This window comes from Vibrio sp. QJM3NY_39 (assembly GCF_057785895.1).
The window spans coordinates 1,326,446-1,384,116 of sequence record NZ_CM173506.1; the positions used below are offsets into that span (position 1 = coordinate 1,326,446).

42 protein-coding genes and 1 pseudogene (2 of these 43 running past the window's edge) are annotated in these 57,671 nt (G+C 44.2%); 22 read left to right on the top strand and 21 right to left on the bottom strand.

Going from position 1 to position 57,671, the window contains the following annotated elements:
• On the top strand, positions 1-426 hold the final stretch of the coding sequence (locus tag AC3CHU_RS21795; protein ID WP_102454499.1) for a methyl-accepting chemotaxis protein. The gene continues 1,137 nt to the left of window position 1, outside the view; 426 of the gene's 1,563 nt are visible here — the last part of the coding sequence; the start codon falls outside the window, past its left edge; it ends in the stop codon at positions 424-426.
• Positions 427-607: 181 nt separating this feature from the next.
• Here AC3CHU_RS21795 and tkt read toward each other — a convergent pair whose 3' ends face one another.
• Both tkt and tal read right to left on the bottom strand, forming a co-directional pair.
• Positions 608-2,599, bottom strand: a complete 1,992-nt coding sequence (gene tkt / locus AC3CHU_RS21800; RefSeq protein ID WP_488525662.1) for a transketolase — start codon at positions 2,597-2,599, stop codon at positions 608-610.
• Positions 2,600-2,689: 90 nt separating this feature from the next.
• Positions 2,690-3,640 (bottom strand): transaldolase, encoded by a 951-nt coding sequence (gene tal / locus AC3CHU_RS21805; protein WP_029224345.1) that lies wholly within the window; start codon positions 3,638-3,640, stop codon positions 2,690-2,692.
• A 457-nt stretch (positions 3,641-4,097) separates the two neighbouring features.
• Between tal and AC3CHU_RS21810 the strand changes: the two genes are divergently transcribed.
• Positions 4,098-5,102: a sugar-binding transcriptional regulator gene (locus AC3CHU_RS21810; RefSeq protein WP_171313504.1), complete on the top strand. Its 1,005-nt coding sequence runs from the start codon at positions 4,098-4,100 to the stop codon at positions 5,100-5,102.
• A 171-nt stretch (positions 5,103-5,273) separates the two neighbouring features.
• Here the strand turns inward: AC3CHU_RS21810 and AC3CHU_RS21815 are convergent, their stop codons facing one another.
• Positions 5,274-6,152 (bottom strand): LysR family transcriptional regulator, encoded by an 879-nt coding sequence (locus AC3CHU_RS21815; RefSeq protein ID WP_488525663.1) that lies wholly within the window; start codon positions 6,150-6,152, stop codon positions 5,274-5,276.
• A gap of 98 nt (positions 6,153-6,250) precedes the next feature.
• Here AC3CHU_RS21815 and AC3CHU_RS21820 point away from each other — a divergent pair, with 98 nt between their 5' ends.
• From AC3CHU_RS21820 to AC3CHU_RS21830, 3 genes are read left to right on the top strand one after another with little or no spacing between them, the layout of a single operon-like run.
• Positions 6,251-7,315, top strand: coding sequence for an HlyD family secretion protein (locus tag AC3CHU_RS21820; protein ID WP_237288768.1), 1,065 nt, complete (start codon positions 6,251-6,253; stop codon positions 7,313-7,315).
• Positions 7,316-7,324: 9 nt separating this feature from the next.
• Positions 7,325-8,371, top strand: coding sequence for a DUF2955 domain-containing protein (locus AC3CHU_RS21825; protein WP_488525664.1), 1,047 nt, complete (start codon positions 7,325-7,327; stop codon positions 8,369-8,371).
• 25 nt (positions 8,372-8,396) lie between these two features.
• Entirely contained in the window at positions 8,397-9,551 is a 1,155-nt protein-coding gene (locus AC3CHU_RS21830) for a patatin-like phospholipase family protein (protein WP_488525665.1), read from the top strand.
• Positions 9,552-9,676: 125 nt separating this feature from the next.
• Here AC3CHU_RS21830 and AC3CHU_RS21835 read toward each other — a convergent pair whose 3' ends face one another.
• The 7 genes from AC3CHU_RS21835 to moeA all read right to left on the bottom strand — a co-directional run bounded on the left by AC3CHU_RS21835 (position 9,677) and on the right by moeA (position 18,873).
• Positions 9,677-11,968, bottom strand: coding sequence for a putative bifunctional diguanylate cyclase/phosphodiesterase (locus tag AC3CHU_RS21835; RefSeq protein ID WP_488525666.1), 2,292 nt, complete (start codon positions 11,966-11,968; stop codon positions 9,677-9,679).
• Between the two features lie 394 nt (positions 11,969-12,362).
• A complete protein-coding gene (locus AC3CHU_RS21840; RefSeq protein ID WP_474357239.1) occupies positions 12,363-13,211 on the bottom strand; it encodes a sulfurtransferase in 849 nt (282 codons plus the stop codon).
• Between the two features lie 107 nt (positions 13,212-13,318).
• Positions 13,319-13,633, bottom strand: a complete 315-nt coding sequence (locus tag AC3CHU_RS21845; protein ID WP_488525667.1) for a hypothetical protein — start codon at positions 13,631-13,633, stop codon at positions 13,319-13,321.
• Positions 13,634-13,856: 223 nt separating this feature from the next.
• Positions 13,857-14,474, bottom strand: a complete 618-nt coding sequence (locus AC3CHU_RS21850; RefSeq protein WP_488525668.1) for a hypothetical protein — start codon at positions 14,472-14,474, stop codon at positions 13,857-13,859.
• Positions 14,475-14,485: 11 nt separating this feature from the next.
• On the bottom strand, positions 14,486-16,621 hold the full coding sequence (locus AC3CHU_RS21855) for an LruC domain-containing protein (RefSeq protein ID WP_488525669.1): 2,136 nt from the start codon (positions 16,619-16,621) through the stop codon (positions 14,486-14,488).
• Positions 16,622-16,875: 254 nt separating this feature from the next.
• Positions 16,876-17,625 carry a molybdopterin-synthase adenylyltransferase MoeB gene (gene moeB / locus AC3CHU_RS21860; RefSeq protein ID WP_488526325.1) on the bottom strand — a complete coding sequence of 250 codons (750 nt, stop codon included), beginning with the start codon at positions 17,623-17,625 and terminating at the stop codon, positions 16,876-16,878.
• Positions 17,626-17,637: 12 nt separating this feature from the next.
• Positions 17,638-18,873 (bottom strand): molybdopterin molybdotransferase MoeA, encoded by a 1,236-nt coding sequence (gene moeA / locus AC3CHU_RS21865; protein WP_488525670.1) that lies wholly within the window; start codon positions 18,871-18,873, stop codon positions 17,638-17,640.
• A 216-nt stretch (positions 18,874-19,089) separates the two neighbouring features.
• On the opposite strand from moeA, the gene folE reads away from it, so the two are divergent.
• Entirely contained in the window at positions 19,090-19,743 is a 654-nt protein-coding gene (folE, locus tag AC3CHU_RS21870; protein WP_004731548.1) for a GTP cyclohydrolase I FolE, read from the top strand.
• 524 nt (positions 19,744-20,267) lie between these two features.
• Here the strand turns inward: folE and AC3CHU_RS21875 are convergent.
• The 4 genes from AC3CHU_RS21875 to AC3CHU_RS21890 all read right to left on the bottom strand — a co-directional run bounded on the left by AC3CHU_RS21875 (position 20,268) and on the right by AC3CHU_RS21890 (position 23,242).
• The gene (locus tag AC3CHU_RS21875; RefSeq protein ID WP_488525671.1) at positions 20,268-20,849 is read right to left on the bottom strand and encodes a hypothetical protein; all 582 of its coding nucleotides are present in this window, start codon (positions 20,847-20,849) and stop codon (positions 20,268-20,270) included.
• Complete coding sequence (locus tag AC3CHU_RS21880; protein WP_004731545.1) at positions 20,842-21,381, bottom strand: YaeQ family protein; 540 nt, start codon at positions 21,379-21,381, stop codon at positions 20,842-20,844. The genes AC3CHU_RS21875 and AC3CHU_RS21880 overlap by 8 nt, the downstream gene beginning before the upstream one ends.
• Positions 21,382-21,498: 117 nt before the next feature.
• The gene (locus AC3CHU_RS21885; RefSeq protein ID WP_004731543.1) at positions 21,499-21,708 is read right to left on the bottom strand and encodes a cold-shock protein; all 210 of its coding nucleotides are present in this window, start codon (positions 21,706-21,708) and stop codon (positions 21,499-21,501) included.
• 448 nt (positions 21,709-22,156) lie between these two features.
• Positions 22,157-23,242, bottom strand: coding sequence for a PQQ-dependent sugar dehydrogenase (locus AC3CHU_RS21890; protein WP_488525672.1), 1,086 nt, complete (start codon positions 23,240-23,242; stop codon positions 22,157-22,159).
• Between the two features lie 270 nt (positions 23,243-23,512).
• Between AC3CHU_RS21890 and AC3CHU_RS21895 the strand changes: the two genes are divergently transcribed.
• On the top strand, positions 23,513-24,706 hold the full coding sequence (locus AC3CHU_RS21895; RefSeq protein ID WP_102511645.1) for a multidrug effflux MFS transporter: 1,194 nt from the start codon (positions 23,513-23,515) through the stop codon (positions 24,704-24,706).
• A gap of 162 nt (positions 24,707-24,868) precedes the next feature.
• Here AC3CHU_RS21895 and AC3CHU_RS21900 read toward each other — a convergent pair whose 3' ends face one another.
• Positions 24,869-25,654 carry an ABC transporter ATP-binding protein gene (locus AC3CHU_RS21900; protein WP_171309395.1) on the bottom strand — a complete coding sequence of 262 codons (786 nt, stop codon included), beginning with the start codon at positions 25,652-25,654 and terminating at the stop codon, positions 24,869-24,871.
• 77 nt (positions 25,655-25,731) lie between these two features.
• Positions 25,732-26,493, bottom strand: coding sequence for a siderophore ferric iron reductase (locus AC3CHU_RS21905; RefSeq protein ID WP_428783850.1), 762 nt, complete (start codon positions 26,491-26,493; stop codon positions 25,732-25,734).
• A gap of 220 nt (positions 26,494-26,713) precedes the next feature.
• Between AC3CHU_RS21905 and AC3CHU_RS21910 the strand changes: the two genes are divergently transcribed.
• The 7 genes from AC3CHU_RS21910 (at position 26,714) to AC3CHU_RS21940 (ending at position 36,006) form a co-directional block, all read left to right on the top strand.
• On the top strand, positions 26,714-27,622 hold the full coding sequence (locus AC3CHU_RS21910; RefSeq protein ID WP_372291888.1) for a helix-turn-helix domain-containing protein: 909 nt from the start codon (positions 26,714-26,716) through the stop codon (positions 27,620-27,622).
• A gap of 206 nt (positions 27,623-27,828) precedes the next feature.
• Positions 27,829-29,976 carry a TonB-dependent siderophore receptor gene (locus AC3CHU_RS21915; protein WP_488525673.1) on the top strand — a complete coding sequence of 716 codons (2,148 nt, stop codon included), beginning with the start codon at positions 27,829-27,831 and terminating at the stop codon, positions 29,974-29,976.
• 90 nt (positions 29,977-30,066) lie between these two features.
• Positions 30,067-31,020 carry an iron-siderophore ABC transporter substrate-binding protein gene (locus AC3CHU_RS21920; RefSeq protein WP_146457654.1) on the top strand — a complete coding sequence of 318 codons (954 nt, stop codon included), beginning with the start codon at positions 30,067-30,069 and terminating at the stop codon, positions 31,018-31,020.
• Positions 31,020-33,014 (top strand): Fe(3+)-hydroxamate ABC transporter permease FhuB, encoded by a 1,995-nt coding sequence (gene fhuB / locus AC3CHU_RS21925; protein ID WP_488525674.1) that lies wholly within the window; start codon positions 31,020-31,022, stop codon positions 33,012-33,014. The genes AC3CHU_RS21920 and fhuB overlap by 1 nt, the downstream gene beginning before the upstream one ends.
• Positions 33,015-33,235: 221 nt before the next feature.
• Positions 33,236-34,048, top strand: a complete 813-nt coding sequence (locus AC3CHU_RS21930) for a crotonase/enoyl-CoA hydratase family protein (RefSeq protein ID WP_488525675.1) — start codon at positions 33,236-33,238, stop codon at positions 34,046-34,048.
• 93 nt (positions 34,049-34,141) lie between these two features.
• Positions 34,142-35,317 (top strand): OmpP1/FadL family transporter, encoded by a 1,176-nt coding sequence (locus tag AC3CHU_RS21935; RefSeq protein ID WP_114635144.1) that lies wholly within the window; start codon positions 34,142-34,144, stop codon positions 35,315-35,317.
• Positions 35,317-36,006, top strand: a complete 690-nt coding sequence (locus AC3CHU_RS21940; RefSeq protein ID WP_114635146.1) for a hypothetical protein — start codon at positions 35,317-35,319, stop codon at positions 36,004-36,006. Before AC3CHU_RS21935 ends, AC3CHU_RS21940 begins: the two co-directional genes overlap by 1 nt.
• 113 nt (positions 36,007-36,119) lie before the next feature.
• Here the strand turns inward: AC3CHU_RS21940 and AC3CHU_RS21945 are convergent, their stop codons facing one another.
• From AC3CHU_RS21945 to AC3CHU_RS21955, 3 genes and pseudogenes are all read right to left on the bottom strand, one after another.
• The gene (locus AC3CHU_RS21945) at positions 36,120-37,718 is read right to left on the bottom strand and encodes a bifunctional aspartate transaminase/aspartate 4-decarboxylase (RefSeq protein WP_171317243.1); all 1,599 of its coding nucleotides are present in this window, start codon (positions 37,716-37,718) and stop codon (positions 36,120-36,122) included.
• 324 nt (positions 37,719-38,042) lie between these two features.
• On the bottom strand, positions 38,043-39,584 hold the full coding sequence (locus AC3CHU_RS21950) for an aspartate-alanine antiporter-like transporter (RefSeq protein ID WP_488525676.1): 1,542 nt from the start codon (positions 39,582-39,584) through the stop codon (positions 38,043-38,045).
• A gap of 146 nt (positions 39,585-39,730) precedes the next feature.
• A pseudogene (locus AC3CHU_RS21955) lies at positions 39,731-39,990 on the bottom strand (hypothetical protein).
• Between the two features lie 276 nt (positions 39,991-40,266).
• Here AC3CHU_RS21955 and AC3CHU_RS21960 point away from each other — a divergent pair.
• A complete protein-coding gene (locus AC3CHU_RS21960) occupies positions 40,267-41,418 on the top strand; it encodes an efflux RND transporter periplasmic adaptor subunit (protein ID WP_488525677.1) in 1,152 nt (383 codons plus the stop codon).
• 9 nt (positions 41,419-41,427) lie between these two features.
• Complete coding sequence (locus AC3CHU_RS21965) at positions 41,428-44,475, top strand: efflux RND transporter permease subunit (protein ID WP_488525678.1); 3,048 nt, start codon at positions 41,428-41,430, stop codon at positions 44,473-44,475.
• A gap of 103 nt (positions 44,476-44,578) precedes the next feature.
• On the opposite strand, the gene AC3CHU_RS21970 is transcribed toward AC3CHU_RS21965, so the two are convergent.
• Positions 44,579-46,507: a winged helix-turn-helix domain-containing protein gene (locus AC3CHU_RS21970; RefSeq protein ID WP_488525679.1), complete on the bottom strand. Its 1,929-nt coding sequence runs from the start codon at positions 46,505-46,507 to the stop codon at positions 44,579-44,581.
• Between the two features lie 231 nt (positions 46,508-46,738).
• On the opposite strand from AC3CHU_RS21970, the gene AC3CHU_RS21975 reads away from it, so the two are divergent.
• The 6 genes from AC3CHU_RS21975 (at position 46,739) to AC3CHU_RS22000 (ending at position 55,145) form a co-directional block, all read left to right on the top strand.
• Positions 46,739-47,374 carry an SDR family oxidoreductase gene (locus AC3CHU_RS21975; protein ID WP_171309403.1) on the top strand — a complete coding sequence of 212 codons (636 nt, stop codon included), beginning with the start codon at positions 46,739-46,741 and terminating at the stop codon, positions 47,372-47,374.
• 266 nt (positions 47,375-47,640) lie between these two features.
• Positions 47,641-48,753 (top strand): NADH:flavin oxidoreductase, encoded by a 1,113-nt coding sequence (locus AC3CHU_RS21980; protein ID WP_488525680.1) that lies wholly within the window; start codon positions 47,641-47,643, stop codon positions 48,751-48,753.
• A 415-nt stretch (positions 48,754-49,168) separates the two neighbouring features.
• Positions 49,169-49,804: a CatB-related O-acetyltransferase gene (locus AC3CHU_RS21985; RefSeq protein ID WP_488525681.1), complete on the top strand. Its 636-nt coding sequence runs from the start codon at positions 49,169-49,171 to the stop codon at positions 49,802-49,804.
• A 139-nt stretch (positions 49,805-49,943) separates the two neighbouring features.
• Complete coding sequence (locus AC3CHU_RS21990) at positions 49,944-51,590, top strand: ABC transporter transmembrane domain-containing protein (protein ID WP_488525682.1); 1,647 nt, start codon at positions 49,944-49,946, stop codon at positions 51,588-51,590.
• A complete protein-coding gene (locus tag AC3CHU_RS21995) occupies positions 51,587-53,839 on the top strand; it encodes an ABC transporter transmembrane domain-containing protein (protein WP_488525683.1) in 2,253 nt (750 codons plus the stop codon). Before AC3CHU_RS21990 ends, AC3CHU_RS21995 begins: the two co-directional genes overlap by 4 nt.
• The gene (locus AC3CHU_RS22000) at positions 53,832-55,145 is read left to right on the top strand and encodes an HlyD family type I secretion periplasmic adaptor subunit (RefSeq protein ID WP_054545616.1); all 1,314 of its coding nucleotides are present in this window, start codon (positions 53,832-53,834) and stop codon (positions 55,143-55,145) included. The genes AC3CHU_RS21995 and AC3CHU_RS22000 overlap by 8 nt, the downstream gene beginning before the upstream one ends.
• A gap of 98 nt (positions 55,146-55,243) precedes the next feature.
• On the opposite strand, the gene AC3CHU_RS22005 is transcribed toward AC3CHU_RS22000, so the two are convergent.
• Positions 55,244-57,671 carry the 3' portion of a VCBS domain-containing protein gene (locus AC3CHU_RS22005; RefSeq protein ID WP_488525684.1) on the bottom strand. Its footprint extends 11,393 nt past the window's final position, so only the last 2,428 of its 13,821 coding nucleotides appear in the window; its start codon lies beyond the right edge, outside the window; its stop codon occupies positions 55,244-55,246.

Sequence of the window (57,671 nt, forward strand, 5' to 3'; positions counted from 1 at the left end):
CAAGGACGAGGCTTTGCGGTGGTTGCCGACGAAGTACGTGCGCTATCGGGTCGCACGTCAAAGGCGACGGTTCAGATCAAAGAGAGTATCGACACCATGCTAGCGACGATTGAAGGCTGGCAAAAGGATATTCTGGCGAACCGAGAGCAAACGGACGCGTGTGGTGATGTGGCGAAGGTGAGTGCAGAGCGCTTGTCTGAAGTCGAAACCTTAATGCAATCGATGAACGATTTGATGCAGTCGGTTGAAAGCTCCGCGCATAAACAGCGTCAGCTATCGAGTGATGTAAACCTGCATATGCAGTCTATCGCGTCGACCGCCGAGCAAAACTTAGTGGCAACACATTCCGTGAAAGATCACTCCACTGAGCTAAAAGAGCAAGTGAATGAGTTCTATCACTTGGCGAAGCGCTTCGAAGAGAAATAACCGTTAAAGACAAGCTGAATGAGAGATAAGAGAAAGCCTTGCGAAATTTGCAGGGCTTTTTTGTGAGCTAAAAGAACAGATAACAGATAACAGATTAACAGGCAACAGATACAAAAAAGCCCTACTCAAAAGAGTAGGGCTTTCTATTATGTGCTTAGAAATCAGCTAACGGATTAGCAGACTAAGCAAGAATCTCTTTTGCTGTGTTTACTACGTTTTCAGTAGTGAAACCGAACATCTTGAATAGCTCGCCTGCTGGTGCAGATTCGCCGAACGTTGTCATGCCGATGATCTTGCCACCGAAACCAACGTATTTGTACCAGAAGTCAGCGATGCCAGCTTCTACAGCGATACGTGCCGTAACGTCAGATGGAAGTACAGACTCACGGTATTCAGCGTCTTGCTTATCGAATGCGTCAGTTGCAGGCATAGATACTACGCGTACCGCTTTACCTTCAGCTGTTAGTTCAGCAGCAGCGCTAACCGCTAGCTCAACTTCAGAACCTGTAGCAATGATGATTAGCTCTGGCTTACCAGCACAATCTTTCAGGATGTAACCACCCTTAGCGATGTTAGCTACTTGCTTAGCGTCACGATCTTGTTGTGCAAGGTTTTGACGAGAGAAGATAAGTGCAGAAGGACCATCTTTACGCTCGATTGCCAGTTTCCAAGCAACAGCAGACTCAACTTGGTCACATGGACGCCATGTGCTCATGTTTGGAGTTAGACGTAGAGATGCGATCTGCTCAACTGGTTGGTGAGTAGGACCATCTTCGCCTAGGCCGATAGAATCGTGCGTGTAAACTTGGATGTTCTGAGTCTTCATCAGAGCAGCCATACGCATTGCGTTACGAGCGTATTCCATGAACATTAGGAACGTTGCGCCGTATGGTACGAAACCACCGTGCAGAGCGATACCGTTCATGATAGCCGTCATACCGAATTCACGTACACCGTAGTGGATGTAGTTACCAGAGAAGTCATTTGCTTCAAGAGACTTAGAACCAGACCACATAGTCAGGTTAGAAGGCGCAAGGTCAGCAGAGCCGCCCATGAATTCAGGTAGCATAGCACCGAACGCTTCTAGTGCATTTTGAGATGCTTTACGTGATGCGATGTTTGCTGGGTTAGCTTGAAGATCAGCGATGATTGCCGATGCTTTCTCTTCCCATTCAGCAGGAAGATCACCGTTTACGCGGCGTTTGAATTCAGCTGCCAGCTCAGGGTATGCTGCTTCATAAGCTGCAAGTTTCTCGTTCCACGCTGCTTCCTTAGCTGCGCCTGCTTCTTTCGCATCCCACTCTGAGTAAACTTCCGACGGAATTTCAAAAGGACCGTGCTCCCAACCTAGTTGCTTACGAGTTGCTGCGATTTCATCAGCGCCTAATGGTGCACCGTGACAGTCGTGCGTACCTGCTTTGTTTGGAGAACCAAAGCCGATTACAGTTTTAGTACAGATTAGAGTAGGACGAGAATCCGCTTTAGCTGCTTCGATAGCTGCGTTGATAGCGTCAGCATCGTGACCATCAACTGCTGGGATTACGTGCCAGCCGTAAGCTTCAAAACGCTTAGGCGTATCGTCAGAGAACCAACCTTCAACTTCGCCATCGATAGAGATGCCGTTGTCATCCCAGAAAGCAACCAGCTTACCAAGACCTAGCGTACCTGCTAGAGAACATGCTTCGTGAGAAATACCTTCCATCAGACAGCCATCACCCATGAATGCATAAGTGTAGTGGTCTACGATGTCGTGGCCTTCTTTGTTGAACTGTGCTGCTAGCGCTTTCTCAGCCATCGCCATACCAACAGCGTTAGTGATGCCTTGACCTAGAGGACCAGTCGTTGTTTCGATACCTGGTGCGTAGCCGTACTCTGGATGACCTGGAGTCTTAGAGTGCAGTTGACGGAAGTTCTTAAGGTCTTCAATTGAAAGCTCGTAACCTGCTAGGTGAAGCAGAGAGTAAATCAGCATAGAGCCGTGGCCGTTAGACAGGATAAAACGGTCACGGTCAGCCCACTCTGGGTTTGACGGGTTGTGGTTTAGGTGAGAGCGCCAAAGTACTTCAGCGATGTCAGCCATGCCCATAGGTGCGCCAGGGTGACCAGAGTTTGCTTGTTGTACGCCGTCCATGCTTAGAGCACGGATCGCGTTAGCTAGATGTTTGCGGTTCATAATTGCTTCCAAAATTGATTCGAAATTAAAAATTCGTGGATAGATGTAAAAGAGGAACGAAATTCGTTCCTCTTATTTATTCAGTAGTGATTACAGCTTAGCTGCGATCATGTCTTCTAGTTTGCCTTGGTCAACGGCGAAGTTACGGATGCCTTCAGCTAGCTTCTCTACAGCCATTGGGTCTTGGTTGTGATCCCATAGGAACTCAGCGTGAGTCATTGCAGCAGGACGCTCTTTAGTACCGTTAGAGTCGATTAGCTTCTCTACTACTTCGCCTTCAGCTGCTTCTAGGTCAGCTAAAAGTTGAGGAGCGATAGTTAGACGGTCACAGCCAGCAAGTTCAAGGATCTCACCGATGTTACGGAAGCTTGCGCCCATAACAACAGTCTTGTAACCGTGCTCTTTGTAGTAGTTGTAGATGTCTGAAACAGAGATTACGCCTGGATCTTCTGAAGCTTCGAAATCGCGACCTTCTTTCGCTTTGTACCAGTCCATGATGCGACCAACGAAAGGAGAGATAAGGAATACGCCAGCTTCAGCACAAGCACGAGCTTGAGCGAAAGAGAATAGAAGCGTTAGGTTACAGTTGATGCCTTCTTTCTCTAGGATTTCAGCAGCACGGATGCCTTCCCAAGTAGAAGCCAGTTTGATAAGGATGCGGTCGTTAGTGATGCCAGCGTCGTTGTACATTTTGATAAGTTGACGAGCTTTAGCAACGCTGCCTTCCATGTCGTAAGAAAGACGAGCATCTACTTCAGTAGAGATACGGCCAGGTACAACGTTAAGGATTTCTTTACCGATGTTCACGTTAAGCATGTCACAAGTGTCTTGAACTTGTTGTGCTTTATCAGCGCTTTGCGCTTTAGCGTATTCGATAGAAGCATCGATTAGAGGTGCGTACTCAGCAATTTGAGCGGCTTTAAGAATTAGAGATGGGTTAGTTGTTGCATCTTCCGGAGTGTACTTGCTGATAGCTTCGATATCGCCAGTGTCAGCTACAACAGTTGTTAGTTTACGAAGTTGCTCTAATTTATTGCTCATTTTGATCATCCTATGTATCGCAGAACACCCCTTTAATGGGAGGTGTGGGCATTTGCAAGCGAACTAATGAAGTTCCTCATGGTTGTACCAGTGAGCCTAACTTACATTAATTTAAATTTTTCTCCGAACGAACATTTGCACAGAACATTTGTTCGCTCGATGAGTAAATGATGTAGCCATATTTATCCGATCTAGCCCCAAAGTCAACGGTAAATAGTGCCGTATGGTGACTTCAGTCAAATATATTTCGCTCTAGTAATCATGGGGTATGCAAGCAAACGTTTAACGAACAAAGTGAGGTGAATTAATCAACAACGAAACTATGGTTATGACGCTGAGCAAATGTTCCTTGTTGTTACATATGTTCAGGGTGTAAGCTTGTGTATCACTTACTGAGCTCTCCTATATTAGGAAGTACAGCAGGTAAAATAATTGTTAAATATTGGTTGAGTGGTATATGAGTAAGAATATCCAAGATGTTTCCGAAGAAAACACTGATCTCCTCACTGAAGTAGCGGTTGCTTACTATCAAGATGGTGCCACCCAGGAAGAGATCTCTAAAAAGTTCTCTATCTCTCGCGCAAAGGTTGGTCGAATGCTCAAGCAAGCTCGCGATGAAGGGATTGTCGAGATTACAGTGAAATACCATCCTGTATTCAGTGCGAAGATCGAACAACGTTTGATCGAGCGCTTTGGTGTGAAGCGGGCACTGGTTGCACTAGACCAACCAAATGAAGAAAAACAACGGCTTCAAGTAGCAGGTTTAGTTTCTAACTATCTGACTAGTACATTGAAAAATGGCATGGTGGTAACAGTAGGTCAAGGCCGCAATGTATCGTCAGTGGCGCACCATACTGGCGTGATCACTCCGCGTGATTGCAAGTTTGTGTGTGGTATCGGTGGCATTCACCCAAGAGGCGGCATGTTTAACGCCGACCATATATGCAGACAGTTAGCGAAAAAGTACGGTGGTTCTTCAGAAACCTTGTACGCGCCTGCTTATGCAGAGAATAAAGCGCAAAAAACTGCATTTATGGAAAACAGCACTGTAAAGCAAACGCTCGATCTCGCTCGTAAAGCCGATGTCGCTCTAGTGGGTATTGGTGACATGAGTGAAAATAGTTATATGGTCGACCTAGGTTGGTTTACAGCAGGAGAGGTTGTGCAATCAAGGTTACTTCAAGGTGTCGTAGGTGATTTTGCGGGTTATGACTTTTTCGATGTACATGGTAAAGCAGCAAATACTGTCATGAGTGACCGAGTCATTGGTTTGGCCTTGGAAGAGTTCCGCCCTATCGCTGATGTAATCGCCATCGCTGCCGAGAACAGCAAGCCATTAGCTTTATTAGGTGCTCTAAGAACAGGCGTGGTTGACGTGATTGCGACCAGTGTAAGTAATGCATTAACGGTACTTAACTTGGATGAGCAGATGAAGCATGTTGAACTGACTGATAAAAACTAAAGGGCAGACAAAGGAGATACACTTTATTGTCCTATCCCTTGTTGTTCTTACGAAAATGAACTTCATTCGTTGTTAAAACGGGAATCTATCTAGGTTCCCGTTTTGCATTTCTGTTTAGGATTTAGATGTAAAATACTGATAATATTGAATTTATTATAGTCAGGGTGACCTCTAGCCTATTGAAATACTCTGTTCTAAATTGAGCTTGAATAAGTCGATAAAGGAACGTGTCTTTTTTGATAAAGAATTGGCAGACGGGTAGAGCATAGTTAAGCTCAATTTTGGGAAAACAACATCGGGTAATACATGTACTAGGCTCGAATCGTCAACCGAACGTGTCAGGTATATATCAGGTAGAAAAGCAATACCGCGGTGTTGTAAGGCTAACTTGAGTAAGAGGTTTAGGTCATCAGATTTTAAGTGTATTTTAATGGACTTATCAAGAAAGTCTGCACTGTATCTATTGGATAAAATGCGATGGAGTTTTAGGTCATTTAACGTATCACAGAATGGGTGAGATTCTAGGTATTTTTTGGTTGCTACGAGCCGAGATCCGTACTGCAGTAAGTTAAACTGAATATAACTATCATCAATGACTTCAACAACATTAGGTAGTATTTGTAGATCAAAACCATATCGTTTTAAATCTACACTGCCTTGGTGATTTTCAATTTCTATTTGTACGTTGGGAAATTGTGCTGAGTAGTCATCAATAGTTGAATTAAAGATGCTTGAGCTCATCAAAGCCGAAGGAATCGCAAGACGTAAAAGACCATTAAAATCTCTTTGGCTCTCCTGTAAAGCTTCTACTCCTTGTTCGATATGATAAACCTGCTTAGCCACCAATTCGTAAAAATGTCTCCCAGATTCTGTCAATTCACTATTGCGTGTCGTGCGAATAAGCAACTCTGAACCCAACGAAAATTCTAAAGCTTTTAGGCGACGACTAACCCTGGAACGCTGCATATCGTTTGCTTTAGCTGCAGCACTTATTCCGCCATGAAGTACGACTTGTGAAAAAAGTCGGATATCGTCAAAATTTGCTTTCATTGTCCTATTTTTAGCTCAAATGGGGGCTTTTTATGAGCATACCAGAATGACCTTGTTATGACTATAATTGCACAAAATCTTTAGGCTTAGGATAAATCATGCAGCAAAAGCAAGTATTTCAACGCGTCATGAAAATTTTGGGTAGCGTGTTTATTGTCTCGTTTGTGTATTTAATTGTCGCTGATCGTCGAGCTCCTTTTACGACAGAGGGACGTGTTTATGGTCAAGTTGTGCAAGTCGCGCCTGAAGTGACTAGCAGGGTCACAGAAGTCCTCGTCAAAAACAACGAAGCGGTAGAAAAGGACGATATCTTGTTTGTTCTTGACCCTGGTAAATATGTTATAGCACTAGAGCAAGCTGAACTCGCATTGAAAGCAGCTCAAGAGCAGGAAAGATCTCTATACGCTCAAAAGAAGATGGCGATGGCCAGTATCTCCAGAGCTGAAGCAGGCTACGAAAACGCGCGTGCAGATTACCAACGAGTTGCTGAGCTTGCTAAGAGCCAAGCCGTATCAAAATCGAATTTGGATAATGTGTTCAAGCAGTATCAAGTGGCAAGTTCAGTTCTTGAAATTGAGCAACATCATCTTGGTACTCTAGTTGCGCGCTTAGGAGAGCCGGGTATACCAACAACAGATGTCTTGTTAGCTGAAAACCGTGTAAGACAAGCAAAGCTTGATTTGACTAATACGACGGTACGTTCACAAAGTGCGGGGGTAGTGACTAACTTGCGTTTAGAAGTTGGCGCAATGGCGAACGCGAATATGCCGCTGATTACCTTAATCTCTGACGGTTCTATGTGGGTCGCTGCAGACTTCAGAGAAAAGTCAGTCGCTCACGTACAAGAACGTTATCGAGCGCTGGTTACGTTTGATGCTCATCCCGGGAAGATCTTTGACTACAGCGTAGCGAGTCGAGACTTAGGTGTCGCTTCTGGACACCAAAACCCAAATGGTACTTTGACTCAGATTGAAGGGAACAACCGTTGGGTACGAGATGCACAGCGCACTCGAATTAACCTACAAAGCGATGATGCACTGCCAAGCCCGTTATTCGTAGGTTCGCGCGCAACGCTTGCTTTATATTCAAACGACAACCGTTTTTGGCGATTCGTAGCAAAAACGCGTATCCGTTTGATTAGTTGGTTTCATTTCATCTATTAGGCGGTTGCGATGAAGACACTTCGAATATGGTTTGGTTGTTCTTTTGGTCTGGCTGTTAGTATGGCCATGGGTTGGGAGCTGGGTTTCTTGGCAATTTTGCTGCCTCTTTTTGTCCTTAGTATCAGCGATAGCTTTAACTTGCCATTGTTACTGATCATTTTCGTCAGTGCTATTTGGTCAATCATTCAGGCCAATGTGTTGTGGGGAGTCTTAGGTAACTATCCCCTTATTTTACTGACTGCTGTGGCCGTGATGTTCTTGTTTAAATGTATCGCCATGACAAAAAAGCAGACCTTTGTCGTCGGTTATATGGGCTTAATTGTTGTCTCTATATTACTGCATCTAAGTAGCTATGACTTTATCGATGTCGAGCAGATCTCTATTACCATTGGGGTTTATTGCTTATTGAATATTGTTATCTGTTCAATAGCGTATTGGCTCTTTCCTGATCCGATTTGTGAGGAGCAATATCAGCAACGGCAAGAGGTACATCAACAACAGCAAGATCAACCCGCTGATAATCTGAAAGGTGAGGTAGAACTCCCTACTCAGTATGACGTCACGCAAATTATGGTGATTTGGGTTGTCGTGATGCTATCTTTTATTGTTTTCCAAGTTGTCGATCTGTATGACTCATCAGCGGCTTACGCATCAATATTGGTGATTTTAGCTCCTTTAACTTGTGCTGGCGCGGTCGATATGGCCAAAGTGAGAGTGATTGGCACTGCCGCAGGATGTGCTGCAGGCTTAGTGGTGCAGTTAACATTAGGGCAATGGTACGCAAATGCATTTTTATACTGGCTTTTATTCACGGTTGCGATGGGACCATTTTGTTATTGGCACACACAAGGCAAGCTCAAGTCGGCATTAGCATCTTCTGCGATGGCTTCATTAACGGTGCCGTTGACAACCGTGCTTGTTCCCGGTGAACAAGATGCCTTTTTCTCGATTTTATATCGATTTAGCTCTATTTTTATCGCTGTAGTGATCAGCGCTCTATTTATCTTATTGATGCAGAAAATACTCGAGTATAAGGTGGTAAATCGTGCTGTATAAGCCGCCTGAAAGAGACACAGCATTGATGACACCAAAACCTGCGTTGTTCATTATCGTAATATTCGTGTTGTTGGTATCGGGTTGCGCCTATACACCTGAACGTAACGTCTTATTAAATTCCGAGCAGTTAAACCCCTTAGACACGCCGGGTTTGAGGTTTTGGGATGAGTCCGTCATCTCGACTGATAATTACGACTTTAGTCACGCTATAGAATCTCTTGTTGAACACAGTAACAAGTCCGGGCAGGCAAACCATCTTGCGCTGTCAGGGGGTGGGTTTAATGGGGCTTTCTCCGCGGGCGTTTTGAACGCATGGAGTGAAAGTGGAACTCGACCCGAATTTGATGTTGTTACAGGTGTATCAACGGGTGCGATTGTGTCGATATTTGCATTTTTAGGCAGTGAATACGATCAAAAACTGAAGGGTTACTATACGCGAACGACAGCCGATGAAATGTTTAAACGTAACTCAATTTTTCAGTTACCTTTTCGAAATTCAATGGTGGATGTTAGTGGTTTTGAATTCAAAGTCCGTGATGCTGTCGACGCTATAATGGTCAATCAACTTGCTGTTGAGAGAAGCAAAGGGCGGATATTACTTATCGCGACAACAAGCTTAGACAATGAAAAAATGGCGATTTGGGACGTTGGAAAAATTGCCCAGATCGGAACGCCTCAAGCCCAACAGCTGATACAAGATATCATTATTGCGAGCAGTGCCGTTCCTGGGCTATTCCCTGCCACTCGAATTACATTGCCATATCGAGGGGGAACGGTCGACGAATTGCATGTGGATGGAGGTGTTTCAAGGCAAGTCTTTCTTATTCCACAGGGTTTCCAAAAAACCTTTGTTCCCAAAAATATAGAAAAGAACATTTACGTTATACGTAATGGTTTTCTTAAACCTGAGTTTGAAGAGATAGAGAATGGCTTAACATCAGTTTCTTATCGTGCGTTATCAATATTGATTCGTCGTCAAAGTATCGGTGATATAGAGCATATTTATAACTACAGTGAGCGTAACCAAATTGGTTTTAATCTTGCCTATATCGATGATGATTTTTCGAAGGATGATCTAAGTTCATTCAGTTTAGAGTATGTGCAGAAATTGTATGACTATGGGTATCAAAAAACGCTAGATAGTGACTTGTGGCGTAGAAACTTACCGGATCCAGGTTGAGTTATATTTGAATACCTCCATGCTTTTGAGGGGGCATGGCAGTAAATTCACTTTCTTGGTTCATTAGACTCTGAGGTCGCAATAGCCAGGGGTAGAAATAGTGGTGCTATTGGTTAACTTGCGGTTTATGCCAGTTCGACTTCCTTGACTGAGGCTGGAGATAAAAATTCGTACAACTCACCGTAAGGAATAGGACGAGAGAAGTAATAGCCTTGCATTAAGTCACATCCACATGCCTTTAGAATCGCGAAGTGCTCGTTCGATTCTACGCCTTCAGCCAATACCACCATGCCGAAATTCTTACCTATCGCGATGATGTTTTGAACCATGGTAAGAGACTGTTGATCAACTGCAATGTTCTCAATAAAGCTCTTATCGATTTTAAGTTCATCGATAGGGAGTGCTTTCAACATGCTTAGTGATGAATAGCCTGTACCGAAGTCATCTAAAGATATTTTAATATTCTTTTCGTGTAAGGCCTCGAAAATAGGTTTTACTATGTCTACGTCTTCAATGAACAGGCTTTCAGTGATCTCTAATGTTAGACAACTTGCAGAGAGCTGATACTTCTCCAGCGTTGTAAATAAATGCTCAGAGAAAGATCGGTGAGAAAACTGTCGAACAGATATGTTGATCGAAAGCCCGATTTTTTGTTCCGTCGTTCGGTGCAAATGGGCGATCTGCATAATGCTTGACTCAATAATAAAAGAGCCGAGCTTTTGCATTAAGCCAGTGTTTTCAGCCACAGGTATAAAGACATCTGGTGGAACGAAACCCAGCTCGTCATCAATCCAGCGAACGAGTGCTTCTACACCGTGAATACTTTCATCAGCACGGACCAGTGGTTGGAAAACCATGAACAGAGTTTGTTTTTCGATCGCGATACGTAGCCTCTGTTCTACTTTCATTTTGTAGAGGTGAGCGTCTTGCATTTCTGTTGTAAAAATACTGTACGAGTTTTGCTGCTGCTTCGCTTTGTACATTGAAATGTCGGCAGAGCGTAACAGGCTATCTAAATCTTTTCCGTGTTCAGGAAAACGTGCTACGCCAATGCTGCAACCTAACAAGAACTGCGCGCTTTCGACTTCATAAGGTTGAGACAGCACTTCAATAATCCGCTTGGCGAGTCGTTTAATTTCAACTTCATTCGATAAAGGCGTTAAAAATAAAAACTCATCACTGGATTCGCGCACTAAAAGGCTGACTCGAGAGCGGAATCTCATCAAACGTAAAGCGATTTGCTTGAGCACCTTGTCACCGAAGTCGTGTCCGTGGGTATCGTTGACGCACTTGAAGTTATCGATATCGATAAACAATAGTGAGAACGACTCTGACTCATCTTCAATCCATTTACCAATGTTTCTACGCATGTATAAACGGTTGGGTAGAGAGGTTAACGGGTCATGATTCGCTTGGTAGATGAGTTGGCTTCGAGTGCGTTGTTCGTTTTTGGCAATCGATTTTACTAAAAAGTAGAAACCAAATTGAAGAAAAATAAAGGCAACAAAAAGAATGCCAAACTCTTTTACGAATATGACATCGACGTGCGATAGGTCTGTACGGCCGACCACCCAAAGCTTGTAGTCTGGAATGTATTTAGCGCTAACGAGCGAGTGGTATGTGTCGTCACTGATACTGAAAGAGTACGTGTCTTTACCGGTTTTTGCTTCTTTGACACTGACATTTACTTGTTCTAAAAAATTTTTGGTAATGCGTTTCATCAGGTCGTTAGCAACAGGTTTCAAATAGGCGTCAAGAGATTCGATGTCGCTAGAAAAGAACTGACGATAGTTGTCTGTTCTAAGCAGGGTTAACGTGTTGTAGCTACCTGCGTGTGCGTTGCTTTCAAATACGATCGTACTGTCTAAACGCAAACCCGCAGTCATGACTGCATCGACGTGCTTGCCATCGATTGAAATCGACTTTCTTAGCGGAATTACTAGGCTGTTAAGTGAGTCCTGGAAATAGGTACGTCCCAACACCATTTTTTCGCTAGACATGGCCTCGAGAAATGAATCTCTGGTGTATGAGTCGTTAAGCAAATTATGCTGATCGGATAGCTGTAGGTTCGAGCTAATTGCAAGGTAATCACCTTCAGGGTTAAGTAACCCAAATGCGGCTATCGCGGGGTGAGTATCAAGTAGCTTATCTAATATTGGTCGAATCTGGATAGAAGCCGTGCGAGTAAAGTCAGATTGTTGGGCTAACTGGTGCCCAACAACTTCAAGTAGTGCTTCTTGGCTGGTCATCAGCGAGCTAACAGAGCTAGAAAAAAGTTCTACCTGAATGTGCTGTTGCTCCGTGAAATCGTCTCTGTTTGCTTGCCACTTACTTATGCCCAACACAGCGAAAAGTATCAGGGTAAGCAGTACGATCAGAACATACAGCGACCAGATATTTTTCTTAAATAGAGCCATGAGATGCCTTTTGTTAATTACTACTTAAACAGAGAGCAAGTGACAAACTAGTGGATTGTCAGCGTGATTCATGCAACGAAGGATACAAATATCAATAATGAAAGTATTAATGATTAAATAGTGTAACGACTACGAGCAGAGATTCTTGAGCGAAATATTAGTATTCAGAATTTTGATGACGAATAACCCATGGTTAATCACAGTTTATAGTTAGCAAACAGTCGTCGTTTATAGCAGTAACGCTAATCGAGCTCTGGCTTCAAGCGGAGGTAGCCGTTAGCTACATAGTAAAAAGCTTACTCCATGAGGTTTTATTCTCACGGTGAATAAGCTTCTTATGCACACGATGCACGCTATGTCAGTAAGATTAACAGTAGCACTGAGTGAAGTTGAATTACTTTTCAGTTACGGCGATAGGTAGCTTCTCGTTAGCGCCCCACTCAGTCCATGAGCCATCGTAAACGCCCATTTCACCTGTATAGCCAGCGAGTTTAGCGGCCAATAATATGATGCAGGCTGTTACTCCAGAGCCACAGCTAAAGAACATAGGTTGAGAAGGGGCGATCTCTATAGTGGAAAATATCTCAATTAACTCTTGTTGAGTTCTTAATTTGCCATCATTTAATACCTGAGCGAACGGTAAGCAAACTGAGTTTGGAATGTGGCCACTGCGTAAACCTTCACGTGGTTCAGGAACTTCTGAATCGAAGCGAGCTTGAGAACGCGCATCTACGATGTTTGCGCTCTTGTCAGTTGAGTAACTTTCAATCTGATGAGCATTTACAAAATAGTTGTCTTGAATATTGCCTTCAAAGTTGCCCGTTTTCACTTCGGTTCGATAGTCAGTCTCTGTCGCGTAACCGGCTTCGATCCACGCTGGTAAACCACCATCTAAGATGTATACGTTGTTGTGTCCCATTGCCATAAACATCCACCACGCACGGGGCGAAGCGAAGGTTCCGGCGTTATCGTAAACCACAATCGTACTGTCTTGATTGATGCCAATTTCTTGTGCACGTATGTTGAAGTGTTTTTCTGTCGGGAACATGTGAGGAAGCAGAGTGTGCTTATTACAAAAGTCTTTGTCGTAATCAAAACGAATCGCGCCAGGAATCATTTGTCCTTTGATCTTTTCTGACTCACTTGGAATCTGAAATTCGATACTGGCGTCGAGGAGGATGATGTTGTCTTTTTCTAGCAAACGTTGTTGAAGTTGTTCTGGTGAGATGAGTGGCTGATTCATTATTGTTATATCCATTCTTGTTGTTATAGCTATTGCTGAAGTTATACAGATTCGTGTTGATACATCGATTAGTGCCGTTATATCGATTCGTCTCGTTATATCGACGACTAAGGCGCAGTCCGGCAGTGGATGAACTGATAACTGCTTTGTCCGGTTATTTGATTGTTTAATGTATCAAGCGCGACCACAGAATCAATAGGGCAGTCTGTGGTTGGAGTAATAGAGACGCGAAATACGTCATTATCTTTTGTCTGAACCGTAAGATAACGCCTGTGTCCATCTAAGGACTGAGTGAGCGTGTTCGAAATTACTTTGGCTTGAATGCGTTGTCCCGTCTCAGATGTTAGCGGTAAATAGGTAAGGGCCAATAGCACCCCCACACCGCACATCAATATAAAGAGACCTATTTTTAACTGTTTCATGGGAGTAAGTCTTTGAAGGTTATATTGAAAATATAAGTGAGATTGGCGGTAAAGTGAATGCTACTAGCTAAGAAAGCTGAATTAACCGCTCTTCGGCGAAAACAAAAAAGTGAGCATTTCTGCTCACTTTCTACCTACAAATAATCAATTTTGAATCTGTTTCGTCATAGACCCGCTAACGACAAGTTAGCTGCTGTTAAACGACTTACCTGCTGTTAATGACTTACTGCCAGACAATCTGAGAATCGCCGCTAGAAATCACTTGTTGTAATGGAGGCTGACCATCGTAGAACCAAATCTCTATCAAGAGTGCTTCATGGTTTACCGGTGCTGCAAAGTTGGAGGCGAACACACCATTGTCTAGTGGACCTGCAATGACTTTACTGGAGTAATCCGGCTTCAAGGTTGAGTCATCTCTTGCACTAAATCGGCTATAAACGGTCACAAAAGAACGGTCTGTCGAAATGCTGCTGATGTCGATGTCGAGATCAAATTGTTCAACAGAGCTGTAGTCAAACCCGTCAGGTACCACCAAATCACTCATCGTATAGCTTTGCGCAGCTACCGCACTTGTCGCGGGAGACGGCGAAGGCGTTGCTGTTACCGGAGTCGAAGGGGTTGCAGGTGTCGAGGGTGTAGATGGCGATGGAGTAGATGCACTTCCGCCTCCACCGCCGCCGCCCCCACAACCGGCTAGTACTAATGGAGCTGCAGCTAAAATAACGGCTAGTGACTTCTTCATGTTCCAAGTGCTTTGTACAGACATACGTTTTTCCTCAGAGAGATTGCGACTTGAATCAACGCAATGATTGTCTCGATATTGTTTAGTGTGAATAGTCATAACGTCTCTCCTTATGGTTCGTAACGTTGGTTGTCTGCAGGTGATTGGTACCATGTTTGGTTCGTGTCACCACCGGATTCTGCGAATTCTTTAAACTCTGGGTAAGCGGTCACAATATCGACGTACTCTAGAGGCCACTCCCATTCGTCATCCGAAGTCACAATCAGAGCCCAAGGGTGGTTTTCTACTGTTTTGAAGTATTTACCTGTTGATGGATTACTGTCATCAACGCCTAATCCAGCTTCAAAGAGGTTCGTGGTATCAAATGCCTCGGTTGGCGCTTGGTCTGGCAAGTGAACCTCCCAGCTGCGCCCTGGATGTAGAGGTAGGTTTTCACCGTGATAATACCCAGGCGTTGCAAAAATGAACGGGTCGTAAGGCATATCGGTCCAACTGCCAGTACTCACACCGTCACCGGCTAAAGTAATACCAATTTGGAATGAGAACTGCTCATCCTCTTTACATCCATTACTGGTGCGGTAGAAGGTACAGCCAGTGCTGATTTTTTCTGTCAGGTCATTGGCGATTACAAATATTGCTTCGCTACGTCCATCTTCTAAGTCGAGGTCAGTGAATACACCGTTGTGTTTCATGTAAGAGTTACCACTACTTACTAAGCTCGGGTCTAAGTTAGGAAGTCGAACAGCAAAACCATTTCTATACGATGCCCCGACAGCAGCTAACCGTCCGTCGATAGTGGATTTAACTACTTTTCCGTCTTTTAAGATTTCTGTGATTCGATACATAAGCACGGCATCATTCATGTCGTAGTCGGCTTTATAAGGCCAGTTATCTTCATACGCCAAGGTTGCGTAACCAGAAGCACTTGGGAAGTAACGGGCTGTAGCGCCGTCGTTAAGAACATCAACTTGAATATCAACTACCTCGCCAGAGGTTGAACCGCCAAAGTAACTTAGGTTGGTTTGTTGGCTGAATCTAAATCTAGCCCACGTAGTACCGGTAAGCGCGTTGATATCAACATTAAGGAACAGATCGTTTTCACCAGCATCGAGCGCGTAATCTGTAAACACCTGTTCGTTGGCACCATCGAAGCTGCCATCTTGGTTCCAGTCGATCCAAGCTGAAAGGTAACCGGTTGTTGAAGCTTCAATCACAACTTTTGAATCAAATCCGGCTTCAAGTGCGGTTACAAAACCGATACCTCCGTTTGCCCATTCATCATCCACTCCAACGGTTTCGTCTGATTGTGGTGTGACATAACCATCCAAATCCGCATCTGGAGGTGTTGTACCTAACCATGTGATGCCATCAAGTTCATGTCGAGGGCCATTACTTGCTAAAAGAGTCAGGTAGCTATCTGGCGCGTCACCGAAGTCGATATTTGAATCCTCATCAACAACTGGGGCATTAGCACAGCGAGCACCATCGTTTTGGCCAGAAGCTGGGCCATTCGATACAAACTCAACGGCAGGAACAATCCCAGCTGCGATGTTGGCCGCGTTGTCTGGAGATAAGTTGATACGGTATATTTTACCGTCTTGATTTCGAGATACGTAGTAGTAGCCGTTTACATCGAAATAACCTGCGCCGAATGTGCCAGTTTCTCCAGTATCACCGATGTAGGTTTCTGCACCAGTTGTAGGGTTGAAGCTGTACAAACCACCAGAGTTATTGTCGATACCATATAAAGAGCCATCACTTGGGTGGAAGGCAAAATCAGTCAATCTTACAGTTGCTGGGCTTCCTGCGATTTTGTTGACCGTAACAGTTGCATTAGGATCTGAATCGAGAGGGGATAGATCAACAGTGAACAGCCCCTTACCGGTGCGGTAGAGGTAGTAAACATGGTCGTAGACATCGCCTACATAGAAGGTATGGTCGGTTGGTAAGCCGCTAGCGTTAATTACTTCGGCTTGGAAATCCTGGCCAAGGCGCACTAAGCGTTTGTTGGTTGTGTCATAGCCATAGATATATCTGTCTTGAAAGTCGAAACCGACACCATTGATGTTAGCGCTCATTCCCGTGTCGTCTTCCAGCAGAGTTGTTGAGCCGGTCACTAGGTTAACCCCCCAAACTTGCACTGGGGTCGATTGAAAGAGGTAAGCCTTACTAGGGCATGTATCGAAGGGCGCTGCGTTGGCGACCAATGGCGCGCTTAATAGCAAACTTAACGTTGTAATTCTCATATCTACATCCTTGTGATGGAAGGTATAGGTACTTTACAAGTTACGTGCCATTTTTAACTTATTGATTTTTAATGTTTATATTTTAATGTTTTGAGTTTTTTATTGTATTCTCAAAATGAGAACTCAAATGAAACTAATCTCTCATAAAGTCTTTCAAATTGATAAAGCGATTTGAGAAGCTGATGTTGAGACCTAAAAAAGCCCTGACATATAGTCAAGGCTTAGGTTTTCGATAATAGGGGATATGATTTAGTTTATCCACACACTGAACAATTAGGCATCTTCATTAAATTCATTTCTCGCCAACTGTGCGACATAGCATCGAGAATTAAAAGCTTGCCTTGTTTTGGTTGTCCAAACTTAGCAATAACCTTGATAGCTTCCAAAGCTTGAGCCGCGCCCACCATACCAACAACAGGCGCCATCACACCAGCTTCAACACAGCTTAGAGCAGCGTTGCCAAATAGGGCACTTAAGCACTGGTAGCACGGTGCATCTGCGTCTTGATAAGTGAACACACTGAGCTGACCTTCCATGCGAATCGCTGCACCTGATACAAGTGGCGTTTTAGAGGCGTGACACAAGCGGTTGAGTTGATTGCGCGTTTCAACGTTGTCACTGGCATCAAGAACAAGCGAGTGTGTTTCAATCAACTTGCCAAGTGCTTGGTCATCAAGCCTGTGGTCAACAGTTTCAATCGTCAGGTGAGGGTTCAGTGCCTGTAACGATTCAGCGGCTGAATCCACCTTCTTTTTACCAATATCAGCATCGGTGTGAAGCACTTGTCGCTGTAAATTTGAAAGTTCGACAACATCATCGTCGATCAGTGTCAGCTTACCAATACCGGCAGTCGCTAGATATTGAGCAGAGGCGCAACCCAAGCCGCCGGCACCCAGTACCAAGATTGAGCTCTGTTTCAGCGCTTCTTGGCCTTCAAAATCAAACTGTTTAAGAATGATTTGACGGTTGTAGCGAAGCATCTCTGCGTCAGACAGTATTTCCATCATCAAGCCTCGTTAGTAAAGCGTTGAGTTAAACAGTTGAATCTGAACCGTTTCACCGACTTCAACACGGCCACGTTCACGCTCTAGAACCACAAAGCAGTTTGCTAAGCTCATTGAGCGGAAAGCGCCTGAACTTTGGTTACCTGTTGTTTCTACAACAAATTGACCGTTTTCAATTGAGTAAATACCACGTTGGTAATCAGTACGACCTGGGCCTTTTTTGAATGCAGATTTAGTAATAGCAGGGATCGACTCTGGTGCCGTCCATGCGGTGTGACCTGAAAGTTTAGCCAGCATAGGTTGAACCAAAACATACATGGTCATCATTGCCGACACTGGGTTACCCGGTAAGCCACAGAACCACGCGTTATCTAATTCACCGAATGCGAACGGTTTGCCCGGTTTGATTGCCAGTTTCCAGAAGCCGATTTGGCCGATCTCTTCCAAAATGTCTTTGGTGTAATCCGCCTCACCAACACTCACGCCACCAGAAGTCACAACCACGTCTGCTATTTGCTGTGCTCTTTCGAAGGTTTCTTTAAGCGTCGCAGGACAATCTGGGATGATACCCAAGTCGATAGCTTCACAACCAAAGGCTTCGATTAATGGTTTAATACCGTAACGGTTACTGTCGTAGATCTGACCGTCTTCAAGAGGTTGACCTAATGGCTTTAGCTCATCGCCAGTAGAGAAGAAAGCGACTTTAGGCTTATGTAACACTGTCACGTGGCTCACACCCAATGAAGCAATCATTGGAATGTCACGAGGTGTTAAACGCTCACCGCGGCTAAGAACGATATCGCCTTGTTTGATGTCGTCACCAGTAGGGCGAATGTTATTGTTCAGCTTTATGTTGTCTTGTTGAATCTCAATACCAGCCTCAGTTTCGGCCGTATTTTCTTGCATGATGACGGCGTCACAACCTTCAGGGATCTTTGCGCCAGTCATAATGCGAATACAGGTATTGCTTGGCCATTCACCTTCGAACGGTTGGCCTGCAAAAGATTTGCCTGCTAATGGTAGTACTTTACCGTTTTCTAGATCTGCTAAGCGCAATGCATAGCCATCCATTGCTGAGTTATCAAAAGGAGGTACGAAAATAGGGGAAAGAATATCTTCAGCAAGGACATAACCTAATGCTTCAGCAAGAGGTAGAGATAAAGTCGTTTGGATTGGTTTGATTGGTGATAGCAGCTTATCTAGTGCTTCTTCAATTGGCATTAAGCCCGGAGCGTCGCAACAGCCCATAATTGAAATCCTTTGGTCGTTATTATTTTGATTTGGTGGTTGGCAATGGTGGCTCAATAATTATCAAATCACGTTTGTTCGCCAACGAAATTGCAGCTACTTTAGCATAGTTTAAGCCCCGTAAATAATGACCTCCCTTAAAATATGGGTGTATTTATTCAAAATTCCGAGTATCCTTGTTTGCCATCCAGAAGGGGCAATAAAAGAGGAAGTTCAATGTCAGGTCTTAGCGAATCAGCGAAGTTGGTTAAAGATGCGCTAGCAAGCCGCGGATTAGAGACACCAATGCGTCCTAACCAGGTTAGCCGAGAAGAGAAAAAGGAACGAATCGAACACCATATGCGTGAGATTCTCACTCTCCTTGAACTTGATCTTGCAGATGACAGTCTGGAAGAAACACCACAACGTATTGCGAAAATGTATGTGGATGAGATTTTCTCTGGTTTGGATTACGCCAATTTCCCTAAAATCACCGTGATCGAAAACAAGATGGGTGTTCGTGAGATGGTACGAGTAAAAGACATTACCGTTACCAGCACATGTGAGCATCATTTAGTCACCATTGATGGTAAAACCGCAGTCGCTTACATTCCTCAAGGTAAGATCATTGGTCTTTCGAAGATCAACCGAATCGTTCGTTTCTTTGCTCAGCGTCCACAAGTTCAAGAGCGCATGACACAGCAAATCCTTGTAGCATTGCAAACGCTACTAGAAACGGATGATGTTGCTGTAACCATGGATGCGGTTCACTACTGCGTAAAATCTCGTGGTGTTATGGATGCAACCAGCGAAACGACAACAACTGCACTGGGTGGTATTTTTAGATCAAACCCAGCAACGCGCCACGAATTCTTACACGGCTTGCGTTAATACATTTCGTTATTTGATGAACGCGATTTAGCCTCTGTAAATTGATGTTCGTTGAAATATATTCTAAGCCTCGCTTTCTGCGGGGCTTTTTTGTGCTTGTAAAGAAGTTAACGGCAATAACTGCGAATGTCGTCATTCCCTAGAGTGAAGAATGAGCGACTCATTCACTTTCGTCATTCCCTAAAGTGAGGAACGAACGTAATAGGGAATCTGTTTTGATTAGGCGTTTATTAGTGTGGTTAGCGGGAGATCCTCGACTCAGTCGTTCCTCCTTCTCGAGGATGACGGCGAGTGAGGTAAAATACGAGGGTGGGTGTTCAGTGTGTATTCTACGCCAGCCTTTTAGAAGCAAACGCTGCTGATCTTGCAGAATGAGCGACTTAGTCACTTTCGTCATTCCCTAAAGTGAGGAACGAGCGTAATAGGGAATCTGCATTTTCGATGTGGGTTGGTTGGAACGGAAATTAGATGCGCTCTACAGAATCTATAAAGCGCAAATTTGGGTACAGCCGCTGGTGGAATGCTTAAGTAAGATTAAACAAACGCTTAAAGTGGTGAACAAAACCGGACGGCTTATTCTCAGCTTGATAGAGGTTCAAACCATCATAAAAACTGGCCATAAACTCTACGCGAATCTCATCATCACTGCTTCTCGATATACGAGACAACAGCGTAGCGGCTACAGCAGCATGATCATTGGCAAGGCTGTAATCCATTCCTAGTCGTCCTTGAATGAACAACCACAAATGCGTCACTAATTTTAACTGCTGGGCGTTAGAGTTTTGAAACTTGTCGCTGTACTCAGTGCCCACTGTATTATCGAATACATTTTGCATCGCCTCATTCGCTTCTTTATTGCTTTCAAAGCGATAGCTTGCATCGATATGTACTTTGGTTAACAGGCCAAGCAACGTCTGGCGTGCAGAGTTATCAGGCTTATTCTCACAAGCATGTCTGAAAAGAGCATGGTTTTCATCAATAAATGATGATAGCTCTTTCTCGTAGCCTGTTGAGAGCGCTTTTACTGAATCGAGACCAGCGAGCTGCAAACACACTTCGAGCTTAGTTTGGCGCTGAGGTTCAGTCTGAGTTTGGATCTCAGTCATTACTCTGTAGTTCTTCCCATGTGACTTCTGCAGATTGCGTGTCGCTGTTTACGAACGCAGAGTTACCCGACAGCATTACTGAAAGGTCCATAGTACGTTGTGTCATCGCTGCTAGTTGCTCAATACCATCGTTGTCTAGACGAACGATCTGAGCTTTCAGGTAACCGAACTTACCTTTGTTTTGTTCCCACCAAACATTCGATTTAGTGTTGAAGCTGAACACGCTCACAGACTTAGATAAGCGAGTCGCTTTCTTAACGCGTTCTGGATCGGGTTCGCCAACATCAATCCACTCTAAGATTTGGTCATCTAACGACTTCTGCCATAAATCGGGTTCTTCAATGCTAGACAACCCTTTAGTGAACTCAAGTTCAGGAGATGCATTGATACAGAAAGCAATGATACGAGCCATCATGCGCTGTTCTGTTTCAGAAGGGTGTTGTGCAACCGTTAGATTAAAAGAGTCGTAATAGTCGCGATTCATATCGGTTAAAGAGATACGAAACTTATAGATTGTCGGTTTAAGAGCCATTGATAGGGTGTCTTAGGTAGAAATAGTGAGGGGGAATATTACCTTAAATCTCTGAATAGCGGGTAAAAAAATAGCCAGCAGAGGCTGGCTATTTTTAGAAAGCTTTAAAATACTAAATTAAAGTACTTTGATGCTGTCAGCTTGAGGGCCTTTTTGACCTTGAGATACAGTGAACTCAACTTGTTGGCCTTCAGCAAGAGTTTTGAAACCGTCGCCTGTGATTGCAGAGAAATGTGCGAATACGTCTGGGCCGTTTTCTTGCTCGATGAAGCCGAAGCCTTTAGTTTCGTTGAACCATTTTACTTTACCAGTAACTGTGTTAGACATGATGATATCCTAAAATTAAATTTTTATTATGAGCCAATTGTGGCACTGATAGCGTGGAAAAGTTTATTGCTATTGCGTACAACACAACGGGGTTACTAGTAATCCAACGAAATGTTTATATACAAAGAACTTTCTTTCTAGCCGAGATGAAGTCTAAATCAAATCAGGGGATAGTCAATCGAATCCATAGTGAAAGGTTGCAGAAACTTGGGGGTAGTCAAACTTTGCATTCCTTAAATATCATGGAGTTACAGTTATATGGTGATTTGTTGTCATTTTTGTGAAAATGGTGGTCGAAATTGATGACGAATTTGGAGTGAATGCACTGTTTTAGCGCATTTCTTTTTGCAAATTAGAAGCCGCTAACTGGGTGTTGAGCCCACTTTTAACGGCTTATATTTATCACTGTCGTTATAAGGAAAATGTCTTTACTTGAACGAGAACTAGACTACTTTTTCAAGCGGTACAGGTTGCCATTATCGGTACTGAAAAAGATGTCGCCGCTTGGTGAAGTTTCGATGTCTCTTATCCTTTCGCCTAAGTCTTCTAAAATACGCTCTTCCTTGATTGCCTCACCTTGTTCATTGACTGTCACAATATTAATGTGAGTAAGCTTAAGAGCGCCAGCCAGCAGCTTTCCTTTTAACTCTGGGTATTTATCGCCTTGGTAAACAATCAAGCTCCCCGGAGCGATTGAAGGAACGTAGACTTTTTTAGGCGCTTCAATACCATCTTTGGTTTTAGACTCGCCAACGCTAATTGGGCCCCAATACTCTTTTCCGTGCGATGTGACTGGCCATCCATAATTGGCGCCTGCTTTTATTAGGTTGATTTCATCACCACCGCGCGGGCCGTGTTCAATCGACCAAAGCTTTTGAGTCGGGGCATCATAGAACAACCCTTGTGGATTACGATGGCCATAGCTCCAAATCTCATTGAGTACCTTGTTGTTGTCAGTGAATGGGTTATCGCTTGGCGTGCTTCCATCGGCATTTAATCGCAATATTGAGCCAGCATGAGTCATGGTGTCTTGGCCGTTGTCCCTGTCACCACGATCGCCGATTGAAAAATACAGGTGGCTCTCATCAAAGGTGATACGGCTACCAAAGTGACGCCCTGTGTCCGTTCTGGATTTCGACACAAACACGTCTGTCCAATTAGTGATTTCATTATTACTGTAATTAGCAGAAGCCAGTGTCGTTACACCTTCACCATCGACCTCTTTACTGTAAGTGACGTAGAACCTTCCGCTTTCAAAAGGAGAGAGTGCGATATCCAATAATCCACCTTGGCCTTTCGCCCAAACATTTGGCAGCCTGAACAGTGTGTTTTGATCACCGGTCTTTAAATCAATGTGTTTAATGACGCCTGATTTTTCTGTTACTAGCATGGAGTTGTCGTTGATATAAGCCAACCCCCAAGGGATCACGAGTCCGTCGGTGATCTTCTCTGCCTGCCACGCAAAGGCTGACGTTGTAGGAGCAAGGGCAAGCAACGCCAAAGCACATGGGAAAATACGGTGATGAGTGTTCATTGAAGTCTCTTGATTATGAGCGTCTAGTGTTAGTCTAGCGCCTGTGGTCGATAGGCGGAAAGTTGAGGTTACTGAAAAGTGACTATTCACATATTTAGTTGAACGTCTATTGTATGATTATACAAGCTCACGTATGTTTACTGTGCCTTTCTCTATTTGATCCAGTCGGAGCATTATGAACAACTCGCCAGCAGCGTTTCCACTATTCTCTCTGTTTTTATGTTGTGAGTTAGATACGCACGTTTTTTCTTCGAACGGACGTATTAAACGATGAGTCGTCGATTTGATTTTAAATCGATCTTACTTGCGTGTTTGGTCATCAGTATCGGTCAGCTCAGTATGGGTCTTGTGTTCCCATCACTACCTTGGATCGCCAAAGACTTCGATGTATCACTAGAGCAAGCTCAGCTTTTGGTGAGCGTGTACCTATTAGGTTTTGGGCCTTCCCAGTTTATTTATGGTCCTATTTCCGATGCTCTCGGCCGCAAGAAAGTTCTGCTGAGCGGATTATTAATCGCCATGCTTGGACTATTGATGATCATTTTCTTCAGCCACTCGTTCACCAATATGGTGATGGGGCGATTTTTGCAAGGTCTAGGAACCGGCTGTTGCGCTGTACTTGCTCGCGCTTCGACGCGCGATAGATTCAACGGTGCAGACTTGCCTTTGGCGATGTCTTATATTGCGATGGTTGCGTCTATAACACCTTTGATCGCGCCTGTTATCGGTGGGTTTATTAACTTCCACTTTGGCTGGAGTATGGTGTTTATCTCACTACTTGGCTATGTCTCATTGGCTTGGGTGGTATTGGCGTTCAAGTTTAAGGAAACCGTCACTCAGGTTTCAGCTATCCCTTCACCGAAGAACATGGTTTCTCAATATAAAGAGTTACTTACTTCTCGTTATTTTATGAGCTTTGCGAGTATCGGTTGGCTTAACTTTAGCTTGATGATCACCACCGTATCAGTGATGCCATTTATCATGCAAAACCAGATTGGCATGACGTCAGATGAATACGCGATGTGGGCGGTGATTCCTGCATTAGGCATGCTGGGCGGAACAAGCTTATGTAACCGTATTCGCCCTATGCTGGGCAACAAGAAAACTCTGTTATGCACACCTGTATTACATGTTGCTGCGGCGTTATGGCTTTTCTTTTGTCCACTTGAGCCACTGTATTTAATGCTTGGCCAGTTCTTGATGATTCTTGGCAATGGTATTGCGTTACCTTGTGCTCAGGCCTTGGTGATGTTGCCTTATAAGAAGAACGCTGGCGCGGCTGCTGCGATGTCCGGCGGAGGGCAGATGGTGGTGTCTTCAATGGTGAGTATGGGGCTAGTTCAATTAGGGCTAGGAGAAGCGTGGCATCTATCGCTTGTCATCATGTTGTTCACACTGATTACCCTGTTTAATATTTTACGTGGTTTCAGTAGCCAAGAAGCGAGAGAGTCACAGCTGAGCTAGTTATTTGGCTATTTAATTATTTGTTATTTATTATTTAGCTAGCTAGCGAGTGAAAAACGAAAAGGCCACTGAAGTTTATGATTTCAATGGCCTTTATTATGCTTAGAGCTTAGAGCTTAGAGCTTAGAGCTTAGAGCTTAGATTTAAACTGAAATGCCCGAACTATTCACAGACGACTGCAACCTTCTCACTTGCTGCAGTATTGGCTGGAACTGGATGATCGATCAGTCGGATAGGGGACTCATACAAAGCCGATAGCGCTTGTTCATCAAGCAACTTATCCGCGCTGCCTTCGAACGCAATCTGACCTTTTTTCAGGGCGACAATATGCGTCGCGTAACGAAGCGCTAGGTTCAAATCGTGCAAAATAACGATCACCCCAACATCTTCTTTTTTGTTGAGTTCAGACAGTAAGCCCATTAGCTGAAACTGATGATGAACATCCAATGCAGAGGTCGGTTCATCAAGGATCAATACCGGTGACTGCTGAGCTAGTAACATAGAGACCCATGCTCGTTGACGTTCTCCTCCAGACAAATCATCCGCCAAAGCTTGTGAGAATTCAGTGACACCTGTTCTTTCCATCGCTTGTTGGATAATCGATTTGTCTTCTGAATTCCAACGACCTAGTGCGCCTCTCCATGGGAAACGCCCTAAACGAACCAGCTCTTCTACGGTTAAGCCTGCAGAAGCAGGAAGCTTTTGCGGTAAATAAGCAATCTTCTTTGCTAACTCTTTGCTTTTGAATGAAGAAAGGGAAGCACCGTCTAGTTCCACGCTGCCATGATCCGGAGACATTTGCCCTGAGAGCAAATTAACGAGTGTAGATTTACCCGAACCATTATGGCCAAGAACGACGGTCAGTTCGTTGGTCGGAATCGTGAGGTCTTCGATTGAGAGAATCGTTCGTTCATCACGAACAATTTTGATGTTTGAAAGCTGAAACATGTCAGTCCTGTGCCTAGGCTAATAAAGCGCTTCAGTGAAATTAAACGAGCTTTATTGGCTTTTAAAAATAGAGGGTGTTATTGAGCTGTTTTTTTGTTGTCGGGGTGTCTTGGGCAATCGTCGCAGTACTTTCTTGAATCACACTTATAAACCAAACAGCAGCTGATTCTGATCAGTTTTAACATCCCCGAATTAGAATCCACTTTAAGGCTGTCTAAATGATTTTCAGGCAACTGACATGCTTCTAACCAAAGCTTTGCTTGTGCAGTAATGTAATCGTTGGTTAGGCTTGGTTCGTGTTGCTGAAGTTTTATCAAACTGCCTAACAATAGATCGGCCAATAAATGATTGGTAAACCCTGGGCGAATACGTGTCCATTCACTGATCTGGCTTCGATAAAACTCAGTCAGTGCAAGAATGGCTTCACCAGCACCTGGAATCAGCTCTTCTGGTGAACCATGTTTATGATCACCATTAAAGAAGCGGTAACCAGTAATGAACTCTTTGTATCTAAATTGACCGATATTCTTGATGTCGGGCAATGAATGAAGCCCATAGATAGAAATGAAAGTCACATAGATAGGCTGCCAACACACGAGATCCCAGGTTCGCGTTAACCAATACGCTTTGCCTGCTTCCGGGTGACTTTTCGAAAGACCATCGTAAACCCGTTTGAGTTCTTTATGGCTATCCTCATTTGTTACCGCAATGCTCTTGCTATTAAGCGCACCAAAGCTTCCGCTTAAATAGGGGGTCACTTGTTTTGAGTAAGCGAAGATTTTTTGATGTAGAGACGGGGCTTTCCGACGAGTGATAATATTGTGCAGTTGGGGAAGCATCTTAAATCAATAAATGAGAATCAGTTGCGTTATCATAACGAACATAATCGAGGATAACCATACAAAATGGAGCATATATTCGGTGCCTCTGTCTTTTGGTCATTTTATAGAACACACATGAGCGCTTCTTTTTTTGAGTGATAAAAGCCGCTTTAAATGATAAAAGTATTGGTGAATCGAATATGTCGCTGCCAACTATAGAGAATATGAAAGCTTAAATATGAACACACCTGCATTTTGTCGTATCAGTCGCGTTTTGACCTATATCCATTCGAACCTTAGCTCCTCGCTATCGTTAGAAGATATTGCGACACAAAGCTGTTGGTCTCGTTGGCAGCTTCAGAGAGTGTTTCAAGCCGAAACAGGGCTTACTGTGGCTAACTATGTGAGAGAGCTAAAGTTAAGCCAAGCTGCAGAACACCTGCTTGATGGAAAAGAGCGCGTGATAGATATTGCTCTTGGGCTCGGGTTCAATTCAGAAATAAGCTTTAGCCGCTCGTTTAAGCAGATGTTTGGGTCTAGCCCAAGTCAGTATAGAAAAGCAGGAAAAAGAGTCGGGCTAAGAAAGCCGATACAAGTATCTGAAACAGCGAGTACTTCTGAAAAAGGGGCGTTAAGCTTTGTGGAAGTGCGCATTGATGAAAGAGAGTCTTTCCTAGTGAAAGGTATGACATCAGAAATCAGTGGTTTGTTTTCACTCACGCAAGACTTCGCTCAGAAAGTCCCTCAGCTATGGTCACGTTTAGAAGGTGAAGTTGAGATCCCTGACGACAACGTGCTCCAGTTCATTGGCGTGGTTGACCTGACTCAGTCTTGCTTTGACGGGACGAATATTCACTATTGGGCAGGGGTAGAACTTCAGGAAGGAATTTCAATCCCGCAATTACCGAGTATTATCTCTGAAAGACTAGAGGTACTGACGGTTCCTAAGCAAACTTATGCTGTAGTGAAGCACTGTGGTCCAATTGAGAATTTACGACACACCTTGAGTTGGTTTGTGCTGAATTGGATGCCAAGTTCAGGTTATCGTGGCGTCGATGGATATGAGCTTGAAGTGTACCCGTTTGCCTATCAAGCACATGCCTCTGACGCTGAAATGGAGTACTGGGTTCCTATTATTAAATCGTAGTCATATTCCCGCTCACTCTCTTCTAGCAAAGCCTTCCTATTAATAGGGTCAATTGTCTTTTTAATCACCAATTGACCGTTTTCTACTAAAAATAGGTCAAGTTCTTTTTGAATTTGCACCAAATTGTTAATTATCCCACCTCTAGATACATACAATGCAAATGAGATTTATTATTATTTATATTAAGCATTGGTACCGAGGGAATTATGACCACTCACACTCGTTTTAAGTATTCATCATTGGCAGTAGCGTTGCTGACTGCGTTCTCAGCGCAAGCATTTGCGGAAGAAACCGTTACTGCGGCAGATTCGAATGTAGAAACTGTCACTATTATGGGTAAAGCTTATCGTAATACAGCAACTAAATCGGCACTTGAGCCAGAAGAAACACCTCAAGGTATTACAGTCATTGATGAAGAACAGTTAGAGCAACGAGGTGTAAAGTCTCTTAACCAAGCGCTTAGATACGCGCCGGGTGTTGTGACTGAGCAAAAGGGCGCATCAGTAACCATGTACGATACGTTCTCGATTCGTGGGTTTAGTAACAATCAGAGTTACTACGATGGCTTGATTCTGCCGTTCCTGACTGGATGGAACCTGCAACCTCAGATCGACCCTATTGCGATGCAGCAAGTTGAAGTGTTTAAAGGCCCTACGTCTGTGTTGTATGGATCGATGCCGCCGGGTGGTATGGTCAACATGATCGCGAAGGCACCGCAAGAAGACGGGTCGACAAAAGTGGGTGTATCTACAGGCTCAAGAAACTTGATGGAAGCGTCAATTGATACTTCAGGTCAGTTAGGTGACAGTGACTTTTCATATCGTTTAGTTGCACTCGCTCGTAAACAAGACAGCCAAGTTGATAACGCTGAAGAAGAGCGTTATGTGATTGCTCCATCGCTAGATTGGCAGGTATCTGATAGAACACTTATTAACTTCAATCTTTACTATCAGAATGATCCGTCAATGGGTACTAACTCTGCAATGCCGCTCGAAGTATTGAAGGCAAGTGATCCATCTGTGTCGATGGGCGACAAGAACTGGAGTACTTTTGAACGTGAAGTCTTGATGTTAGGTTACAAAATTAACCACCAAATCAATGACAACTGGACTTTCCTTCAGAACGCTCGTTATTCCGATGCGTCGCTATATCAAGAAAACACCTACCATCGCGGTACGAATTTTAACGAAGCAACTGGTAGCTTAATTCGAAATGTGTATAGCACGGATGAAGACTCTCAAAGCTTTGTTATCGACAACCAAGTATCAGGTCGCGTCGAGGTTGCTGGGCTAGAGCATAACTTATTGTTTGGTCTCGATTACCTAAAACTGACGGGCGACTCTTTGTATCAAGAGTTCACCGCGAACGCTGGTTTCTACGGATTTAACGCATACAACCCAAATAATGACTTGCTTGATAAGAGTCAGCTACAAGAGAATTATCGTGAATCACATGACATCACGACCGAGCAACTGGGCTTGTATTTCCAAGATCAAGTTCGCTACGACGCGCTGGTTTTACTTGCTGGTGGACGTTACGACATGTTCAAAGCGAGTGACGATAAAACGAGTACTTACCCAACAAGCGATGGCACAGAAAAAGCGGATCACAATCAGTTCTCTTACCGCGTAGGTGCTTTGTATGAGTTAGATAATGGCATCTCTCCATTTGTAAGTTACGCGACGAGTTTTGAACCAGCTGCTGGTACTGATATTAACGGTAACTCGTTGAAACCTCAGCTGGGTGAGCAAGTCGAACTAGGTGTGAAATACCTGTCTGCTGATATGGCACAGCAACTTACAGCATCATACTTTTACATTACTAAGAAAGATTCAATTGCTGCCGATCCATCAGATCCAACGTATCGCTCTAAGATTCAGTTAGGCGAAGTGCGTTCTCAAGGTGTCGAAGTTGAAGGCAGATGGTTTGTAACTGAAGATTGGGATGTTAATGCGAGCTATACGTATGTCGACATGGAAGTGACTGAAGATGCGAACCCAGATCTAGAAGGAACGACACCAATTTACGTACCGACACACGCTGCGAATTTATGGAGTAATTACTATGTCTATGGTGGTGCTTTAGCGGGTACACGTTGGAGCGCGGGAGCTCGTTACATGGGTGACATGGAGATGGATGCAACAAACACTCAGGGCAAAGTACCGTCATACACGGTTGTCGATCTATCCGTGGGTTATGACTTAGGTGAAGCAAGCGACACACTCTCTGGTGCAACGGCTAACTTGCTGGTTAATAACCTATTTAATGAAGAGTACTACACCTGTTACGACCAATCGAACTGCTGGTTCGGTGCGGAGCAGTCTGTAGAGCTAAGCGTCAACTATGAATTCTAACTAAGTTAGTGTATCCAATTTAAAGCAGCCTAGTTAAGGCTGCTTTTGTCGTTTGAAGAAATATAGAATTTAGATTGAGTAGGCAACAGTATGAATTTACAACGAATAGCTTCCCATTTTTCTAAAGTAAAGAGCTTGAATGCAAAGCTAGTGGTATCCGTGTTGGCGAGCGCTTTATCGTTTAATGCGATGGCCAATTTTCAAGTTGAAGACAGTGAGGGTGTTAAAACCCTTGAAGCACAACCGGCTAGAGTGGCTGCGCTGAACTGGGACATAGCCGAACAAGTGATTGAACTCGGTGTAGCACCAGTAGCAGTACCTGATATTGCAGGTTATACCGATTGGGTTGTTCAACCTGCTATTCCAGAAGGCGTGGCGGACATTGGCACTCGAACTGAGCCTAATTTCTCTGCTTTGAAGAAGCTAAACCCTGATGTGATTCTTATCGCTTCTCCTCAGAAAGATCTTCAGGAACGACTTTCTGAAATTGCGCCCGTGCTTTACTACCAAACATACAGTGACCAGCACAGCAATGCGGCGGCTGCTATCGAGAACTTCAAGAAGATCGGACAGTTGCTTGGTAAAGAAGAACAAGCGAACCAAAAGCTGGCCGTAATGGATGAGCGTATCGCGGTTTTAAAAGCTGAGTTAGACAAAGCGTATCCGGGCGATAAACCGAAAGTCACTTCTTTCCGTTTTGCGAGCACCACATCGGTGTTCATTTACGGCGATAACTCTATTCCACAATACGCACTTGAACAGCTAGGCTTTGACAATGCGATGGATCTTCCTGCAAGTCAGTGGGGCATCAGTCAAAAACGCATGACCGAGCTTAAGAACGTGAAGAACGGTATTGCGCTTTACTTTGAACCTTTCCCATATCAAGACAAGCTAGACCGTTCTCCGGTTTGGAAGAGCATGCCTTTCGTTCGCAAGGGTCAATTTAGCCCAGTCGCGGCAAGTTGGAGTTACGGCGGTGCAATGTCGATTTTGTATAACGCAGAAGCCATGGCGAAATCGCTATTGACGGTAGCGGAGCAGTAATGAAATCCAGTGGTTTTATGATGGGGGCTGCGCTGTTTTGCGCTGCTCTTGTTCATTTGTGGTTAGGGCAGTCGGAATTTGGCCCTATTAGTGAGTTGCTCCAGCAAGTCTCACAGATCAGTGATATCACTACGTTCAACTCAATGGTCGATGATTCATTCGAGTTGATGGCGTTAGCCTATGTCAATTTACCTCGTTTAGTGATGGCGATTTTGGTTGGTGGGACACTCGGTACTATCGGTAGTTTGTTCCAACAGTTAACGCAAAACCGCATGATGTCTCCGCTTACACTCGGTACATCATCAGGCGCTTGGCTTGGTCTGGTTATTCTGAATGTGGTTGCGCCGATGTTGGTCGCTCAGTATTCAGTTTGGTTTGCTCTAATTGGTGCGCTGCTTGCGATGGGGCTGATTGTTTCGATTGTCGGAATCAAAAACATGAGCGGTTTGCCAATTGTATTGGCGGGTATGGCGGTCAACTTATTGCTAGGGGCATTTGCAACGGCGATTATTCTACTCAACGACCAGTACGCACAGAATCTGTTTGTATGGGGAGCTGGCGACCTAGGGCAAAATGGCTGGGAACAAGTGCTTTGGTTGATGCCTAAGCTGTTGCCGATTTTTGCCATATTCTTCTTAGCTCCGCGAGTTCTGACTTTGCTTTCGATTGGTACTGAAGGGGCTGCAGCACGCGGGCTTAATATTGGCACGACCTTCTTTGTGCTAATGGCAATCGGCGTTTGGTTGGTTTCAGTGTCGATTACCTCAGTGGGCGTGATCAGCTTTATCGGCTTGATTGCTCCGAACATTGCTAGGCATCTCGGTTTTCTAAAGGCGAAATTTGAACTCATCGCAAGCTGTGTATTAGGTGCGTTACTGCTGTGTGTCACTGACAGCTTGGCTATCTTCTTGGCGCAGTGGTCTTTGGACATGATTCCAACAGGAACGGCAACTGCTGTGGTTGGTGCTCCTGCGTTGATTATTATTGCGAGAAAGCAATTATCGGCTCAAGATCAGCTGTTTTTCTCGATGCCTAAAGGTCCAAAGTCTATTTCACCTGTGGCTTACTTCTTGTTGGGGACGATGATCTTGGGGCTGTTGGCGTTGAGTACATTGTCTCAGCCTTCTTCTGATATGGGCTACTTTGTTATTCCAGACGCATTTGAATGGTCTATTCGTTGGCCTAGAATGTTAACCGCGATATTCGCTGGTGGCGGCTTAGCGGTGGCGGGTGTGATTTTACAAAGATTGGTCTACAACCCGCTCGCAAGCCCAGATATCCTTGGTGTGTCGGCGGGTGCAGTTCTGGCATTGATTTTCAGTAGCTTATTCATGGGCTATTCGATTCACTCACTAAGCCCGTGGGTTGCATTTTTAGGTAGTGCGATTGCACTTTGTTTATTGCTGTTTCTTGGAAAGAAGCATCAGTTTGCTCCGTCTATTCTAATTCTGACAGGTATCTCGTTGACCGCGGTATTGGAAGCTTTGGTGCAATTCTCTCTAACGCGAGTGGGTGAGGGGAAATACACCTTATTGGCTTGGTTAGCAGGGTCCACCTATCGTGTTGAACCTGAGTCTGCCACTATAATGGCTGTCGTGATTACGGCTTGCATAGGTGTTGCTCTATTGTTGAGTCGTTGGGTGACGTTAATTGCGACTGGACGTCAGTTCGCGAGTGCCAGAGGGTTGAATATCAATATCGCCTACGTGGCATTGTTGTGTATTGTTGCGATCTTATGTTCGGTCGTGACAACCACCATGGGACCTGTCGCGTTTATCGGCTTGTTAGCTCCGCATATCGCTGCAATGATGGGGGCTCGTTTGGTTCGAGAGCAGATCATCTTGTCGTTTTTAATTGGTGCTGCACTCATGCTATTTGCAGACTGGTTAGGGCAAGTGGTGGTATTCCCAGCTCAACTCGCTGCAGGGACGTTAGTTTCCATTATTGGTGGTAGCTACTTCATCTTCTTGTTATTGAAATCTCGAAGAACATAGGTTCTCCCAAAACTGAGAGTCCTTGATTATCAAAGCTACTGGTATTCAAAGCTACGAATAAAAAGCAGTGAATGGAGCGATCCATCACTGCTTTTTTATTTATGTCGTTTGTGTAAAGGGGCGGTGTTAAGCAACACAGGTCTCGCTTCTTAATGTGCAAGTTTGGCATATGTTAATAAAATGTATAATCTAAAGGTCTGACCACTTATAAGGTAGCCACCATGCCAAACCTCGATCGTATTACTTGTTCTATCGATGAAAACCAAATTGCGACGGTTGTGTTGAATCGACCCGATAAGCTCAATGCTATTGATATGGCGATGTTTGAAGCCGTTAATGACATGATAAGTGAGCTCAAGAAGAACAGAGATATTCGAGCTGTTATTGTTAAAGGCAGTGGTTCCGATTTTTGTTCTGGTTTAGATGTTAAATCGTTATTGAACAGTAAAGTAGGGGCGATGAAGCTTTTGTTCAAATGGTTACCGACATTACCTAATGCTGCGCAGCACTTTTCGCTTGGTTGGCGAGAGATCCCATGTCCTGTCATTTTTGCGATTCATGGTCGTTGTTGGGGAGGCGGCCTTCAATTAGCCAGTGGTGGTGATTTTAGGATGGCCAGTCCAGATGCGACTTTCTCGATACTGGAAGCCAAATGGGGTTTGATTCCTGACATGGGAGGCGCCATCGCATTTCGAGAGTTAATGCGTAAAGATCACACCTTAGAAATGGCGATGACCGCTAAAGTGATCGACTGTGAAACAGCGAAAGACTATGGGCTGGTAACCAAGATTGCCGAAGACCCTTACGCTGAAGCTTATGCGTTGGCACTTGAATGTGCGAATCGGTCGCCAGATGTCGTCGCAGCTAATAAGAAACTTTACAACAAGACTTGGTGGTCAAGCCCTGGCATGGCCGTATTTTACGAGACCTGGTATCAGATAAAGGTAGGGTTAGGTAAGAACAGAGCAATTGCTGCTCAACGTGAAATTCATCGAGACAAGCCACGTTCATACGTCGCGAGAAAGTTCAAATAACGTTTGTACAGGAATAACGGATATTCCATTTGTTTATGGGGCTTTGCGGTAACCTTAGAGCAATTTAATGTCTAAGGCTAAATGAGCAATCTGATGAACAAAACTTTTACTTACTCGCTAGCTGCCACCGCAATTTTTACAAGCTTAAATGCTTTCGCAAGTGGTTTGTTTTTGCAAGAAGCTGTTGTCGCCAATGCCGGTACTACTGGTGCCGGTGATGGTGTTTACACTCGTTCGGCTGCGGCGATGTGGACCAACCCAGCCACCATGTCACACATGGGCGAAAGCAAGACTACCATTAATACTATGGCGTTTGATCTTGAGATGAAATATCAAGATAACCAAGATTCTAGCGATGATGGAAAAGGGCACTCAGTTCTTCCCTCATTTGGTGCCTTTCATGCTCATCAAGTCACAGACAAACTACACTTTGGTATTGCGCTTGGTGCTGTTGGCGGTTCAAGCCTCGATTATGGCAGTGATTGGGCGGGTGCTGCACTTCTAGAAGATATCACTCTCACAGCAATGCAAGTGAATCCATCACTGAGTTATAAGCTGAATGACCAGTGGTCAGTAGGCGCGGGTGTGCAATTGAGCTGGGCAGCATTTGAGCAGTCAACTTCTGGGTTTACAGCTAAACAAGATACCGATTGGACCTATGGATATAACCTTGGTGTGATGTATACACCAACGGATAAACTTAAGTTGGGTGCCAGCTACCGCTCGAAACTAGAACATGAGTTTAAGAATGAGTTAAAAGGCCCATTACCTGGTAGCAATCGTTCTTTATCTACGGATATTGCGTTACCTGAGATTGTCGATGTCAGTGCTAGTTATGCCTTGAACCAACAACTTGACCTATTGGCAAGTATTCAGTTCCATCGTTGGAGCGCGTGGGACGAGACAGTACTAGACTTTGGTGCATCAGTTGGTGGTGACCCTACAGGCGGAATTCCAATCAAGCGTGACTGGGATGATGTTTGGAAATTTGCGGTTGGTGCTGATTATCAATTGAATTCAGACTGGCGTTTAAAAGCGGGCTTCTCTTACGAAACCTCTCCACAAGATGATCCGTCAATGCAATGGGTTGACCTCCCTGTTGGCGAACAGTATCGCTACTCAGTAGGTGCTTCAACGTATTGGGATGATATCTTGATCGACGTGTTCTACGAATACGCTGACTTGGGTTCGGTTGAAATGGATCGTCTAATGGTTGATGGTTCGTTCGACGGCCGTATCCACTTTGTTGGCGTTAGTGCGACCTTCTAATGACATTACGTAATCTATTACTTGTTGCTGTGGCAACGTTCGGATCGATGGATGCTTTGGCTGAAGAGAAGCACCCTGATGATCCGACTAAAATCGTGACAAAAGCTGGCGTTGCTTATAACGAAGATTTGCAGTTTTCAGGCTCTATTGGTTTAGATGAAGCGCGAATGATCAATGCTCGTGTCAATGCCGACGGTGAAGAGTGGCGATTAGGCGGTTCATGGCTGTTGCCTATGGGTATTGTGAACTTCAACTTTAGCCGTTCTGAATATGACAACGATGCTTATAAGAACAACTACAGTATTGGCACATTTATACCACTGAGCTATTTCGATATTGAGCCGTTCGGTTGGCAAATCTTCCCTATGGCTGGTTACAGCTATAATGACGGCGAAGTAGCTGTTTTCGATGATGATAACGTTGGTTCTGACTATGTGTTGATGCCGAGCTCAACACACGGTGGCTACATTGGTGCGTTTGGTTTAAAAACGATTACTGATGAATGGTCTATCATGGGCTTCGGTGGCGGTTCAATGGGGTCTGATGATTATTCAGGGTATTGGGCAGGCGTCGGTGCTAGCTACAAGTTGAGTGATGCTCAATCATTCAACTTTTTCACTATTTTTGCTGAGGATGACTTCGGTGAAAATAACAGTGTTGGCGCTTCTTATACCTATGAGTTCAAATAGCTTTTCTAACATATCGTCTTAGATAAAAAGAACTGAGTGTAGGCTCACTAATTTAGTGAATCTACACTCAGAACTTATCGCTCTTCTATGAGCTTTCTAGTGTTGAGGTCGTGTTAGCAAGCCGCTTCGTAACGTTCAACATAGCTTTGCATTACCGCGTTCATCGCTTTGGTGATATTTGCGTATTGTGCTTCCTCTAGATTCGCGAGAGACACACGCAGAGACCACGTTGGCGCATCAAAACCTGCCCCAGGCATCACAATCACACCATGTTCTTCTGCAAGGCGTACCAAGAAATCAAGCGGCTCATACGTTTCTTCTAACCATGCGAAGAAATCGTTGCTGTGAATCGTTTGAGCAATCTCTTTCAGATCAATCTCCACGTAATAGAATGCACCGGTTTGATCGCCTTCAGCAACGATTGGCGCGGCTAAGTTATTCTGCATTAGAGTGTGGTAGCGACGACGCACAATTTGTTTCGCGAGTCGTTTGTATTCTTCACCATCCTTCATCAAAGACAGTAGCGAGAACATTGTCATCTGAATCTGCTGAGGTGTTGAAAGACCGGCCGTATGGTTCAGTGCTACTGCACGGCTGTCTGCCACTAAACGATCAATGAACTTAATCTTACTCGGCTCAAGTGCAATGCCTTGGTATCTTGCCGTTAGTGTGCCTCTGGTTTCCTCTGGAAGATCAGCAATCATACGGTCGAAGTTGTTGTCTTCATGTACGCCAATCACGCCTAAACGCCAGCCTGTTGCACCAAAGTACTTAGAGTATGAATACACTAGAATAGTGTTCTTCGGAGCCAGCATTGCTAATGATGTGAAGTTATCAGCGAAAGTGCCATAAACATCATCAGTAAGAAGGATTAGGTCAGGGCGACGGTTAGCAACCTCTGCAATCTTATAGAGTGTCTCATCGCTTAATCTAACCGAAGCTGGGTTGCTTGGGTTAACGAGGAAGAAAGCTTTAACACTTGGATCGTTAAGTTTTTCTAATTCAGAGTCTGGGATTTGCCACGCAGACGCTTCATCCGCCATGATTTCTACTTTGTTGAGCGCGTAATCTTCTAGCTCTGGCATTTCGATATACGGAGTGAAAATCGGCGCACCAATCGCGATGGTGTCACCAGGGTTCAATAGTCGGTTGCTCTTTAGCGTGTTAAAGATGTAAACCATGGCCGCTGTGCCACCCTCAACGGCGAACAAGTCAAACTTTCCTGCAGGTAATGGCTGCGAGCCCGCCATTTCTTGCTCAATGTATTTGCGAGCAATAAGTTCTGAATATTTGAGCATGCGATCAGGCACTGGGTAGTTGTTACCTAGAATCCCCTCAACCCATTCATAAATAAGCGCATCACCGTCTACCTGATATTGATCCGTAATAAACTGGAAGGCTTCAATGAGGAATTGCACACCTTCTTGGTCTTCGTATTTTTCACAAAACTGAAGAAAGCGTAGGCTAATATCCTGTTGAACTCCCATTCCACCAAAGCCTTCATACCCTGAGAAATTCGATTTTGATTCTTCTAGTGCAAACATACCTAATTGGAAAAAGGCTTCACGTGGCGCTGTCGCGACCCAGTTTGGGTTACCACGACCAGCGTTGATCATGGTTTTCTCATGTGAATGTTGAGCAAGGTCGATCAGTGTGTTTTTTACTTCGAATGGGCTTAGTGTTTCTAGGCGTTTTTCATCTGTGCGTTTCATAGTAGGTTCTCTTTAAATTTGTTTAAGATCCAAGTTTTTTGGATATATAAATGAGTTAATTTCTTTGAGCAGCTAGCCTGCTTGGCTAGCTACTGTGTTAAGTAGTTAATGAATAAGTTGAATCATCAATTGGCTGATTCGATGTTGATTACGAGATTTTGGTAATGAGGTTGATGATGATCGGACCCCATAAGGTGAGGAAGATATTGGCAACCGCATAAGTCATCGTGAAACTCGGTACTGGTGTGCTGTTTTGTGTTTTTTCTAGTAGCGATGCGAATGCAGGGTTTGCACTGCGGCTACCCGCGATAACCGCTAGCGCTTCTACTGGTTTTTGATTTTGAGTACGTAGTAGTTGAATAGGAACGTCAGTACTTGAGGAATTAGAGTGACCAACACACCTAGCAGTAAGAGCGTTACGCCATTCTCTTTGATTGCCGTCAGCGCTGGAGCGCCTGCATTAATACCAACAACCGCAACAAATACTGCAAGGCCGAATGTCTGCATAAAGTTGGCTGCGCCGTGGTTAACACTGCCTAAACGAGGTGTACGCATTCTTAGGTAGCCCACAAGTAGGCCGGAAACCAGACAACCTAAACCTGAACCTAGAGCGATATGAGAACCACCGATAGTGAAACCAATCTCGCCAATCAGATAGCCAAGCACCATGCCGAAAGACATTGTTACGAAGTCAGTAACACTAGGCTGTGGGCTGTTGTAGCCAATTTTTTTGATGACTTTAGCTATGTCTTCTTTTTGTCCAACTAAGGTGATTTCGTCACCAATGTGCAGTTCGGTTTCTGGCAAAGTCGAAATATCATGGCCCATGCGTGATAGCTGAGTGATATAAACACCACGACGAATACGTGCATTCGTTTCATCGTGAAGCTTACGTAGCGTAATACCCGCTAGTTTCTTATTCGTGAGTACGACCTTCTGTTGTGTTTGGACAACATTGCTTTCTTCACTAAATTCACCGAGTTCGATACCCAATGAGGTCACTTTAGGAAATGCCTGAGTCAGACCAGTAAGGTAAACTTTGTCACCCGCCGCTAAAATAGGGTTCTTCGCCAAATCTAACGTTGATTCTGTGTCTTGGTGTGAGCGGTAAATAGCTTCAATTGTGAGGTCAGCATCGAATGCTTCTTCTAACTCGACAACACTTTTCCCAACAAACATAGAGTTCGCGGTCACTTGATAAGCACGAGAAGATACGCGGTTCAATGCAGAGAATTCACTCTCGTTTAGTTGCTTGCTGCCAGCCCCCATTTTTTCCGCAAGCTTCTTCGCTTCTTTGGTTATGTTCCAACCCATTACCATTGGAATGAGTGACATCATTAGAATCGGACCAAGAGAGCCGAAGATGTAGGTGATTGAGTAACCCACAGCCACGTTTGTTTTAAGTGTTGAGGTGACATCTGGCGCTAGGTTCAGCTGATCGATAGCATTACCTGCAGTACCTATGATTGCCGATTGTGTTAAGCCACCAGCCGCAAGGCCCGCCGCTAAACCTTTATCTAGTCCTGCCCATTTAGAGAGCAACACAACCGTGATTAATCCTACAAACGTCATCACAAACGAAGCGAATAAGCGTGTTAGCGATGAAAGGCGGAATGACGAGAAAAACTGCGGACCGCCGTTGTAACCCACCATAAAAATAAATAAAGCAAAGAAGATGCTTTTTACTTCGTTAGAGATCGCGATACCGCCGATCTGACCAAGTGCTACAGCAACAAGCAGTGAACCTGCGATTCCACCTAATTCAAATTTACCGATTTTAATTTTACCGATTAAGTAACCGAGACCGAGTGATAAAAAGAGCGCTATAAACGGATAGTCTCTAAGTTGTTCAATAATAAATGACATAGTAATCCTTGAATGAAATAGCACCATCATTGACGCGCTATTTCATTTTTTAATTTTGTTTAACGTTTGATTAAGCATTAATCAACATTTGGTTGATGAACTGATCTAATACTTTATTTTTAATAATCTGGGATTTATCCAGTCTTCTACTTCTTATGATGCAGTCGCGATGATTTTTATGGTCATGCATTTTATCTTTGTGATGTTTATCATGATGACCATCAGAATGGTGATTGACTAAATGCTTATGACCTTCTGGGTCGCCACCATGTTGACCAGAATGAGAGGGTTGATGTTCTCTATATTCTAAATGGTCTTTATTATGTTTATGGGTAACATCTTCTCCATATATACGTTTCATCTTTTCTTTAATAGCGACTTTAGTATGATTAATTTGATTCGACATAGTTAACTCGTTTATTTGTTTAAGGAACGATGAGAAGTATATCGATCGAGAAAATAGATAAATCATGTTCAAATAAAATAGCAATAAAATAGCAATAAAATAGCAATAAAATAACAATAAAATAAAAATTGAGTTTCGATTGATGTTTTCATCGTAAGTATTTGATTTTTAAAGTTTGATTTTTATTTTATATAAGATTGGGTGGATGTTATATGAGTTTGATTTATTGGCAGTGTCGATAGGTAGAATGACCAGACTTAAAAACAAGGTGAACACATGAGTAAGTATAAAGGCGTTATCGTCGGGTCAGCTCTTTTTATATTACTGTCTTTTGTATTTGGCTTTCATTATGTAAAAGGTGAAATGATCAAAGAGAAGGTCGCTAATTTTAAATTGCCAGCTATATCTGTAACAACGGAAAAAGTAAATCAAGATACTTGGGATAAAAGTTTAAAAGTCATTGGTAACATTCATTCTAATCAATCTATTGATGTGACGAGCCAAATGTCAGGCCAAGTAAAAGAGATTCTCTTTACTTCAGGTCAGCAAGTAAATAAAGGTGATGTTCTTGTTAAATTGGATGATGCGTTATTGAAGTCCAACTATAAGAGCCAGCTATCCAAAGTTGAATTGGTAAGAGTCGAATTGATGAGAAACAAATTGCTCCTTAGAAATAACAGTGTTTCAAAAAACTCGGTTGATAAGCTACAAGCTCAATTTAATGCTGAAGGTGCAAAGCTGGAATATATTGTTACGCAAATTGACTACATGAAAGTGAAAGCGCCATTTTCTGGCAGCGTTGGGATTCGTAATATCGATGTGGGTGACTTTATTAATTCAAGTACAGCGATTGTCGAACTGGAAGACAAATCAAAGCAATATGTCGATTTCTCTATTCCAGAGCTTTATTTACACGATGTGAAGGTAGGGCAAGATTTACAGTTTAATTCAGAAGCAACGAATGACGAAGTCTTTCACGGCACGATTTCTGCCATTGAACCGAGCTCAGACAGCAACACGCACAATATCGAATTGAGAGCCATGGCTAACCAAGCCGTGCCGTTAGAGGCGGGTATGTATGTCGACGCTACGTTAATCACATCAGAATCGGACACTATCGTGGCAGTACCTTCTGTTGCGATCAGTTACACCTTATACGGAAACACCGTGTTTGTGTTGGATACGTCGACTAAAAAGGCCAGCGAACATTCGAGCAACGATGCATCACCATTCTACGAGTACAAGGTTGTGCAGCGCACTGTTGAAGTCGGCCCCAAACAAGGCGGTTATGTTGGTGTGGTTTCGGGCTTGAAAGAGGGGGATGTGGTTGTGACTTCAAACCAACACCAACTCAAGAATAGTGGATGGGTTCTAGTTAATAACCAACATCCGCTGATTACTGACAAAAGTACTAAGCAAAGTAACTAGGAAACTCCCATGACATTTACTGATGTATTTATCAAACGTCCAGTTTTGGCTACGGTATTAAGCCTTGTACTGTTGGTGTTAGGCCTTAAAGCCTTCACCTCACTGCAAGTGCGTCAATATCCAGAAATTGAAACAGGCGTTATCACCATTACAACGAGTTATCCAGGTGCCAGTGCATCCAGCGTTCAAGGGTATGTGACGCAGCCACTGCAGGCAGAAATTGCTCAAACAGCGGGCATTGATTACATGACATCGGATAGTGCTCTGGGTAAGTCGGTTATCACGGTTTATTTGAAGCTAGGGTATCCGTCTGATAGTGCTTTGACCGAAATTTTGTCTCTCGTGCAGCAAGTGAAATATAAGCTGCCGTCGGGTGTATTGGACCCGAGTATTCTTAAATCGACGTCTCAATCTCCGATCTTATATGTTTCATTTTCGAGTGACACATTGAAGACGGAGCAAGTCTCGGACTATGTGAGCCGCGTAGTTAAGCCGACTTTCTCTACTGTTGAGGGGGTGTCAAAGGTTGACATATTGGGGCAAGAAGATTTTGCAATGCGAATCTGGCTGAACCCTCAACGACTGGCTTCATATGGTCTGACGGCTGAAGATGTTCAAAACGCGCTTCGTGCAAATAACATTGTGAGTGCGGCGGGCAAGTTGCAAAACCCTTATATCGAAGTTGATATTAACGCCCATACCGATTCAAGTTCGGTAGACGATTTCAAGAACATGGCTTTGAAAGCGCATGACGGGCAACTGGTGCACTTAAAAGATGTGGCGACGGTTGAACTAGGCGCAGCAAACTATGACTCAGACGTTGAGTTCAATGGTGTGACTACCGTATCAACGGCGATCAGCAATACGGCAACATCTAATCCATTGACCGTTGTTGAAGGCATTTACGAATTGCTTCCACAGATCCAAGCAGGCTTACCTGAAGGTATTAAAGCGGATGTAATCTATGACTCGACTAAGTTTATCGAAACCTCAATTGATGAAGTAGCAAAAACCTTAATCGAAGCCGCACTGATCGTAGTCATCGTTATCTTCGCCTTTTTGGGCTCAATGCGAGCGATGTTGATACCACTTGTAACGATTCCTTTGTCATTGATTGGCTCTATGTTCTTCATGTTGAGCATGGGCTTCAGTATTAACCTGTTGACGCTGCTTGCCATGGTATTAGCAATATCGCTGGTGGTTGATGATGCCATCGTTGTTGTGGAAAACACCTTTCGTCACTTAGAAGATGGAACCAGCCCAATTAAGGCTGCTATAGACAGTGCTCGTGAAATTGCAGGCTCGGTTATCGCGATGACCATTACATTGGCCGCAGTGTATGCGCCGATTGGTTTCATGGGGGGGCTCACCGGTAAGTTGTTTACTGAGTTCGCATTCACTTTGGCGGGTTCAGTACTAATTTCGGGTTTCATCGCCTTAACGCTAACGCCGATGATGTGTTCAAAACTGCTTAATAAATCGGTTCTCGACGGAAAACTGGTTAAGAAAATCGATGCGGTAATTGAAGGCGTAACAGAGCGCTATCGTAAAGTGCTCGAACATGTGTTGAATAACCGTGTTTATATTTGGCCTGTGGTAGGAACGTTGCTGATCAGTCTGGTGTTCATGTTTATGAATACTTCATCTGAACTGGCACCTGAAGAAGATCAAGGCGTGATGATTGTGATGGGACAAGGTCCTGCACAAGCGAATACCGATTACATTCGCCACTTTACTCCGGCTCTGATTGACTCTATCAACAAGAACGATGAAGTCGAAATGACCATGCTAGATAACGGTTACATGAACAACAATGCGTTCTTTGGTTTGGGTGTATTGAAAGATTGGGATTCGCGTGACGCAACGGCAAAAGAGGTAATGCAACGTTTCGAAAAAGAGAGTTCTGTATTACCGGGTTTGCAGGTGTATACCTTCTCTCCACCGGATTTGCCAGGCACGCCGCAAGGTCTGCCATTCCAAATGGTTCTGAAAACGCCAACGGGTTCTTATCAGGATCTCTATCAGTACGCTGAAAAACTGAAAGAGTACGCACAGAAGAGTGGCAAGTTCATCTATGTGCAAAACGACCTGAATTTTAATAAGCCACAGGTAGAGATTCGCATCGACCGCGATAAAGCGGCTCAGATGAACGTGAACGCACAAGACATAGGTACCGTGTTGTCTCGCTTTATCAGTGAAGGCTTCGTGAATTACTTCTCGATGGATCAGCGCAGCTATCAAGTTATCACTCAGGTACCTAACGAGAACCGTAACTCTTGGGATGATCTGAAGAGCTACCACGTACGCTCTAACACCAATGAGATGGTCCCGCTGGCGTCATTGATTGAAATTAGCCAATCAGTACAGCCATCGAAAGTGGATCAGTTTCAACAGCTTAATAGCGCCATGATTGAAGCGAAAATGATGCCGGGAATCAGTATCGGTGAAGCCTATAAAGTGATGGAAGAAGGGGCAGCGAAGATATTGCCTAAATCTTATACGACGGATACTTCAGGCCAATTGAGACAGTTCCTACAAGAAGGCTCTTCACTGGTTACGACGTTCTTCCTTGCTCTTGTGATTATTTACTTGGTTCTGGCTGCTCAATTTGAAAGTTTGCGAGACCCACTAGTGGTATTAACCAGTGTGCCATTGTCTATCTTTGGTGCTCTGATGCCACTGTATTTAGGCATTGATACGCTCAACATATACACCGAAGTAGGGCTGGTGACCTTGATAGGCTTAATCAGTAAGCACGGTATTCCGATTGTGGAGTTTGCAAACCAAATGCAACAGGAATTGAAATGTAGCCGACGCGAGGCCGCTATTCGTTCAGCGACTGTTCGAATGAGACCAGTATTGATGACCACAGCTGCGATGGTTGTCGGTGTCGTACCGCTGCTCATAGCAAGCGGAGCCGGTGCGCAAAGCCGTTTCTCTATTGGTTTGGTCATCACGGTTGGTATGTCGGTGGGTACATTATTCACTCTGTTCGTTGTACCAACGATATACACCTACTTGGCTGCGGATCACCGCGGGCAAGAGCAAGAAGTTTAGTCCGTTATCCAGTTTGTTATTTTATTCACTAGTATTTAGCTCACAAGAAGCACATCGCCTGTATGGGCTGTGTGCTTCTTAATGATCGAGAATTATAAACTCATCAATGCTTGATACCCAATTTGGATTCAATCTCGGTGATGTTACTTTTGAAAAACAGTGTTTGAGCGACTTTCAAAACTACAGGGTGGCCAGATTCTAATATCGCTTCATAGTAATACTCTTCCGCCATTGAAGGGTTGCCTTGAGATTCTTCAATTTTTGCCAAGATAATCATAGACATCACACTGTATTCATTCCTCGGGATCAAGCTCAGATAGTATTCGGCTTGGTTAGGGTTATCTTCAGTGAGGAAGTAGGCTGCTAACGCGTCATAGACTCGATAAGAGTTAGCATTGTTCTGAGCATTTAGTAACTGTTTTTTGAATTTCTTATTGAGCGCTTCAACCTGCTTATTCTTATTCTTCGATCTCATTATAAAAATGTCGGCAAGCTCATACATGTAACGGTTCGACATAATGAAGTGGTTGTCGGGTTCTAGCTCATTGGCTTGGGCGATCTTAGACAAGGTGTCGGTTCTGTCTAATGTCATGAAGGTGAGTCCGAGCGCTTCAAGGGTGAGCTTTAAGGCTTCTTCTTGTTTGGGTAACTCAGAGATTTGTTGCTTTAATATCGATTTTTGAATATCCAAACTAAATGAATCCAACAGGTCATCGAGCATTGAACGCATGGTCGTGTGGAGTGAAGCTGGGTCAATCAGGTAATCTCGACCTAGGTGTCTGAAGTTAGAAATTCGGTTGAAGTAGGTGATATCAAGGTATTCTCTATCACCATCAATTTCACTCTTGAAACTGATCACGTTGGCTGAATTTGGCACCAAGGTTTCATCGATTACGACACGAAAATCGCGATAGGTGGTCAAGTAGCTCATTAATTTATGGATGATCCCACGCTTAAAGGCATCCGTCTTCAAGTTGTCATCGATACTTACGTAGATGTATCTAGGCTCTAAAGACAAGTAGTGCACAGATTCGTGTGCTTTGTGGGCATCTAGATTTTGGCTGTCTGCTGTTTGATTAAGACGATTTTGTTCCGTTGATTGATTTGAGTCAGCGAGTGGTTGGTTTGATTCATTAGCGGCGGTATTTAAACTGCTCAAATCGAAGGCGTCCGATGTAGGGCTGGTCGGTTTTAACGTCCACCAAATAAGTCCAAGCGCAATAACTATAGCGCCCCCAAACATCACAGCACGAGACGTTTTTTTCTGAGGTTTATTGGCTGCTATAGGCGCTTGTTTGTCGTTTGCTGTTTTATTTACAGGTGACTGTTGAATGAACTGTGCTGTACTCGAATCGGTATGGCTTGGATCGACATAGCTCGAATCGCTAGGTCTCGAAGCGCTAGGTTGCGGATCAACAGGCTGAACAGGCTCTTGTGAAGCAGGTTTTTCTGAGGTTGCATCGATTGAACTCTCTTTAGGTTCTTCGAGTACGGTTTTGGCCTCTGAGCCTTGATCGCTTATTAGGTTCTCACCAGTAACCGATTCTGCTTTTGGTTCGACTTGTTGTTTTTTATCCTCATCCAAAACTGGCGATGTATCTGGTGCGTCTGATTGAGTTGAAGGAAAGGAACCAAAAGCATTAGGTGCATGATTCATGTCTGCAACTGACACGGTATCTGTGGTAACACTTGCAGGTACTAAGATGGTTTTGTGTACATCAACATCGAGTTTATAACCGCGTTTGGGCACGGTGATGATGTGTCCCATGGAATGTCGTTCAGCCGCTTTGAGTATTTTGCGCAGTTCAAAAATGGCTTGCGTGATCACCTGATCTGTCAAGATTGAGCCATTCCAGACTTCATTAATCAGCTCATCTCGTGAGAATACGATCTTAGGATTTTGGCAGAAAAAGTTGAGTAGCTTGGACAAGCGATTGTCGATGATCACGTCTTCATCATTCATGATGAGTTTGTCTTCATCAGGAATAAATAACCACACGTCGAAAGAGTATTGAATGCGTTCTTTTTTCATAACCACCGAGACTAAGTCATTGTATTAAAATTACTTTAGTAGACATGTTTGGGCAATTCAATCAACCAATGCCTAATTATGATAAGTGGTCGTGCTTTTGAGCGGATTAGTAAGAGCCAGCAAAAAAATAAAAATAATATTGAGACTTATTCGCATCTGTTGATCTAAATAAAGGAACGGTTTAAATTGTCTGGTTAGTATCACTACAACATGAATATTATGAGGTTTTTTATGAGTACGGTCGTTGTATGGGGAGCAGGAAGTGGATTGGGTGCTGCAATTGTTGAGCATTTTCACAAACAAGATTATCAAGTGATAGCGATTGCGAGAAGCCCAGAGAAGAACACGCTCTTGGCTGAACTTGGTATCACCACACTGCGTTGTGATGCTACCGATAAAGAACAGGTTGAATCTGTGGTTGCTCAATTACCTAAATCGGCACTGGTCGTTTCTAGTATGGGCAGCTTCAGAGCGGATGTTCCCGTTGATTATATTGGACACCGACATCTGACTGATGCGCTTGAAGCCAATGGTATCGCTCGATTTGTGCTGGTAACGTCGTTAGGTTGTGGTGACTCTTGGCAGTATTTGTCTGAGAGATCTAGAAAAGGGTTTGGCGCAGCGGTTCGTGAAAAGTCGTTGGCTGAAGCTTGGCTAACCTCGAGTTCTCTGGATTACACAATCTTACGTCCGGGTGGCTTGTTAGACGGCGAGGAGACTGGCAACGGTGAGCTGTCCCAGCAGGTCGAAGTTCATGGTGTGATTTACCGGCAAGAAGTGGCGCGACTTATCGAAGCCTTGTTAACCAATGAAGCGAGCATTGGGCAGATCTATCAGTGTGTTGATCCTACGGTTAAATATGGGTAATGCTGTTAAGTCTGAATTTTAGTAAAGCCTTCAAGCTATAAAGCTATAAGCTTATAAATCTGTGAAGCCGTTTAGTGAAATTAAGTGGCTTCTGTTTACTTCCTTTGTCTTCTTTAATTCCTGTCTTTCTGCCTTTTTCTCATATGAGAGTGCCGCTCTCTTAATCTAGATTAAGTTTTCCCTAGTTTATTCTCTGTAGTATCCGCCTGAATCAGTGCCCATGCTTGATGGGTAACTCGCGTAACACGATTTTGAGAGGAAGACACTTGAGCACTTTGTTTACAGAAACCCACATTGGCAAGATGACACTAAAGAACCGCTTCATGAGAAGTGCAACGTGGGAAAATATGGCCACCGAAGATGGGCATATGACAGATAAACTGTACGCTATCTATGAAGAGTTGGCTCAAGGTGAAGTCGGCCTGATCGTGACGGGTTACGCGAACATCGTTGAAGAAGAAAAGCCGAATGCGGGCATGATGGGTATGTATAACGACTCATTCATTTCAGAGTATCAGAAGCTGACTCAACTGGTGCACGACAACGACTCTAAAATCGTGATGCAATTGGCTTATGGTGGCACCAAAACCACGCATGATCTTGGCGAGCGAGTAATCTACGCACCAAGTGAGGTCCCAGAAAAAGGAACTCAAACACTAGGCAAAGCGATGACCAAAGATGAGATCGACTACATTGTTGATGCCTTTGCTCAAGCGTCATTAAGAGCACAGAAGTCACGTTTTGATGGCGTTGAAATTCATGCCGCTCACACTTACCTAATTAACCAGTTCTTAAGCCCTTATTACAACCAACGTGAAGATGAATACGGTGGTAGCCTTGAGAACCGCATGAGATTTTTGTTAGAGATCTATACCGCGACTCGTAAGTTGGTGGGTGATGATTTTCCTATCTTAGTTAAGCTTACAGCTTCTGAGTTTTTTGAGGGTGGCGTGACGTTTGATGAAACTCGCTTGGTGTGTAAGAAGCTTGAAGAAATTGGTGTGGATGGCATTGTCGTGTCAGGTAATATTCATGGTAAAGCCGATACTATGATTGGCGAGTCACACGATGGTTTTACCATTCAAGCGGAAGGTTACTTCCACGAATATGGTCACGCGATCAGCCAAGACGTCGACATTCCAGTGATCACCGTTGGCGGCTTAACGGATTTTGATGCTATCGAAGCGATTGCAAACAACACGGGCATCGAATACTTCGCGCTTTCAAGGCCTCTGCTTTCTGAACCCCATTTAGTTAAGCGTTGGAAGGAGGGGGATAGAAGTCCTGTAGAATGTGAACGATGCTCTAAGTGTCGTACTAAGCGCGGTAACTTCTGCGTGGTGAATAAAGAAAGAAAAGTACAACTTGCTCGCATGTAACCGCTGATCCTAGACCCAAGCGTAAGCCTAAATTTATAAGCGAGTCTAAGTTTGAGCCTGTGTAATCGCGCAGGCTCTTGTTCATTCCGTATTCTACGAAATGATATTTGTAACCTTATTAATCACATTCTTCTGTCAAATGAGTGTGCATTAACGGATACAATATACCTGTAAATTATCTAACCAAGTTATCGATAACAAACTGAGCAAACTTTGAAATTACTGCCTCTCTTAAAGCAACCTCGAATCCACTGACGCCTTTTTAGTTTCAGCGGCATTACGATCATTTCAACTGTGACTACACTATTGATGTATCAGGGCACCCATTGCTACTACGTCAGCGAAACTGTGCACGTTGAATCTGTATTGTCGAATATATTGATATTTAACTAATAAAGATTAATCAGAGGTAAAAATGCAAAACAAGCATTGGTCTAAATTCGAATTGCTGCATGAAGTAGTCAGCAACCCCAACATTCACATCAAAGGTCAACACAGTTACTACAGCGATTGCTGGGACAATGGGTTTGAAGGTTCAGTTGTCCGTTATCTTCATGGTGACGAAGTCAGTCGTCAGTGGGAGCCTCGTTGGGAAATCGACGAACTCTATATTGGTGACTATGTTTGTATCGGGGCAGAAGTGGTCATTCTCATGGGCGGTAACCATACCCACAGAGTCGACTGGTTTTCACTGTATCCATTTATGGATGTGATTGAAGACGCCTATATCGGCAAAGGCGATACCCATATTAAAGATGGGGTGTGGTTAGGCATGCGAGCGATGGTGATGCCCGGAGTTACGATTGGCGAAGGCGCTGTGGTTGCAGCGAATAGCGTTGTGACAAAAGACGTCGCACCCTACAGTATTGTTGGTGGTTCTCCTGCGAAAGTCGTTAAGTACCGTTTTGACAAGTCCGTTATCGAAGAACTGATTTCGATGAAAATATACGACTGGCCTGAAGAGAAGTTTGAGTCATTAAGAAAGCACTTGTGTGATTCGGATTTTACAAAGTTAAAGCAGGCGATTGAGGATTATGACAACAGATTGTAGAGCACTAATAGAACGGAAGATTTGTGTAGGAAGATCTGCGTCATAGTTATATTGAAAAACACGTTAAATCAGTCCGTTACCTTGCAATACTCAACATGGTGTACCAATCTTATTTCATAAGCATGGATAAGGATTGTGTATGCCCGCAAGTTCAATGAAAAACAAAGGGGTGGTAGGAAAAGTCCTACTGCCTTCTTTACTCATAAATCTTCTCTCTCTCGCCGTTCCGTTAACGGTTTTACAAATTTATGATCGTATTTTACCTAACCAAAGTTACGGTACTGCCACTTTGTTGTTGGCGGGTGCAGCGTTGGCTGTTGCCATGGAAGCATTGATCAGGTTTGTGCGTACTTGGCTTTTGTCAGCCGCGGCCAGCAATACCGAGAAAGCGACCTATCAAACCTTGGTTGAAAGAGTAACAACGGCTTCATCAGGCCATCTTCGCCACATTGGTGTTGGCGGTGTGGAAGAGGGGCTGGGCTCAGTATCAAAAGTTAAAGATTGGTATTCCGGCGGTGTGATTGCAGGCTTTATTGATTTACCTTTTGCATTGATCTTCTTGGGCTTAGTGGCTTACATCGGCGGTGAGCTGGTGGCGATACCTTTGGCAGTTTGGCTTATTACTCTCGGAATCGTTTGGTTATCTTCTATTCGCGTTAAAAGCTTAAGTGAAGAAGCCTCTCAAGATGAGCAGGAGCGAAAAGCGTTCTTGATTTTGCTGAGCCAAACCATTCAGGGAATCAAACGTCAGGCCGTTGAGTCTCGAATCTTCAACCAGTTTAAATCCCTCAATAATGTTCGCTCTCAGTCTAAAGCGAGAGAAGAAGAACAGAACGCCTTCGCCCAAGAATGTATTCAGCTTGCCGCATTAGCCACGTCAGTTTTACTCGTGATTACGGGGAGTTTGTGGGTGTTGGATGGGCAGTTAACTACTGGTGGATTAGCGGCATGTTCTATCTTGTCGGGCAGAGCCGTCGCACCTTTAAGTGCTTTGGTGGGAGTTCGAATTAAGCTTAATTCAATACACAGTGCTAATCAGGCAATAGAAAAGTTGAGTGACTTATCACTATCTGAGCCTTCAGATTCTGAGCAACCTAAGCTCCCTTTATCTGACTTTGAGACGTTGGAAATTAAGCAAGCGACCGTTGAAAGATACGGTGAACTCTCTCATGCTGATGTCACACTGAATAAAGGTGAGTTGGTATTGTTAGAGAGTGAGGATCGCCACACCAACAGTCATTTATTGTCGTCGATTGCAGGTATTGATGATCTGAAAGCGGGTGAGTGCTTCATTAACGGATCTGCAGTTTCAATCGCATCCGTAACCAATATTGTTGCCTACTGTGGCGTTAAAGGGCAGTTGGTGTCGGGGACCATTCTTGACAACTTGTGTGGCTTTGACCCTGAGAAAACGCAAAGCGCCAGTGACTATGCAAAGCGTTTGGGTTTAACCAAGGAAATTACTCGATTACCCGATGGACTAGAGACACAAATCGGCCATACGAGTGCTTCTTTGTTGAGTATGGGTAACGTGAAAATGCTCAATATCGCGGCTCAATTGGCAAGCGATAAACCTATAATCATGTTGGAAAGGCCTGATTCTTCACTTGATTTAGATGCCCTTGGAAACCTAGCTAAGGTTTTGGAAGAAGAAGTGACGGCAGGACGCACGATACTGATGGTGAGCTACTATTCTAAACTTCGCGAATTGGCTAATCGAATCATTACAGTGGAAAGTCGAGCTCTTACGGTCGACAGCGAGAGCAATCAGGAGGCCGTCGTATGAATCGTTTAGATATTGGTAACCCTTCAGGTACGAACAACCGTGCAGATACCAGCGGTCGACAAGAGGTGATGAATCATTTAGAAACCGAGAGCCTTTCCGTTCTTAAGCAGTTGGAAGTGAATGCGAATATCCAGTTGTTCGCCCATCAATGGGTCGATGAGAATGGGATTGAATCAATAGATGATATGTTTGCCCTGTTCGATAGGCTTGCATTGCCTTATCGCTTGGTTGCCAACCTAGATGAAGTTGGCGAACACAAATTAGTATTACTGGTGCTAGGTGAACATGAGTTGGTCTCTGGTCATATAGAATCGAAACAGTTTATTGCTTTTGATACCAATGAAGACATTACCGATGTCCCGCAGTTTTGTATTGTTATAGATGGTCCGCCATTAGAGAAGGCTTCTCCTGATTGGGTTGGCGAAAGATTACATGCATTTCGCCCCATTATTCCTAAATTACTGCTAGTCAGTTTTATCACTAACTTATTTGCGCTTGCCGTTCCTTTCATCACGATGTCAATTTATGACCATGTGATTGGCGGTGATGCAGGGCATGAGCTGCAAGGTATCGCCATTGGCGCGGCGTTGTTGTTTGTGATGATGGGTTGGTTAAGAACATTGCGTAGCCGAGTGTTTGCTTCAGTTTCCAACCGAGTAAGTCGTGAGATCTCTCAATCCCTCGTGCAGCGTCTGCTTCGAAATAGCTATGCTCAGAATCAGCAAACAGCCTCTTCTAGTCAACAAAACCAAGTAATGTTGTCGGAGCGTATTTCAGGTGTGCTTTCAGGGCCATTAGGAAATGCGCTGTTTGATCTGCCATTCATTCTAATTTTTGTACTTGCGATAGGTGTGTTAGGTGGGTGGTTAGTACTGGTTCCTATCGTTTCTTTGGTTCTTTATTACCTATTAGCTAAGCGTTCGATACGCTCAAGTAGCAAGCGCTCAATGCAATCGACGGTAGCAGGTACAAATCGTCAAAATATGACCAATGAATTGTCATCCAAGCTTGCCTTTATTCGCAGTGCCGGATTCTCAGAGCACTGGATTCAACGCTTCAAAAAGGCCAATCTTCTTGCTTCAACAGTGACCTTTAATCAATCGGTTCTCCAGAGCCGGTACACCTCGATTTACTATTTCATTGGGGTTGGTTCGACATTAGCCGTGATGGGGTTAGGTATAGGACTTATTTTTGAACAAGTGATGACCCCTGGTGGTTTGATTGCTTCAATGATGTTGATATCTAAGGTGACGGGTCCTGCTCAGGTGTTGGCAAACAGTGCGATGCGTTTTAATAGCTTTAATCAATCCAAACTGCAAGTGAACCGTATTTTGTCTCAGCCGTCTGAGCGTGAATTCAGTTACCAGCATCACCCGTTGCCTGTGGTAGCGCCTAGCTTGAAATTAGACCAAGTGACACTGCGCTATCCCAAACAGAGTCGCCCTGCCTTGAATGGTGTGAGCTTTGATATTGAAGCCGGTGAAATTGTCGCGATTACCGGCCCTTCTGGGAGCGGTAAATCAACATTAATTGAAGTGCTGTCTGGCTTGCAGCCTATCCAAAACGGCATGGTCGAGCTTGAAGGCGTTAACCTCGTCCAATACGACCCGCAGCTCTATCGTCACTGGTGTTTCATTCGAGCCGCTTATCCTGATTTGCTTACGCTGAGTATTCGAGAGTGGCTAAACGACGGCCATAAAGTCGAAGATCAGAAAATGATCTCTGCAATTGAAATGGTGGGAGGAAAGCGTTGGTTCGAGACATTGTCAGGTGGGCTAGACACTTCCATCAGCAGTATTCAGCCGGACAGCCTTTTTGACATGTTGTCTGGCAGCGTCGCGCAGATCCTCATTGACGCGAAAGCGCTGGTTTATGACTACCCTATGTTCTTAATGGATAATCCTGTGCCGGATGCTCACCCAAATGCTAAACGTATATTTGGTGAGTTTGTGCACTCGAAAAAAGGAAAAGCAACGGTGATCTACACGTCCCACGATCCGGATTTAATCAAGCTTGCCGATAAAGTAGTGGTATTAAATGAAGGTGCAGTGGTTTATGCCGGCCCATTAGAGCCGGAACAGTCTTCGAAGCAGGAGCAGCCTTCAGAACCTCAAGCTTCTCAAGAACCGCAGTTATCTGAGCAACCGTTATCTCAAGAGCTACAGCCGTCAACTCAAGATTCGTCTGCTCAACAAAATGCAGCCCAACAAGAACAATCAGAGTCTAAGCAAGGAGTCGCTAATGACTAAACAATCTATCGAGAAGGGCAAGCGCTACGGTGAACTTGTTGAATCACAAAATACGGCTCGTACATTGGCGCTGGCCACATGGTCGGTTGCCTTATGTGTTATTGCTTTTGCCACTTGGTCTGTCGTCACTCAAGTTGATGAAATCGCCAAAGCCAAAGGTGCTGTGATTCCGGAAGGCGAGAAGCAAGTATTACAAAGTGCGATTGGCGGTAAGTTAAAGCAAATTCTCGTAAAAGAAGGCCAGTTGGTTGAGAAAGGCCAGCCGCTTGTTGAGTTTGATGCCACTTTCCAGCGTACCGCCCTTGAAGAGCTCAAGTCTCAACAAGTGACGCTTCTAGCCAGTGTGGAACGTATGAATGCGCTGCTTGAGCAACGTGAGCCTAATCTTGCTGAATTCGAGGTCGATTACCCAGAGATCGTCAGCCAACAAAAGGCGCAGTTGAATGCGCAAAAAGCACTCTATTTTCAAAAGCGAGTGGTGCTTGAGAAAGAGAGTGAGCAAATTGCAGAACAGCTTCGTAGTGTAAAAAAGGCCTTGCCGAGTTATGAGAAAGAGTTGAATGCGACTAAGCAAGAGTTGAACATACTAGAAAAGGGTTATAAATCGGGCAACATTTCACGCTTACGTGTGCTTGAAATGCGTCAAAAACTGGCCAGCATTGAGCAGAAAATTGAAGAAGCTCGTGGTAAGAAGTCTGTATTGATTAGACAAGCTGACAGTAATGATCAAAAAATCATACAGCTTCTGGCGGAGGCGAAAGCTAAAGTGAGCGATGATCGTTCTAAAGCTGTCTCTGACTTGTCAGCCCTGAACGCCAGAGTACGTTCAAGCCAAGCGAAATTGACGAACACCATGTTAGTGTCGCCGCTACAAGGTTTGGTGCAAAGCCTGCCAAGTACACAGAACGGAGGTGTTATTCAGCCGGGTGGCACTGTGGTTGAAATTGTTCCTGTTGGTGGGAAAGCCGATTTTAAAGCCCGTTTGTCGCCAAGAGATATTGGTTTTGTGAGTGTAGGGCAGCCGACTCGTATCAAGATTGATGCGTTTGATTACAGCCGCTTTGGGGCGCTAAAAGGGGCGGTTGAGAGTATTTCACCGACCACAAGTCAAAGCGAACGTGGCGAGATCTATTATGAAGTAGTCGTCTCGGTGGATGTTCCTTATTTCCGTGATAATCCTGAGAGCTTTTCTATCTTGCCAGGTATGACGGGCGAGGTAGATATTACCACTGGTGAGAAATCAGTATTCCAGTATTTATGGAAACCGATCTACACCAATGTGAGTGTCGCATTTGGTGAAAGGTAATCGTTATAAAGAGTAGCTGGATAGTCAACGAATAAGAAAGTAGAAAAGTATAAAAGGGAGCACATCATGTGCTCCCTTCTGTTTAGCCTCGTTATCGGTTAACTATTTGGATCTATGTCCGGTAACCCATCGATATCGTTGTGGTGGTGATGCTCATCATCTTGGTTATGGTTGACGCTCGTATCATGGTGTTCAAGCGCGTCTGACATATCTAAGTGCGCTTGGTCATGTGCTGTTGCACCTTGTTGGTCGACTTGTGCAAGTACGATGTCCATATCTGCAGGTTGATCGTGAACCGTTGTCGATGTCGTGCCAGGCTTAATGCCTAGAGCATCCAGATAAGCGGCTGCACCATGGTGGCTGGTTTTCTCATCTGGTTCTTGATGGGTCTGCTGGGTTAAATCTAGATTACTATCATCGCTTAGTGTGACCGTAAAGTCGGCTTGCGAAGCCATGTCTGGTTCGTCATGTTGAACAGGAGGCGGTGGCGGTGGGGCAGGATGTGATGTATGGACGACAGGAGTGATCGTCATATCAACCACCTCGGTTCCAATTGTCAGCTTACCACTACCTCCTGGACCATGGCTGAGTATCTGGATGTTCACGTGGGCGATTACTTCATCTTGATTTGTCCCTTGCAGTGCCACTTCAAATTTATCCTCATGTTGGCCGACGCCCGAAGCGCTACCATGCGGCCCGGTGTGAACCTGAGCTTGCTCTTGGTAATGTAAGTGGCCAGTTTGAGGATCAATGGTTAATGTTCCATATTGCCCATGGTGGCTGGTGACATACTGTCCATTGGGTAAATGGATTCGCCAACCGCTTTGTGTTGTTGGTACCGGAGTTAAAGATGGTAACAGTGGTGGTACCCCAAGCGTGCCAGACACTTGGTGGCTTCCCGATGGCGGTCTGACAATGATCGGTTCAGGAATAGCGCTTGCAGCAAAACCTTGGCTACCTGCGGTATTACCGTGTTCGTCAGTCATTGTTGCTTGCACATGAGAGCCTGGTGCAACTTCTATTTGTAACCCATTCTGTAGACTATGGGTATCGAGCACATGGTCAACACCATTGATATTGATATGCTCGCCAATTTTTGCATCCGCTGCGGCATGTACCGTCGCGGTTATAGTGCCAGCATGTCCCTGGGCTATTTCCGCCTTGCTATAGGCATTATCACTACCTGGGTTTTCGAAGGTAATGGTGGGCATATCGACTTGGGTATCGACAGCGTAACTCAAGGTTTGGCTCGCATGAGCAGGGTTACCTGCATTATCGGTTGTGTCCACCGTTGCTGTTATCGCTGTTTGTGCTGTTAACTCTGAGCCCGCGACATCAATACTAAATTGTCCATTTTGATCAACAATGCCCGTATGTGTCTGCTGCCCTACAAGAATATTGACAGTGTCTCCTTGCTGCACATCACCACTGACATGACCTGTAATACTGACATTGTAATTAGATTCAGCTGCATTAATCACATTGTCTGCGGTGACAGGATCAAGTTGGATATTGGCGGATGCGATCTTATCGATTGAGAATGCTTGGGTACCGGTTGTGGTACTACCAATATTGCCGGCTTGATCTGTGGTGATAACAGTGGCTTCAATCGAATGAACGGGTTGCTGGCCAGAGGCATAAATACTATGAATATTCGCATTTATGAGCGTTTGGGCTGGAACAGAAATACTGTAATTGCCTTGGCTATCGACGACACCTGTTAAGGCGCTTATAGTTGCGCCATTAACACTGAGACTGACAACATCTCCTACATTAAAGTCACCGCTGACATGCCCTGTGATATCAATGTTCTGTCCTGACTCTGCAAGATTAATAATATTGTCGTGGGTCACGCTGTCGACACTAATATGCGGGATAGGATTTTGAGTATCCACGATTAAGTGAGTTGATATCTCAGGGGTCGCGTTTCCTGCAAGATCGACAGTACCAATTTTAATGGGGTAGCTTCCATCGGCACTAAAGTACCTTTGATGATCGCTAGCACTGACCGTTAAGCTCCAAGTCCCATCACGATGCACACTCGCTTCACGAAAATGATTGTTGCCGAAATTGAGGTATACACGATCTCCTGCGGCAATATTGGAGGTGGTTCCTGTAATGACTAATGCTTGATTGTTTTCAACGACATTAAGCGCATTATCTGTTGAAATTGGGTTTACCGAAACGGTGCCTGGAGTCGTGTCTAAAGTGAAGCTGAAATGGGTCGTTGCTGATTGGTTGCCCGCGATATCTGTTTGTCTAACCAGTAGATTATTTACGCCTTCTATTGGGTTGAACATACTAGTCCAGCTCTGACCGCCGTCATTAGAATACTCGACTTGCGCGCCCGCTTCTGTCTGAATAGATAATCGGGCATCTTGGGTTATAAGGTCAGCCGTTGGATGAAATTGACCGCTGGTATCACTGCGTAAACTCACACTTGGGGCGGTAACTTGATTGTCTAATGTGAAACTCAATGAGCTGGACGGAGAAACATTACCAGCGCTATCGGTTTGTCTTACCGTA

Excerpts from the sequence above, each read along its gene's own strand:
- tkt (WP_488525662.1), bottom strand. The coding sequence starts at position 2,599 with ATGAACCGCAAACATCTAGCTAACGCGATCCGTGCTCTAAGCATGGAC.
- tal (WP_029224345.1), bottom strand. The coding sequence starts at position 3,640 with ATGAGCAATAAATTAGAGCAACTTCGTAAACTAACAACTGTTGTAGCT.
- AC3CHU_RS21810 (WP_171313504.1), top strand. The coding sequence starts at position 4,098 with ATGAGTAAGAATATCCAAGATGTTTCCGAAGAAAACACTGATCTCCTC.
- AC3CHU_RS21815 (WP_488525663.1), bottom strand. The coding sequence starts at position 6,152 with ATGAAAGCAAATTTTGACGATATCCGACTTTTTTCACAAGTCGTACTT.
- AC3CHU_RS21820 (WP_237288768.1), top strand. The coding sequence starts at position 6,251 with ATGCAGCAAAAGCAAGTATTTCAACGCGTCATGAAAATTTTGGGTAGC.
- AC3CHU_RS21825 (WP_488525664.1), top strand. The coding sequence starts at position 7,325 with ATGAAGACACTTCGAATATGGTTTGGTTGTTCTTTTGGTCTGGCTGTT.
- AC3CHU_RS21830 (WP_488525665.1), top strand. The coding sequence starts at position 8,397 with ATGACACCAAAACCTGCGTTGTTCATTATCGTAATATTCGTGTTGTTG.
- AC3CHU_RS21835 (WP_488525666.1), bottom strand. The coding sequence starts at position 11,968 with ATGGCTCTATTTAAGAAAAATATCTGGTCGCTGTATGTTCTGATCGTA.
- AC3CHU_RS21840 (WP_474357239.1), bottom strand. The coding sequence starts at position 13,211 with ATGAATCAGCCACTCATCTCACCAGAACAACTTCAACAACGTTTGCTA.
- AC3CHU_RS21845 (WP_488525667.1), bottom strand. The coding sequence starts at position 13,633 with ATGAAACAGTTAAAAATAGGTCTCTTTATATTGATGTGCGGTGTGGGG.
- AC3CHU_RS21850 (WP_488525668.1), bottom strand. The coding sequence starts at position 14,474 with ATGACTATTCACACTAAACAATATCGAGACAATCATTGCGTTGATTCA.
- AC3CHU_RS21855 (WP_488525669.1), bottom strand. The coding sequence starts at position 16,621 with ATGAGAATTACAACGTTAAGTTTGCTATTAAGCGCGCCATTGGTCGCC.
- moeB (WP_488526325.1), bottom strand. The coding sequence starts at position 17,625 with ATGGAAATACTGTCTGACGCAGAGATGCTTCGCTACAACCGTCAAATC.
- moeA (WP_488525670.1), bottom strand. The coding sequence starts at position 18,873 with ATGGGCTGTTGCGACGCTCCGGGCTTAATGCCAATTGAAGAAGCACTA.
- folE (WP_004731548.1), top strand. The coding sequence starts at position 19,090 with ATGTCAGGTCTTAGCGAATCAGCGAAGTTGGTTAAAGATGCGCTAGCA.
- AC3CHU_RS21875 (WP_488525671.1), bottom strand. The coding sequence starts at position 20,849 with ATGACTGAGATCCAAACTCAGACTGAACCTCAGCGCCAAACTAAGCTC.
- AC3CHU_RS21880 (WP_004731545.1), bottom strand. The coding sequence starts at position 21,381 with ATGGCTCTTAAACCGACAATCTATAAGTTTCGTATCTCTTTAACCGAT.
- AC3CHU_RS21885 (WP_004731543.1), bottom strand. The coding sequence starts at position 21,708 with ATGTCTAACACAGTTACTGGTAAAGTAAAATGGTTCAACGAAACTAAA.
- AC3CHU_RS21890 (WP_488525672.1), bottom strand. The coding sequence starts at position 23,242 with ATGAACACTCATCACCGTATTTTCCCATGTGCTTTGGCGTTGCTTGCC.
- AC3CHU_RS21895 (WP_102511645.1), top strand. The coding sequence starts at position 23,513 with ATGAGTCGTCGATTTGATTTTAAATCGATCTTACTTGCGTGTTTGGTC.
- AC3CHU_RS21900 (WP_171309395.1), bottom strand. The coding sequence starts at position 25,654 with ATGTTTCAGCTTTCAAACATCAAAATTGTTCGTGATGAACGAACGATT.
- AC3CHU_RS21905 (WP_428783850.1), bottom strand. The coding sequence starts at position 26,493 with ATGCTTCCCCAACTGCACAATATTATCACTCGTCGGAAAGCCCCGTCT.
- AC3CHU_RS21910 (WP_372291888.1), top strand. The coding sequence starts at position 26,714 with ATGAACACACCTGCATTTTGTCGTATCAGTCGCGTTTTGACCTATATC.
- AC3CHU_RS21915 (WP_488525673.1), top strand. The coding sequence starts at position 27,829 with ATGACCACTCACACTCGTTTTAAGTATTCATCATTGGCAGTAGCGTTG.
- AC3CHU_RS21920 (WP_146457654.1), top strand. The coding sequence starts at position 30,067 with ATGAATTTACAACGAATAGCTTCCCATTTTTCTAAAGTAAAGAGCTTG.
- fhuB (WP_488525674.1), top strand. The coding sequence starts at position 31,020 with ATGAAATCCAGTGGTTTTATGATGGGGGCTGCGCTGTTTTGCGCTGCT.
- AC3CHU_RS21930 (WP_488525675.1), top strand. The coding sequence starts at position 33,236 with ATGCCAAACCTCGATCGTATTACTTGTTCTATCGATGAAAACCAAATT.
- AC3CHU_RS21935 (WP_114635144.1), top strand. The coding sequence starts at position 34,142 with ATGAACAAAACTTTTACTTACTCGCTAGCTGCCACCGCAATTTTTACA.
- AC3CHU_RS21940 (WP_114635146.1), top strand. The coding sequence starts at position 35,317 with ATGACATTACGTAATCTATTACTTGTTGCTGTGGCAACGTTCGGATCG.
- AC3CHU_RS21945 (WP_171317243.1), bottom strand. The coding sequence starts at position 37,718 with ATGAAACGCACAGATGAAAAACGCCTAGAAACACTAAGCCCATTCGAA.
- AC3CHU_RS21950 (WP_488525676.1), bottom strand. The coding sequence starts at position 39,584 with ATGTCATTTATTATTGAACAACTTAGAGACTATCCGTTTATAGCGCTC.
- AC3CHU_RS21960 (WP_488525677.1), top strand. The coding sequence starts at position 40,267 with ATGAGTAAGTATAAAGGCGTTATCGTCGGGTCAGCTCTTTTTATATTA.
- AC3CHU_RS21965 (WP_488525678.1), top strand. The coding sequence starts at position 41,428 with ATGACATTTACTGATGTATTTATCAAACGTCCAGTTTTGGCTACGGTA.
- AC3CHU_RS21970 (WP_488525679.1), bottom strand. The coding sequence starts at position 46,507 with ATGAAAAAAGAACGCATTCAATACTCTTTCGACGTGTGGTTATTTATT.
- AC3CHU_RS21975 (WP_171309403.1), top strand. The coding sequence starts at position 46,739 with ATGAGTACGGTCGTTGTATGGGGAGCAGGAAGTGGATTGGGTGCTGCA.
- AC3CHU_RS21985 (WP_488525681.1), top strand. The coding sequence starts at position 49,169 with ATGCAAAACAAGCATTGGTCTAAATTCGAATTGCTGCATGAAGTAGTC.
- AC3CHU_RS21990 (WP_488525682.1), top strand. The coding sequence starts at position 49,944 with ATGCCCGCAAGTTCAATGAAAAACAAAGGGGTGGTAGGAAAAGTCCTA.
- AC3CHU_RS21995 (WP_488525683.1), top strand. The coding sequence starts at position 51,587 with ATGAATCGTTTAGATATTGGTAACCCTTCAGGTACGAACAACCGTGCA.
- AC3CHU_RS22000 (WP_054545616.1), top strand. The coding sequence starts at position 53,832 with ATGACTAAACAATCTATCGAGAAGGGCAAGCGCTACGGTGAACTTGTT.